This window comes from Streptomyces sp. NPDC054834 (assembly GCF_053611185.1).
Window position 1 is genome coordinate 1 of record NZ_JBSGZV010000030.1, and the last position, 57,671, is coordinate 57,671.

Annotated in this window: 50 protein-coding genes and 1 pseudogene (1 of these 51 running past the window's edge); 39 read left to right on the plus strand and 12 right to left on the minus strand. The window is 70.3% G+C overall.

The features are described 5' to 3' along the window. Nucleotides 1-930: 930 nt before the first annotated feature. From ACWGJM_RS31975 to ACWGJM_RS32085, 23 genes and pseudogenes are all read left to right on the plus strand, one after another. Nucleotides 931-1,278 (plus strand): hypothetical protein, encoded by a 348-nt coding sequence (locus tag ACWGJM_RS31975; protein WP_453415226.1) that lies wholly within the window; start codon nucleotides 931-933, stop codon nucleotides 1,276-1,278. Between the two features lie 82 nt (nucleotides 1,279-1,360). Continuing rightward, nucleotides 1,361-1,852 carry a hypothetical protein gene (locus tag ACWGJM_RS31980; protein ID WP_453415227.1) on the plus strand — a complete coding sequence of 164 codons (492 nt, stop codon included), beginning with the start codon at nucleotides 1,361-1,363 and terminating at the stop codon, nucleotides 1,850-1,852. A 44-nt stretch (nucleotides 1,853-1,896) separates the two neighbouring features. Further along, nucleotides 1,897-2,082, plus strand: a complete 186-nt coding sequence (locus tag ACWGJM_RS31985; protein ID WP_453415228.1) for a hypothetical protein — start codon at nucleotides 1,897-1,899, stop codon at nucleotides 2,080-2,082. Between the two features lie 150 nt (nucleotides 2,083-2,232). Further along, on the plus strand, nucleotides 2,233-3,237 hold the full coding sequence (locus ACWGJM_RS31990; protein ID WP_453415229.1) for a DUF932 domain-containing protein: 1,005 nt from the start codon (nucleotides 2,233-2,235) through the stop codon (nucleotides 3,235-3,237). Between the two features lie 283 nt (nucleotides 3,238-3,520). Continuing rightward, a complete protein-coding gene (locus ACWGJM_RS31995; protein WP_453415230.1) occupies nucleotides 3,521-4,210 on the plus strand; it encodes a hypothetical protein in 690 nt (229 codons plus the stop codon). Next, entirely contained in the window at nucleotides 4,203-4,667 is a 465-nt protein-coding gene (locus tag ACWGJM_RS32000) for a hypothetical protein (protein ID WP_453415231.1), read from the plus strand. The genes ACWGJM_RS31995 and ACWGJM_RS32000 overlap by 8 nt, the downstream gene beginning before the upstream one ends. Nucleotides 4,668-4,912: 245 nt before the next feature. Then, the gene (locus ACWGJM_RS32005; protein WP_453415232.1) at nucleotides 4,913-5,248 is read left to right on the plus strand and encodes a hypothetical protein; all 336 of its coding nucleotides are present in this window, start codon (nucleotides 4,913-4,915) and stop codon (nucleotides 5,246-5,248) included. A gap of 181 nt (nucleotides 5,249-5,429) precedes the next feature. Continuing rightward, nucleotides 5,430-5,669: a hypothetical protein gene (locus ACWGJM_RS32010; RefSeq protein WP_453415233.1), complete on the plus strand. Its 240-nt coding sequence runs from the start codon at nucleotides 5,430-5,432 to the stop codon at nucleotides 5,667-5,669. Continuing rightward, complete coding sequence (locus ACWGJM_RS32015; RefSeq protein ID WP_453415234.1) at nucleotides 5,603-5,980, plus strand: hypothetical protein; 378 nt, start codon at nucleotides 5,603-5,605, stop codon at nucleotides 5,978-5,980. The genes ACWGJM_RS32010 and ACWGJM_RS32015 overlap by 67 nt, the downstream gene beginning before the upstream one ends. Before the next feature lie 72 nt (nucleotides 5,981-6,052). After that, nucleotides 6,053-6,334 (plus strand): hypothetical protein, encoded by a 282-nt coding sequence (locus ACWGJM_RS32020; protein ID WP_453415235.1) that lies wholly within the window; start codon nucleotides 6,053-6,055, stop codon nucleotides 6,332-6,334. Nucleotides 6,335-6,412: 78 nt separating this feature from the next. Then, on the plus strand, nucleotides 6,413-6,706 hold the full coding sequence (locus tag ACWGJM_RS32025) for a hypothetical protein (protein ID WP_453415236.1): 294 nt from the start codon (nucleotides 6,413-6,415) through the stop codon (nucleotides 6,704-6,706). After that, complete coding sequence (locus ACWGJM_RS32030; protein WP_453415237.1) at nucleotides 6,703-6,879, plus strand: hypothetical protein; 177 nt, start codon at nucleotides 6,703-6,705, stop codon at nucleotides 6,877-6,879. The genes ACWGJM_RS32025 and ACWGJM_RS32030 overlap by 4 nt, the downstream gene beginning before the upstream one ends. 52 nt (nucleotides 6,880-6,931) lie before the next feature. Next, nucleotides 6,932-7,231, plus strand: coding sequence for a hypothetical protein (locus ACWGJM_RS32035; protein ID WP_453415238.1), 300 nt, complete (start codon nucleotides 6,932-6,934; stop codon nucleotides 7,229-7,231). 218 nt (nucleotides 7,232-7,449) lie between these two features. Continuing rightward, entirely contained in the window at nucleotides 7,450-7,971 is a 522-nt protein-coding gene (locus ACWGJM_RS32040) for a single-stranded DNA-binding protein (protein WP_453415239.1), read from the plus strand. A 75-nt stretch (nucleotides 7,972-8,046) separates the two neighbouring features. Beyond that, nucleotides 8,047-9,060, plus strand: coding sequence for a DNA-processing protein DprA (locus ACWGJM_RS32045; protein WP_453415240.1), 1,014 nt, complete (start codon nucleotides 8,047-8,049; stop codon nucleotides 9,058-9,060). A 106-nt stretch (nucleotides 9,061-9,166) separates the two neighbouring features. Next, the gene (locus ACWGJM_RS32050; RefSeq protein ID WP_453415241.1) at nucleotides 9,167-13,081 is read left to right on the plus strand and encodes an nSTAND1 domain-containing NTPase; all 3,915 of its coding nucleotides are present in this window, start codon (nucleotides 9,167-9,169) and stop codon (nucleotides 13,079-13,081) included. Nucleotides 13,082-13,428: 347 nt separating this feature from the next. Beyond that, complete coding sequence (locus ACWGJM_RS32055) at nucleotides 13,429-13,629, plus strand: hypothetical protein (protein WP_453415242.1); 201 nt, start codon at nucleotides 13,429-13,431, stop codon at nucleotides 13,627-13,629. Nucleotides 13,630-13,631: 2 nt separating this feature from the next. Further along, nucleotides 13,632-13,985, plus strand: coding sequence for a hypothetical protein (locus tag ACWGJM_RS32060; protein ID WP_453415243.1), 354 nt, complete (start codon nucleotides 13,632-13,634; stop codon nucleotides 13,983-13,985). Nucleotides 13,986-14,094: 109 nt separating this feature from the next. Beyond that, complete coding sequence (locus ACWGJM_RS32065) at nucleotides 14,095-15,000, plus strand: helix-turn-helix transcriptional regulator (protein WP_453415244.1); 906 nt, start codon at nucleotides 14,095-14,097, stop codon at nucleotides 14,998-15,000. Between the two features lie 984 nt (nucleotides 15,001-15,984). Continuing rightward, nucleotides 15,985-16,242 (plus strand): hypothetical protein, encoded by a 258-nt coding sequence (locus ACWGJM_RS32070; protein ID WP_453415245.1) that lies wholly within the window; start codon nucleotides 15,985-15,987, stop codon nucleotides 16,240-16,242. A gap of 91 nt (nucleotides 16,243-16,333) precedes the next feature. Beyond that, nucleotides 16,334-16,663, plus strand: coding sequence for a hypothetical protein (locus ACWGJM_RS32075; protein WP_453415246.1), 330 nt, complete (start codon nucleotides 16,334-16,336; stop codon nucleotides 16,661-16,663). Nucleotides 16,664-17,138: 475 nt separating this feature from the next. Beyond that, nucleotides 17,139-17,291 (plus strand): annotated as a pseudogene (locus tag ACWGJM_RS32080) (SAM-dependent methyltransferase); the annotation flags it as partial. 94 nt (nucleotides 17,292-17,385) lie between these two features. Beyond that, nucleotides 17,386-17,553, plus strand: coding sequence for a hypothetical protein (locus tag ACWGJM_RS32085; RefSeq protein ID WP_453415305.1), 168 nt, complete (start codon nucleotides 17,386-17,388; stop codon nucleotides 17,551-17,553). 148 nt (nucleotides 17,554-17,701) lie between these two features. Here the strand turns inward: ACWGJM_RS32085 and ACWGJM_RS32090 are convergent, their stop codons facing one another. The 4 genes from ACWGJM_RS32090 to ACWGJM_RS32105 form a co-directional block, all read right to left on the minus strand. Beyond that, nucleotides 17,702-17,902 carry a hypothetical protein gene (locus ACWGJM_RS32090; protein WP_453415247.1) on the minus strand — a complete coding sequence of 67 codons (201 nt, stop codon included), beginning with the start codon at nucleotides 17,900-17,902 and terminating at the stop codon, nucleotides 17,702-17,704. 232 nt (nucleotides 17,903-18,134) lie between these two features. Beyond that, nucleotides 18,135-18,554, minus strand: coding sequence for a hypothetical protein (locus ACWGJM_RS32095; protein ID WP_453415248.1), 420 nt, complete (start codon nucleotides 18,552-18,554; stop codon nucleotides 18,135-18,137). A gap of 255 nt (nucleotides 18,555-18,809) precedes the next feature. Beyond that, on the minus strand, nucleotides 18,810-20,246 hold the full coding sequence (locus ACWGJM_RS32100) for a hypothetical protein (RefSeq protein WP_453415249.1): 1,437 nt from the start codon (nucleotides 20,244-20,246) through the stop codon (nucleotides 18,810-18,812). Further along, the gene (locus ACWGJM_RS32105; protein WP_453415250.1) at nucleotides 20,243-21,646 is read right to left on the minus strand and encodes a hypothetical protein; all 1,404 of its coding nucleotides are present in this window, start codon (nucleotides 21,644-21,646) and stop codon (nucleotides 20,243-20,245) included. Before ACWGJM_RS32105 ends, ACWGJM_RS32100 begins: the two co-directional genes overlap by 4 nt. Nucleotides 21,647-22,388: 742 nt before the next feature. Between ACWGJM_RS32105 and ACWGJM_RS32110 the strand changes: the two genes are divergently transcribed. The 10 genes from ACWGJM_RS32110 (at nucleotide 22,389) to ACWGJM_RS32155 (ending at nucleotide 35,977) form a co-directional block, all read left to right on the plus strand. Continuing rightward, complete coding sequence (locus ACWGJM_RS32110; protein WP_453415251.1) at nucleotides 22,389-23,321, plus strand: conjugal transfer protein; 933 nt, start codon at nucleotides 22,389-22,391, stop codon at nucleotides 23,319-23,321. Then, nucleotides 23,318-23,659, plus strand: coding sequence for a hypothetical protein (locus ACWGJM_RS32115; protein WP_403323343.1), 342 nt, complete (start codon nucleotides 23,318-23,320; stop codon nucleotides 23,657-23,659). Before ACWGJM_RS32110 ends, ACWGJM_RS32115 begins: the two co-directional genes overlap by 4 nt. Then, nucleotides 23,656-24,234: a hypothetical protein gene (locus tag ACWGJM_RS32120; RefSeq protein ID WP_453415252.1), complete on the plus strand. Its 579-nt coding sequence runs from the start codon at nucleotides 23,656-23,658 to the stop codon at nucleotides 24,232-24,234. Before ACWGJM_RS32115 ends, ACWGJM_RS32120 begins: the two co-directional genes overlap by 4 nt. After that, a complete protein-coding gene (locus tag ACWGJM_RS32125; RefSeq protein WP_453415253.1) occupies nucleotides 24,231-26,915 on the plus strand; it encodes an ATP-binding protein in 2,685 nt (894 codons plus the stop codon). Before ACWGJM_RS32120 ends, ACWGJM_RS32125 begins: the two co-directional genes overlap by 4 nt. Next, on the plus strand, nucleotides 26,915-27,265 hold the full coding sequence (locus ACWGJM_RS32130) for a hypothetical protein (RefSeq protein WP_453415254.1): 351 nt from the start codon (nucleotides 26,915-26,917) through the stop codon (nucleotides 27,263-27,265). Before ACWGJM_RS32125 ends, ACWGJM_RS32130 begins: the two co-directional genes overlap by 1 nt. 1 nt (nucleotide 27,266) lies before the next feature. Further along, a complete protein-coding gene (locus ACWGJM_RS32135; protein WP_453415255.1) occupies nucleotides 27,267-30,029 on the plus strand; it encodes a hypothetical protein in 2,763 nt (920 codons plus the stop codon). 35 nt (nucleotides 30,030-30,064) lie between these two features. Further along, entirely contained in the window at nucleotides 30,065-31,177 is a 1,113-nt protein-coding gene (locus tag ACWGJM_RS32140; RefSeq protein WP_453415256.1) for a C40 family peptidase, read from the plus strand. Continuing rightward, entirely contained in the window at nucleotides 31,174-31,884 is a 711-nt protein-coding gene (locus ACWGJM_RS32145; RefSeq protein WP_453415257.1) for a hypothetical protein, read from the plus strand. The genes ACWGJM_RS32140 and ACWGJM_RS32145 overlap by 4 nt, the downstream gene beginning before the upstream one ends. A gap of 92 nt (nucleotides 31,885-31,976) precedes the next feature. Continuing rightward, complete coding sequence (locus ACWGJM_RS32150; RefSeq protein ID WP_453415301.1) at nucleotides 31,977-34,592, plus strand: ATP/GTP-binding protein; 2,616 nt, start codon at nucleotides 31,977-31,979, stop codon at nucleotides 34,590-34,592. 524 nt (nucleotides 34,593-35,116) lie between these two features. Beyond that, nucleotides 35,117-35,977 carry a replication-relaxation family protein gene (locus ACWGJM_RS32155; RefSeq protein WP_453415302.1) on the plus strand — a complete coding sequence of 287 codons (861 nt, stop codon included), beginning with the start codon at nucleotides 35,117-35,119 and terminating at the stop codon, nucleotides 35,975-35,977. A gap of 129 nt (nucleotides 35,978-36,106) precedes the next feature. Here the strand turns inward: ACWGJM_RS32155 and ACWGJM_RS32160 are convergent, their stop codons facing one another. After that, nucleotides 36,107-36,652: an IS1096 element passenger TnpR family protein gene (locus ACWGJM_RS32160; RefSeq protein ID WP_453415258.1), complete on the minus strand. Its 546-nt coding sequence runs from the start codon at nucleotides 36,650-36,652 to the stop codon at nucleotides 36,107-36,109. Between the two features lie 504 nt (nucleotides 36,653-37,156). Between ACWGJM_RS32160 and ACWGJM_RS32165 the strand changes: the two genes are divergently transcribed. The 3 genes from ACWGJM_RS32165 to ACWGJM_RS32175 all read left to right on the plus strand — a co-directional run bounded on the left by ACWGJM_RS32165 (nucleotide 37,157) and on the right by ACWGJM_RS32175 (nucleotide 41,091). Then, nucleotides 37,157-37,384, plus strand: coding sequence for a hypothetical protein (locus ACWGJM_RS32165; protein WP_453415259.1), 228 nt, complete (start codon nucleotides 37,157-37,159; stop codon nucleotides 37,382-37,384). A gap of 168 nt (nucleotides 37,385-37,552) precedes the next feature. Beyond that, nucleotides 37,553-38,161, plus strand: a complete 609-nt coding sequence (locus ACWGJM_RS32170) for a hypothetical protein (protein ID WP_453415260.1) — start codon at nucleotides 37,553-37,555, stop codon at nucleotides 38,159-38,161. A gap of 8 nt (nucleotides 38,162-38,169) precedes the next feature. Further along, the gene (locus ACWGJM_RS32175; protein ID WP_453415261.1) at nucleotides 38,170-41,091 is read left to right on the plus strand and encodes a bacterial transcriptional activator domain-containing protein; all 2,922 of its coding nucleotides are present in this window, start codon (nucleotides 38,170-38,172) and stop codon (nucleotides 41,089-41,091) included. A gap of 406 nt (nucleotides 41,092-41,497) precedes the next feature. Here ACWGJM_RS32175 and ACWGJM_RS32180 read toward each other — a convergent pair whose 3' ends face one another. Both ACWGJM_RS32180 and ACWGJM_RS32185 read right to left on the minus strand, forming a co-directional pair. Further along, the gene (locus ACWGJM_RS32180; RefSeq protein ID WP_453415262.1) at nucleotides 41,498-42,421 is read right to left on the minus strand and encodes a hypothetical protein; all 924 of its coding nucleotides are present in this window, start codon (nucleotides 42,419-42,421) and stop codon (nucleotides 41,498-41,500) included. Between the two features lie 242 nt (nucleotides 42,422-42,663). After that, nucleotides 42,664-43,713 carry a hypothetical protein gene (locus tag ACWGJM_RS32185; RefSeq protein WP_453415263.1) on the minus strand — a complete coding sequence of 350 codons (1,050 nt, stop codon included), beginning with the start codon at nucleotides 43,711-43,713 and terminating at the stop codon, nucleotides 42,664-42,666. Between the two features lie 446 nt (nucleotides 43,714-44,159). Here ACWGJM_RS32185 and ACWGJM_RS32190 point away from each other — a divergent pair, with 446 nt between their 5' ends. After that, nucleotides 44,160-44,573, plus strand: a complete 414-nt coding sequence (locus ACWGJM_RS32190) for a helix-turn-helix domain-containing protein (RefSeq protein WP_453415264.1) — start codon at nucleotides 44,160-44,162, stop codon at nucleotides 44,571-44,573. 243 nt (nucleotides 44,574-44,816) lie between these two features. Here ACWGJM_RS32190 and ACWGJM_RS32195 read toward each other — a convergent pair whose 3' ends face one another. The 3 genes from ACWGJM_RS32195 to ACWGJM_RS32205 form a co-directional block, all read right to left on the minus strand. Beyond that, the gene (locus tag ACWGJM_RS32195; protein WP_453415265.1) at nucleotides 44,817-48,203 is read right to left on the minus strand and encodes a HelD family protein; all 3,387 of its coding nucleotides are present in this window, start codon (nucleotides 48,201-48,203) and stop codon (nucleotides 44,817-44,819) included. A 97-nt stretch (nucleotides 48,204-48,300) separates the two neighbouring features. After that, complete coding sequence (locus tag ACWGJM_RS32200; RefSeq protein ID WP_453415266.1) at nucleotides 48,301-48,672, minus strand: hypothetical protein; 372 nt, start codon at nucleotides 48,670-48,672, stop codon at nucleotides 48,301-48,303. Beyond that, on the minus strand, nucleotides 48,672-51,068 hold the full coding sequence (locus tag ACWGJM_RS32205) for an AAA family ATPase (RefSeq protein WP_453415267.1): 2,397 nt from the start codon (nucleotides 51,066-51,068) through the stop codon (nucleotides 48,672-48,674). The genes ACWGJM_RS32200 and ACWGJM_RS32205 overlap by 1 nt, the downstream gene beginning before the upstream one ends. Before the next feature lie 543 nt (nucleotides 51,069-51,611). Between ACWGJM_RS32205 and ACWGJM_RS32210 the strand changes: the two genes are divergently transcribed. Next, nucleotides 51,612-54,389 (plus strand): ADP-ribosylglycohydrolase family protein, encoded by a 2,778-nt coding sequence (locus ACWGJM_RS32210; RefSeq protein ID WP_453415268.1) that lies wholly within the window; start codon nucleotides 51,612-51,614, stop codon nucleotides 54,387-54,389. A 110-nt stretch (nucleotides 54,390-54,499) separates the two neighbouring features. Here the strand turns inward: ACWGJM_RS32210 and ACWGJM_RS32215 are convergent, their stop codons facing one another. Beyond that, nucleotides 54,500-56,131 (minus strand): RNase H family protein, encoded by a 1,632-nt coding sequence (locus tag ACWGJM_RS32215; protein ID WP_453415269.1) that lies wholly within the window; start codon nucleotides 56,129-56,131, stop codon nucleotides 54,500-54,502. 174 nt (nucleotides 56,132-56,305) lie between these two features. Further along, nucleotides 56,306-57,058 (minus strand): hypothetical protein, encoded by a 753-nt coding sequence (locus ACWGJM_RS32220; RefSeq protein ID WP_453415270.1) that lies wholly within the window; start codon nucleotides 57,056-57,058, stop codon nucleotides 56,306-56,308. Between the two features lie 232 nt (nucleotides 57,059-57,290). Here ACWGJM_RS32220 and ACWGJM_RS32225 point away from each other — a divergent pair, with 232 nt between their 5' ends. Continuing rightward, on the plus strand, nucleotides 57,291-57,671 hold the 5' end (the start) of the coding sequence (locus ACWGJM_RS32225) for a hypothetical protein (RefSeq protein ID WP_453415271.1). 1,758 nt of this gene lie beyond the right edge of the window; 381 of the gene's 2,139 nt are visible here — the first part of the coding sequence; its start codon is at nucleotides 57,291-57,293; its stop codon lies beyond the right edge, outside the window.

Genomic DNA, 57,671 nt, shown 5'->3' on the forward strand with positions numbered 1-57,671 from the left:
CCATCGCGCTGCGCGCGATGCAAGCGAACACCCCCGCTGCGCGGGGGTGTTGCGCTCCCGCTCCGCGTGAGCGCGAGCGGGCCGCTTCGCGGCCCGCTCCCAACCTGCCCGCTTCGCAGGCAGGTTGGGGACTCCGTTCGCTGCGCTTCCGGAGCTGCGGGCATCCCCGCGCTAGCCCTCCGCTGCGCTCCGGGCCTCGGATGCAGATCCGCTTCACTCCTCCGCATCAAGCCCTTCGGGCTGCACTTGCAGGATGGGGTCTGCTCGGGCGGCGTGAAAGGGTGCATCAAATTAATGAGCAGATAGACTCTGGAGACGCACTCTGCCACCATTGAAATTCGAAAATCCCCGAAATTACGCACTTCGGTGTCACTGAAAACGTCATCCCAATGACATCAGTATTCAGCATCAAATCGACACAACTTCTGTCCATATTCATTGAGTGTAGCGTCTGCCGCTGAACCCAGGACGCCGAGTGCTGAACGGCCATCAGTTCACGGCGGTAGTGGACCAGTTCCCGGCAGTTCCCCCACTCAGACCATCGCCGCGCCTGCCTCGGCCCTTCAACATGCCGGGCGCACTAGCGCCCGTCCGAGCGCGGAGGCCCCGCCGACGCGCAATCCAAACCCCCGGCCCCGATCCCCGATGCCGCCGCGCCGCCCATGCCCCCCCCCCACCTCTTTTCTCATTCGGGCAGGGAGAGCGGCAGCATCGGGGATGTCAGCTCCCCGACCATGGTCGAAGAGCCGTCTGACCTGGGGAGATTGGAGGCCGGCCGCCGGGCAGGGTCAGGAGATGGCGCAAGAGATAGTGCAGGAGTTTGCGCGTGGGGTGGTACAACAGATCAAGGCTGCTGTATTATGGAACATGTCGGTACGGGTGGCCCCCTAACCGATACCGCCGAACGTTCGTCAACAGGAAGGCGTCAGTGTGGAAATCGTCATCAGCGGAGGCAAGGTAGCTCCCAGTACGGACGAGATCACGACCCCTCAGGCCGCAAAGGCCCGCCGAATCGCCAACTTCCTCCCGCGCCCGGAACTCCTCCGGGACGCCGTCATCGAGCACAACCAGGACGACAACACCACGTCGATTCGGTTCGAGACCACGGCCGGTCCCATCCGGATCCTTATGCCGGTCGCTCAGGGGTTTGAGTTCCACATCATTCACGACAGCGACACCGGGCCTCGCATTCTCGGAACCTTCCGGGGCGCATCCCTTTCGGTGCGAGCCGTCGCATTCCGCATCAGTGAATTCCTGCGGACGCGCGGACTGAAGTAAGAGGCAGCTTCGGGGGCCCGGTCCACCGGGCCCCCGGGCGAGCCCAGCACCCACACCCATCGGAGGGACAGTCACTGTGAGCATGACGAGCATTGAGCCCGTCCGCCGCGCCGTTCCGGCAAGCGAGGGCGAACGAGAGCAGATGGAGGCCGCTTTCCGGGCGGCATTGGAGCAGCTCCCCGAGAGCACCGGTTTCCCGCACGACGTGAGCGAGCTGGCCCGGCCCCTGTTCGAGGTCGGATGGATCACTGGGGTACGGACCGGGCACACCGGGCCCGCGCTGGCCGACGTGCCGTTGCCGCCGTACACGTTCGGTACGGCCCTGGCCAACCTGTCCGCCGCCCTGCACGCGGACAGTGGCCCCAGCATTGGCCAGTTGGTCAGCTATCACGGGTCTCAGGAGTGCTGTCACGGCCGCTACTGGGTGACCCGCATTGAGCGCGAACTGGACCGCCATGGACGAGAGTCCGTGCTCTACCACCTCAGCGAGTACAGGAACGGCGCATTCATCACCGCACTGACCGGAGTCCACACATGGAGCGTCACGGCCCTGCCGCAGCACTGGCAGCGGTAGGCCCTCCCCGTTCGGTAGGAACCACAGGAAGGAGAGCACAGCCCATGTCTGAGGGTTACTGCACGAACAAGGAGCCCGTTTCCGGCAGCGTGCGCAGGCTGAACGGCGCGCGCTTGGGAGGCAAGTTCCTCAAGCTGCACGGTCGCCGGGTCGGTGACTGCACGTGTGGCCGCACCATCACGGTGACCGACGCGGGCAACCTCATGCGGCACAAGCCGCCGCGGGCGTAGCCGCAGGTCACAGCGTGGCCCCGGGGGTGGGGCGCACCGGAGATTTAATCGGTTGCCCCACCCCCGGTTTTAGGTATTATGGAACCAGTTCGGAAGGGTTGGCCCCCTACCGGACACGCCGAAAGTTCGTCACCAGAAGGGAAGCCCCAAGTGGCTCACGAGATCGAGCAGTTCACCGACGGCACCGCCGCTTTCGCCTCCGCCAACACGAGCGCCTGGCACAAGCTCGGCACCGTCACCAACGGCGCGATGACCGCCGAAGACGCCATGCGCATCGCGTCTCTGTCCGGCTGGAACGTGCGACTCCTCCCCCTCACCGCGACCGAGATCACGGCCGACGGAACCACGCCGCTGGAGGTACCGCAGCACTTCGCGACCGCGCGCACGCACCCCAAGACCGGCCGCACGCAGACGCTCGGAGTGGTCGGCAGCGACTACCACCCCGTTCAGAACGAGGAACACGCCGAGTTCCTCAACCTTCTGGCCGACGAGTCCGGCGCGCACTTCGAGACCGCCGGATCGCTCAAGGACGGCCGTCAGGTGTTCCTGACCATGAAGATGCCGCAGGGTCTCACGATCGGCGGGAACGACGACGTTGATCTGTACATCGCAGCGTTCAACAGCCACGACGGAGGCTCAGCGTTCCGCATCGTGGTGACGCCGGTCCGGGTGGTGTGCGCGAACACCATGCGTGCGGCCATCCACGGGGCCCGATCCTCGTTCGTGGTGCGGCACACCGCCGGAGCCAAGGCCCGCATCGCGCAGGCCCGTTCCGCCCTCGGTCTGACGTTCCGGTACGCCGAGGAGTTCGAGCAGGCCGCACAGCGCATGATCGAAGCCGAGATGACGCTCAGCGAGCTGAAGTCGGTGGTGGACGAGCTGTGGCCGGTCAAGGACAGCGACCACGCCCGCGCCAAGACCAACCAGCGCCAGCGGTGGGGGGCAATCTCCAACCTGTTCGAGCACGCCGACACCCAGGCCCGTATCCGGGGCACGCGGTGGGCCGGATACAACGCGCTCACCGAGTACGCCAACCACGTCGCCCCGACCCGGGGCAAGACCGACGCCGAGAAGGCGAACGCCCGCGCCGAGCGGGTCATCAGCGGAGCGGCGAACGACCTGATGGAGAAGGCATTCGCCCTCACCACGGTCTGACCCCCTGACCGCCGGGTGGGCACCCCAACTCCCCCACGGGGGTGCCCACCCGGCCCCACCGGCCAGCAGTGGCCGCACCCGCCCGAGCCCGGAGCGCTCAACCCCGCATCAAGAGCGCGGAGCGCTGCCCGCCGGCCCCTGCCGCGTAGCGGCAGCGCGTCGCGTCTGCGGAGCAGAGCGCGCGCCAAGAACACGTCCGCCCCTCCCTGTGCCCAGGCCGCGCCGACGGACGCCCAGCAGCTCGACACCCACCGCCCACCCACCGCCCCACGGAAGGCCATCCATGCCCATCCCGAAGTGGACGATCAAAGGCATCGTCGACGACTACGACACGTGCGGTTGCTGCGGCCGCCGCGGACTCAAGCGCACCGTCGCGCTCATGCCGCTGGACGCCGGCGGGAACGAGGACGGCACCGCCGAAGACGTCGTGTACTACGGCACGTCGTGCGCCGCTTCCGCGCTGAGCTGGACGCAGGGCAAGGTGACCGACACCGCGCGCGCCGCCCAGGCCGAACGGGACCAGCGCGACGCCTACGCCCGCCGGATGATCAGCATCTACGCCCCGGTGGAGTTCGCCCCCGTCCGCGACAAGGCCCGCGTCTACTACGGCCGCAACCAGCACCAGCGGGACACGGGCGTGAAGGCGACCGAGGAAGTGGCGAAACTGCTGGACAAGGCCCGCGCCACGCTGGCCGACACCACCACCGGCCCGGCCCGCCCCTCGCGTATCGAGGACTTCCGCCGCTACCTCGTGATCTTCACCAGCGACGACCGGATCTTCCTCGTGCGGCGCGTGCCGGAGGACGAGGCCGAGCGCCAGGAGCAGGCCGCCGCCCAGCGCCGCGCGGACCAGATCCGGGGCAGCGTCCTGGTCGTGGCCGCGCTGGACGCCGAGGCCGCGCGCGACGTCGCGTACGCCGACGAACTGACCCGCGAGTGGAACAAGAAGGCCTGGCAGGCCGCCCATGCCTGAGACCGCCCCCGCGCCCAGGTTGTTCATCGGTAGCCGCGTCACCTACCACGGCAGCATCAAGGAGATGCACGACCGCCCCCTGTACCTCCTGCCGTGCACGTGGTTCGGACACTGCGACGCCTGCTGGGAGCAGGACGACGAGTTCGGCGAGCAGCACCCGGAAGAGCGGGACCACTTCATGGCGGTCGAGCTCACCACCGACCGCCGTTTGCACCACGCCCGCCGAGCGCACCTGACCCCGGTCCCGCACGAGTGGCCCGACGACGCCGTTCCGTTCAACATCAACGGCTACTGGTACGCCGCCGCGTACACCACGGCAGGAGGAAGCGGCCGGGCCCGGACGGTGCACTTCTACACCGCCGAGGACTTCATGGGGCGCACCTGGTGCCACTTCCGGGAACCCACGCCCGACGTGCGCTGCCTGGACGAGCAGGGCCGCCGCCGCCCCGTCATCTGACCGAGTCCCGCGCGCCACAGCACGCGGGACACCCCCGCCCGCCGCGCGCAGCCGGCCCCCAACCCGTCGCCCGCTGGAGTCACGTGACGAGCCCGCACCCCGACTAGCCCGCCCGCGCCGACCGCCGCACCCTGCCCTATCCCGGAGACGAAGCGATCACGGCAGCCCGCGACCGTGCGCACCTCGCATTCGCCCAGCTCTTCACCGCCCTGGGGGCTGGACATCACCGCCTGCACTACGCCGCGGTGGACGTTGACGGCCGGTATCGCCTGGCCAGCTCCACCGTCACGGTCACGACCGCCCCCGCATGGCACCTGGACGCCGACCCGGACGAGTTCGCCACCATCGCGGCCGCCGTCACGGCCGCCCTGGAAGGCAGCTGCACGGTCCTGGCCACCCTGGTCGTGCAGACCCCAGGGACCAGGCCCGATTGTCTGCGGGTGGCGCATCGAGCGCGGATGGCTGCACGGCATGAAGACCGCCGCCGTGCAGGCCGCCGTACGGCCGTGCGGGGGCAGGTCAGCGCCCGTCGCTCGCGCGTACCCCGCCCCGTTCCTCCCGGACCCGTCCTCACCGGCTGAGGCCCCCGCCCGGCCCCGGCGGGGGCCGGGCCGCCCGCCAACTCCCCATTCCCGTACGCCCTGTGAGGAGACACCCCGTGATCAAACCCCGTCCGGCACCGTCCGCGCCGTTCCCTCCGAGGCGGACGCCACCGGAGCCGTGCTCTACACCCTCACCGGCGCAGCCACGGGAACTGTCCACGTGACCGCGACCAGCAGCCCCACCCGATGGGACCGCTTCCACGCCGTCAGCGCCAGTCTCGGATCCGTCAGCGCGCGGGAGCTCCCCGCCGAGCCGCTGGTACGCATCCGCGGCCGCGCCTACCACGGCAACACGGTCCGGGTGCTCGCCTACTCCGCCGACGTGCCCTGGGGATGGCTGGAACGCGACCTGACCGACACCGACGACCGGCCCGCGCCCCCGCGGCCAGCCAGACGCTGACCGCCATCCTGCGCGCGTGCGCCGGCCACTACTCCGCGCGCAGCGACTTCCCCAGCCTCCAGCACGCGGCCCGCCTCCACGACACCCCGCAGCTGCTGAGGTGGCTGGACGCGATGATCTCGCACGCCGAACGGACGCAGGCCCGCTGGCTGGAGGAGGCCGAGGCCCACCGGGTCCAGGCCGCCCGCAGCCTGGCCGCCTGGTGGACGCTGGCCCGCTGGTTCACCGCCCGTCCGCACCCGGTGCTCGCACTCCTACTGGCACCGGACCGCGAGAGCCTGGCCCACCGCGCCGAATACCTCCCGAAGTAGGCCGAGATCAGCACGCGCGCAGCCGAGGACGAGGGCCGCCGTCTGACGCTCTTCCGGTCGGAGTACGAGGGGTTGGCCCGGCCCGCCGCCGCGCCGGAGAGCCAGGACCGCCCGTACTTCGTGGTCGGTCAGTGGAAGGGCGGCGGCGACGTCGACATCTGGCACGTCGAGGAGGCCCCCACCGATCCGGGCGAACTGTCCGACCTGTGCGAGCAGCACACCGTGAACGCCGAAGACGCGTTCGGCAGCGTCGAAATCGTCTACGCCGCCAGCCCGGAAGCCGCAGCCGAGCAGGCCCGCCGGGAGGTGAGCGAGACCAGCGAGCGCATCCACCGCGAGGTCACCCGCCCGTAGGCCGATACGGCCGCTCCCCGGGGTGGCCTACCGCCAGGCCGCCCCGGCCTCGCCCCTGATCACGAGGAGAGACGACCCGTGGCAACGTTCGCGCACGCCACCCCGGAACGCTGCGCCCAGCTCGGCCGCGCCCTCACCGCCGCCGGCCTTGGCTGGAGCGACAACGGCCGCCAGGACGAACCGCAGTTCCTCACCTACACCGTGACCGACCCGCACGGCCGCACGTGGCAGGTCAGCCCGGCCACCAACTTTCAGATCTCCCCGTCCCGTCCGGGGCAGATCTGGCAGGCCAGCTGCGCGGCCCTGATGACGAGGGCCCCGGTGCTGTCCGCCCGCCTGGTGGCGGAGCACATCAAGGACGTCCCGGCATGAGCAGCCCGCCGCCGTTTAGGCCCGAGGACTTCGAAGAGCGGTGCGAGACCTGCAACGCCCCGCCCGGACAGCTCTGCCACGCCTGGTGCGACACCGGATACACCGCCGAAGACGCCCGCGCCGACGCCGAGCGCCACGCCGCCCAGCGTGACGTCAAGCCCCCTGCGCCGTAGGCGCACCGCCCCGACTCCCCCGCCCTCCCCACTTCCTCGAAGGAGACCCGATATGGAACTGTCCACCCCCGCCGGCCTTGCGTCCCTCGCACACTCGGTTGCCGAGCACCTCGGCGCCGACCGCACCGAGAAGGACGGTGACACCGGCCGGGTGCGTGTCGTCTACGCCGACGGCCGCGCCCTGGAACTCACCCCCAACCGCCCCCGGACCCGGATCACCGTCACCGCGGTTCTGCCCGAGCAGGCCACCGCGCACGGCATCGAGGTCAAGGCGATCACGGTCACCGCCCTGCCCCGCCCGCGCCCCAGCGAGAGCCAAGGCCAAGGCCACCGCGCGGCACACGGCCGATAACATCCGTCAGCGGCTGCCTGCCGAACCCCCCAACCCGCCCCAGGAGTTGAGGCGGGGCCGGAGCTGCGCGAGCCGTAGGCCGAAGCCGACCTCGACGGGGCGGGTGCCTCCACGGTGGAAAAAGGGGATGACACCCGCCACCGTTATAGGTATTATGGAACTCGCTTGGATGGCTCCCGGGCACTACCAGACCGTTCGTCGCATCGAGGAGCACCTCCATGAGCGGAGAGACCACCGCTGTCATCCGCGGCCGCGTGCACGGGACCGTGCAACTGCGCCACACCGAACGCGGCACACCCGCCGCCCGGTTCACCGTGATGCAGGTCCCCCGCGAGTACGACCGCACCCGAGGACAGTGGCGCGACGGCGAGCCGGTCCCGGTCATCTGCACCGTCACCGGACCGCTCGCCCGGCACGCCGCCGAGTGCCTCACCGACGCCGTCCACGTGATCGCCGCCGGGAACCTGGCCCTGCGCGACAACCTGCTCCACCTCGACTCCGCCCAGGTCGGCGTGGACCTCGCCCACCACGTCGCCTACATCGACGACACCCTGCCCGCCGTCCTCGCCGGACGCGCCCCCGCCCCGGCACCGCGTGCGACCGCCGCTCCCGACACCGCGCACCGCGCCGCACCTGTCCGCCCGGCCTCAGCTCCCGCCGCCCCGGCCGCCGACTGGTGGCAATCGCCCCCGCGCCGCTCCTGGGACGCGGTCACCGCGCCCAGCCGCACCGGCCGCTGACCACGCCACACGATCCCGCACCGCCCATCGCGGCACCGGCATGCCCGCCGGCCGCCGCCCTCACGGAGGTACGCCGTGCCCAGCACCGCCCTGTCCAAGCGCGCCGCCCGCGCCGCGCTCGCCGACCACTTCCCGCCCCACCAGGTCGCCGCCCACCTCGCCCATCACTGTGCCAAGGAGGTCTGGCAGTACGGCGCCGACCACGACGCCAGCGGCCGCCTGGCCCAGTACAAGCCGCGCGAGGAACTCGCCAACGCCCAGCTGACGTGCCAGTTCGTCACCCCGCCGGACGACGCGTTGCCCGCCGCCCTGACCGACCTCGGCCCCAACTGCCCGCTCGGTCTGTGGGTGCGCGGACACCAGCAGCTGCCCCACCTGACCGCCCGCGCCGTGGCCGTGACCGGTAACCGGGCCGCCACCGCCCAGGCCCTCACCCGGACAAAGGCCTTCGCCATCGCCGTCTCCGAGGCCGGGCACACGGTCACCGCCACGCTCGCATACGGCGTCGACTCAGCAGCCCACCGGGCCGCCGCCCAGGCCGGTCAAGCGACGCTCGCCGGCCTGGACCGCGCCCACCCACACGACCACGCCCAGCTGCTGAGCTCCATCCCCACCAGCGGCGGCGCGGTGATCAGCCTGTTCCCGCCCGGCACCCCGGCCAGCGGAGCAACACTCCGGGCCAGCGCCGCCCTGCTCGCCGCGCTCGTGCGGGCGGTGGTTCCCGTCGAGACCCTCGACCACGCCGAGGCGGCGATGCACACCGCCGAGACCGCCGCCGACCTGAACCGGCCCGTGCTCTCCCGCCCCCCACAAGCGACGTGCGCGCCGACGGCAACGTCCGCCTGCTCGCCGACCAGTGTGTTGTCCTCGTCCCCGACCCCGCACACGCGCTCGCCGCCCTGCGCTGACCTACCCAACCGCCCTTCCATGACCGGCCGTTCGACCGACCATGGCCCCAGCGACATCCGCCAACTCCAGCGCTACGAAATGAACCTCGACGACCGGACCACCGGCATCGCCGCCACTACCTGCACCACCGGCTCTGCCCAATGGCCGCTCCGCAGGTCATGGGCATGGCTGCCGTGCTGACCAAAGAAGACGCTTGCGGGTTGCCCTTGGGCTGTCGGCGTGCGTACCTTGTCGGGCCTTGCGCCGCATCCACGGGGGAAGCGGATGGAAGAGGGGGGAGCTGCCGATGGCAGGACGTCCAGAGAGCCCGCTCGATCCGAGTGCAGGGCCGGTGGCACGGTTCGCTGCCGAGTTACGCAAACTCCGGGCCGAGGCCGGGAGCCCGACCTACCGGGTGATGGCGCAGCGCGCGGGGCAGGGGGCAAGCACCCTGTCGCAGGCAGCTGCTGGGGAGCGGCTGCCAACCCTGCCGGTGGTGCTGGCGTACGTTCGGGCCTGCAGTGGCGACCTGCAGGAGTGGGAGGCGAGGTGGCGTGAGACAGCGGCGGAGGAGGCTGGTGAGCCTCGCACCTCAGACGAAGAAGAGGAGCCTCCTTACCGGGGCCTGGCCCGCTTCGAGCCTGGCGACGCCGACCTGTTCTTCGGCCGCGATGAGCTCACCGACCGCCTGCTCGAGCTGACCCGCACCCGCCGGTTCACCGCTGTGTTCGGCCCGTCGGGCAGCGGCAAGTCCTCTCTGCTGCGCGCCGGCCTCATCCCGCGCCTGCGCAGCCCGAGGCCGACCGACCCGCAGCCAGCCGCCGTGCGCGTCCTCACCCCCGGGGAGCATCCCTTGCGCGTCCACGAGCAGCGGCTGATACCCAAGGAAGCCGACGGCGACACATGGCTGATCGTCGACCAATTCGAAGAGCTCTACACTCTCTGCACCGACCCGGCCGAACGCAACCAGTTCATCGACCGCCTCCTGGCCACCACCGATCCCGCGAGCCGACTGCGCGTCGTCATCGCCGTACGCGCGGACTTCCTCGGCCGCTGCGCCGAACACCCCGCCCTGACCGCCGCCTTACAGGACTCGACTGTGCTGGCTGGCCCCATGAGCCGCGACGAGCTACGCCAGGCCGTCACCAGGCCCGCCCAGGCCGCGGGGATGATCGTGGAACGTGCTCTGACCGCGCGCATCCTCGACGAGGTCGAAGGCGAACCCGGCGCCCTGCCGCTGATGTCCCACGCCCTGCTGGAGACCTGGCGCCGCCGCAAAGGCCGCGCGCTGACCGGGGCCGCGTACGAGGCGGCTGGCGGACTGCACGGCGCGATCGCCCGCACCGCCGACGACCTCTACGCACGCTTGACCCCCACCCAGGCCGAGCTGGCCCGACGCCTCGTACTGCGCCTGATCACCCCCGGTGACGGCACCCCCGACACCCGCCGTCCCACGTCCCGCACCGAACTCGACTTCGCCGACCCCGCCAACACCAGCACCGTACTGGAACGCCTGGCCGGCGCCCGGCTGATCACCGTCGACGACACCACCGTCGACCTCGCCCATGAAGCCCTGATCACCGCCTGGCCGCGGCTGCAGACCTGGATCGACGCCGAACGCGACCGGTTGCGTCTCCACCGACAGCTCACCGACGCCGCCGACGCCTGGCATAGTCTCGGCCGGGACCCGGGAGCCCTGTATCGCGGCGTGCGACTCGCGGCGGCTGAGGAGGCATTCGAGGTGACCGGGTACCGTGCCGCCCTCACCACGCGGGAAGCGGAATTCCTCACCGCCAGCCTCGAGATGCGCCGTCGAGAACAGCGGACGGCCGCCCGCGCGACCAGAAGGCTGCGCAGCCTGATCGCGGTGTTGTCCGTCTTGAGTCTGGTCACATCCGTGACCGCAGTCATCGCTCTGCAACAACGGGCCAGCGCGCGCGCCGAGCGCAACACCGCCATTTCCAACAGGATCATCACCGAAGCCGACCAGCTGCGCGGCACCGGCATGACCGGCACGTCACCGCAGGCCCAAGACGTCTCGCTCGCGACCCGGCTCGATATCGTCGCCTACCGAATGCAGCACTCTCCGCAGGCGTATACGAACCTGGTCACAGCCACGACCGCCGTGCTGTCCACAACCTTCACCAGTGAGCCGGACTCGGTCAGCAACGTAGTGTTCAGTCCGCGCGCCCACGTCCTGGCTGCCGTGGAGGCAGATGGTTCCCATCCCGCCCAGGTGCAGTTGTGGAACACCGACGCATCCGCGCACCCCGAGCGGTTCGGACACCTTCCCGACGACCGCCACACTGAAGTCACCGCGGTGGCGTTCAGCCCCGACGGGCGCACCCTGGCCACCGCCACCGCTCCCAGCCGGGGCAGCGATACAGACACCGGCACTCCGGCAAGGCTTCAGTTGTGGGATGTAACCCGCCCAGCACATCCACGCCTGGCCGGCACCAGTGCTTCCATCCCCGACAGGATTGACACCGTGGACTTCAGCCCTGACGGTCGGACCCTGGCCACCACAGGCGACAACAGCAGGATCCGGCTGTGGGACGCCACCGATCCGGTATCTCCCCGACTCCTCGCACCCCTTCTGCGCGGCTCACGCAACGAGACCGGCATCCTGGCCTTCGCCCCGTGGGGTCACCTGCTGGCCACAGCGGAAGAAGACCTGGATGACGCGGTGCGCTTGTGGGACGTCGCCGACCCCGCACACCCCCGCCGTGTGGGCAGCCTGCCGTCCCACCACGTCACCGCGCTGGCGTTCGCCCAGCACGGTCACCTCGTGGCCACCACGAGCGGCGGAAGCCAGCCCGCGGTGCAGATGTGGGACGCCACCAACTCCGCACACCCACGACGCCTCGGTGAGCCGATCACCACTGATTCCGCCGTACTCGACGCCGCCCGGCTCAGCCCGGACGGTCGCACCCTGGCCGCCGCCGAGGACGGCTCGGTGCGTCTGTGGAACGTCAGCGATCCCTCCAACCCGCTGCCCTGGGACAAACCGCTCGCGGTGTCCGCCCCCTCTGTGGCGTTCAGCCCAGACGGGCGCAGCCTTGCCACCGGCGGCGACGGCGTTCATCTGTGGAGCCTGCCAGGAACGGTCCTGCGCGGCTACCCCGGTCCCGTTCACCAGACAGCGTTCGACTCCACCGGCCACCTGCTGGCAACCGCCGGCGACGCCCTCGGAGACCAAGACAACCCGGACATGGAGAGTGCGATCTGGCTCTGGGACACCACCAACCCCGCCAACCCCCGGCGTGTGAGCGTCAGTCCCTCCCATTCGGTCCATGCCATGGCCCTCAGCCCTGACGGACACCTCCTGGCCACTTCGACCGCCGAGGTGGACGGCAGCGCGGTCCGGCTGTGGGACACCACCGATCCGGCTAGGCCCAGAGTCGTCGGTCACCTCCTGGACCGCCGTGGCAGCGAGGCCATCGCGGTGACGTTCGGCGCCGACGGACACACCCTGGCCACCGCGAGCACCGATCAAAACGGTGGCCGCGTCTGGCTGTGGGACACCAAAGACCCGGCCCACCCCAGACGGCTGAGCACGGTCCCGGCCCCCGGAATCCGGGCTATGGCCCTCAGCCCCGACACAGACCTCCTCGCGGTCGCAACCAGCGACAACGACGGCCGCAGCCAGGTGCAGCTATGGCACATCACCGACCCGGCACACCCGACGCGCTTGGATCGCCTGTCCACCGGGCACAGCGCCTCCGGGGATTCCACTCCCGTGCTGGAGTTCAGTCCCGACGGTCAACTGCTGGCCACGGCAGGCAACGGCACGAACCTCGCCAATGTGCAGCTTTGGGACACCAGCGATCCGGCTCACGCCGAACGTCTAGGACACCTGCAGGCCGGTGGCAAAGATGATCTCGGCCTCGTGCTGGCGTTCAGCCCTGACCAGCGCATCTTGGCCACTGCAGGCGCCGGCGAGGACGGCGCCCGGGTGCAATTGTGGGACACCGCCGACCCAGCACACCCCACGCGCCTGGGACACCCCCTCACGGGCCACACAGACACCGTCAACGCGATGGCCTTCAGCAGCCACGGACACACCCTCGCCACAGCCGGCAACGACGGCACGGTTCGACTGTGGGCAACAGACGCCGACCAAGCCATCACACAGATCTGCGCCGAAACCGGGAACACCCTGACCACCCAGCAGTGGAATCAGTACGTCGGAGCGCTCCCCTACCGTTCACCCTGCCCGTAGCCCCCTCCTTCGGGCGACTCCGACGCCATGCTTATTCGCCCTCCCACGGCAAGCGAGGTGAGAGCCATACTGGAACTCGCACCACCGAGCAGCGCGGCCAGACCCTCGACCAGGTCGCCGTCGGCATGGGCATCACCGAGCCGGCAAGGAAGACAGCCATCCTCTCCGCCGTCGCGGCCAAGCCCACGGCGCCACCTCGCCGACGTGCTTGGGCGACGGTGCGATCTGGCCCGGCTCCGGCCCCGCCTTGTGCGCAGGCACGCACGCCGGAATCCGGTCGGCCGCGTACCGGTAGCCGTCGGCCGGATCGAACGGGCGAGAAGTGCGGTGCGCCCGACCCGGGCGTCGTGTACCCGGACGACAGCGCGGAGTTCATCGCGCTCAAGAAGCAGGTACGGACGGCGCTGAAAAAGGAACGCCGCAAGAACCCGAACTGGCGCGCCGCAGCGGCCGCGCGCTGTGCGATGGCGCACCGTTCACAACTGATGCCCACCACCCGTCGTGCCCCCCGGCGCAGCGGGCTCCCCCTACAGTGGATGAGGAGATGACCATGGAGATGAACCCCACCGCCCTGCTGCTCGCTCTCGCCGCCCAGGCCCAGGGCGAGAGCGACCCGGACGTACTGCACGAATTGCTGTCTGCGGGCCACCGGGCCTGGTGCGAGGGCGTCGCCGAGATCCAGGCCGACGTTGACCGGAAGAGTGCGAGCCTGTCCGACGCCCAGCTCGCCGAGCGGTGCGCCACTGCGGGCGCGACGTGGGAGGAGGGAATGACGCGCGACGAGGCCGTCTCCGCTCTCGCGTTCGTGACCTGGGACGCCGCACCAGCCGCCATGGCCTACACGGAGCTGGCGGAGCGCGCGGCACGCTTCGGGGTGTGCCTGCTGGGCGGGGAAGTGCTGTAGGCCAATTTGGCGTCAGGCTGGACAACAATCCGCCCCCTTTGGCATTATCGAACATGTCGTATTCGTCCGAGTGCCGGCACCGCCGTGCTGACTCTTCCAAGGGGATCTGATGTCTTCCGCCGACCGGCTCGTGGACACCGCGCAGATTGTGTCCGAGTTCGGCACGAGCAAGCCCCGGGTCAGCGAGTGGAGCAACACCCCGGACAGCGGTTTCCCCGCGGTCGCGCGTACCGAGGGCCGCAAGCGGTTCTGGCGCCACGACGAGGTCGCCGCGTTCTTTGCGCAGCGTGCCCCGAAGAAGCGCTCGCTGCCGGCCTCGGTACTCAAGGCCGACCAGGACGAGCTGCTGACCAAGCGGGAAGTGGCCCAGCTTCTGGGGTACACCCGCACGTCGACCATCGACGCCTACTTCCGCGACCGGCCCGGCTACTTCCCGGAGCCCGATGAGGACGTCGACGGCTCGATGTGGCGCCGCGGCACGATCGTGGCCTGGGTCGCCAGCCGCCCCGGCAAGGGTCGACGCAGCTCCGCTCCGGCGGCAGCGCGATCTGAGGTGTCGGCGGACGGCGACCCCGACGAGCTCCTCGGTACGGCAGAGGTCGCTGCGCTGCTCGGCTACGGAAGCCCGGCTTCCTTCTCCAGCGCCCTCTACCAGGGGCGCATCCCCGAACTGCCCGAGCCGGACGCACTACAGAAGGAAGAAGGCAGCCGCGGCCCGGGCCGCAAGAAGTGGCGGCGGGCAACCGTCGTCGCTGTCGCCCGCAAGCGTGGAGTGCTGCCGCCGGCCGACCAGGACGAGAACGAGGACCTGGTCGGCGCCGCTGAGGCAGCCCGCATCCTCGGATACAGCAACGCCGACAGCTTCATCAGCGCACTCGGGCACGGGCTCCTGCCCTACCTCGAGCAGCCCGACGGATACGAGTACCGGCGAGGCAGCGGCGGCCGCCCCCGTCAGCAGCGCTGGAAACGCTCCCGCCTCGAGGGCCTGGCAGCCCGCCGCTCCTCACCCTCCTGACTGCAGCGCACCGAACCGCGTCGCAGGCGGGATACCGTAAGACCGCGGCCTCTGGTTTAAGGGATCGACGAACTCCCGGCGGACCAGACGCCGCACGATGGCCGGTATGGAGAGGCCAGCCACCCCTCCACCGCGAAGCCACACGGCTTCGCGGAACCGGCCATCGCTACGGATCCCGAAGGCTGGGTGACGTCATTGCGGTTGCCACCAGTCCGCGACACCGCGAGCAAAATGCCTTGTCCGTCGGCGGGTTCCCTCAGCAGACAGCGGAGTTTGCCCATGACCCGCGATACGCCGCCCGGGAAGCCAGTGCCTCGACGCGCTGCGCCGCACCGCCTCACGGCTCGGGTGGACGTCCCTCCCTCGCCGCCAGGTCGAGCGGCCGCCCCCGTCGGACCGCCGGCTCCGCCATGGGGGGAGAGCCCCTGAGTCGGTACCGCGCGCACGCCTTGTCGTACGCGCAGATGAAGACGACCGATACGGTCACCGCAGCATCCCGATCGCCGCGGACCCGCTGCTCGGTGATGTCCTGGTACGCGAGCTCACCATGCCCTTCTCACTCTCGACCGGAGCGTTCCCGTGGGACGTCGAGCCACCCGGGCGGGGCAAGAAGGTGGGGAACTGGTTCCACCGCCACTATGTCCTGGGCAAGCGGGATGTCTACGCACGGCTGCACCACCGCTACGTCCTCTTCGACGATCTCGACGAGGAGGCCTGGCGGCTGGTCGGCCGGACCAGGGCCCTGCGCTCGGCCCTGCAAAGGGCCGAAGTCGTGAAGGCCGGACACCTCGACGAACCCGCCCTGCTGGCCACAGCCAACGCCACACTGTGGGACGTGGCCCAGCGCTGCGCCCGGCTGACCAGCCTGCGCCGCGCCCGCGAACGCGCGGATGCGTACGACGTCGGAGGCCTCTTTCCGGCACAGGCGGTGCAGCAGACAGGCGAGGTGCTTGCCGCGAAGCCCGGGCCGCTCTCGATGGCCCCATGGGTGACCCGGAGGACCTCGCCCGGCACGTGGTTGAGGCGGACGACTACTACCGGGCCTGGAAGGCACTGCAGGAACTCGTCGGCCGCAGTGACGACTTCGTCGACCTGGCCGTCACGGACACAGCCGACCCTCATCACGCGGCCGCATGGGGCGGTCACTTCGCGCAGGCCCGCGCCACCGCGGTGACGCTGGCAGCCGCTATCGGTGCCACCAGTTCGTTCCTTGAAGATCATGGGCTCGCGACCGCCGACTGAACGGGCCTCTGAACTGCGCACTTCTGGGAAGGCGGGTGGCGATCATCCCAAAGACTTTTCGCCCGCCGCGCCCGGCATCATCGAGGCCACGGTGGGCTTCCAGCACGGCCGCTGCCTGATCTGCGGGGACGTCCTGGCCCTGGGAGATGCCGTGGCCGTCGACCACGTCTTCCCGTTCTCCCTGATGCACCGCTTCAGCGGCGTCCGCTCCTGGCACGGCCCCGACCTGGACGCCTTGTGGAACCTCGCCCCCGCACACGCCAGGTGCAACGCGGCCAAGAGCGACCGGCTGCCCACCCCCGGCGAACTCGCCCGACTGACCGCCCGCAACGAAGCGATCAGGCCCTCCCCCACCCACTGCGCCGCACCCTGCAGCGTGCCCTCCCCGGGCAGGCAGCGCCCTCATGGCCGGCATTTCTGAGCGCGGTTCAGACAGCCATCCACATCTGACACCAGCGGTACAACACACCCGGATGCCGCAGCCAGCAGATGCACCTGCATGCGGACCGAGCCTGTGCTCGCCGCCGGTCGTGCACCCGCGTCTGCGGCCGATTCGCACGTCATCCGGGGCGGCCGCTCTTCTTCGCCAACCGTGCTGGCGACGGGTGCCATCTGAGCGGGCCGGCCGAACTGGCTTTGTGACGGGGGTTGGATGTCGCTTCGACGTGTCCGTAGGAGTCAGTCGTGATGCCGAGTTGCGGTGTCGGCCTGTTGCGACGTCACCCAAGGGGTTTCGCAATGGGACGGTGGAGTGTTCTGCTGCCGGTGGAGGGTCACGGGCACGCCGACGCCCGCGGACGCCCGGCGAGCTGTCCCAGGCCGCTGCTGTCTACACCGTGGTCGCATTGCTGCGCCGCCGCGCCGTCACCGTCACCGGGCTCGAACCGGACTTCCGAATGGCCCGCGCCGCGGCAGAACGCTTCGCCGATGACCCCGCGGTCACCATCGTCGAAGCGGGCTTCGCAGGGCGCGCCCCGCACCGGCGTTTCGACGCCGTCACCCTGGTCGCTGTCCTGCACCATCTGCCGCTGGTGCCCACCCTGCGGGAACTGCGCGGCTGTCTCGCCCCGGGCGGGCGCCTGGTGATTGTGGGCTGCTGTCGGGAGGCCGGGCCCGCAGACCTGCCTGGCCGCCGTGCCGGCCATGCTCGCGAACCCGGTCATGGGGCTGGCCAAGCACCCGGCCCGTGCCGCTGCGCTGCCCTTGCACATGACGGCACCCACTGCCGAACCGCATGAAACCCTCAGCGACATCCAGGCTGCGGCCGCCCAGGAGCTGCCCGGCGCACGGATCCGGCGTCGCCTGTTCTGACGGTACTGCCTGATCTACGACACCCCCGCCTGACACAGTCCGGCTTGACTCCTGCGAGCCCCTTGAAGGTCTCTTGCCCGCCGGCGGTGACGCAGATCCTCGATTCGGCTCTGGTCGCAGTTCCGTGACGGACGCGGCCTCGTCCCCTTCACGTGGCGTGCTGGTACTTGTGCAAGGCTGCGCTGGCGCGGAAGCGGAGTCGTCCACAGCGGTCCTTGTCTTCGTCCGTTGCATCGCCGGTGCAACAGCAGTGCTGCGCCAGCCAGCGCAAGTCTTCCGGGTCGAGCCAGAGAGGGATACGGCCTTGTGCGGCCTCGGCTTGCGGATCCGTGGGCTGGGGCGACTTCATAGTCCCGACTGTATGCGCAGCTTTGACATGTCATGGCTGGGTGAGGGTGCGGGTCCGGAAGGGTTCGATCGAGGCTCGGCCGTACATCGCTCTCTTGAGCTCTTTACGCATCCTTCGACGATGCCGGAAAGGATTCCAGCGCCCCGGCGACGGCCTGGGGCACCGTGTGCGTATGACTGCCAAGTGCCCTACGGCCGAGGCGAGCCAAGGCTCAGCCACGGCCGCGTGAACGCTACTTGATCGTGTACCTGCAGCCCTTGGGGTCCTTGCCGCCGTCGTTGTCGGCAACCTGCTTGCCGTCGACTTTGATCACGCACCCGGCCGGCTTCAGCATTCCGGAGCTGTCTGAGACCGGGCCGGGGGCGATGGTCACGAGGTAGCCCACCTTCTGTTCAGCCTCGGTGAGTTCAACCGTCTCGGTCTTCGTCCAGGGCAGCGTCTGCTTCGAGTAGTCGTTGCTGGAGATGTTGTAGCCGATCGTCGTACTGCCCGAGCCGGTGACCTGCAGCGTCACTATGTGCTTTGCGCGCCCCCCGGCCGCCACCGAGGCGCTTGGGGACGCCTTCGTCTTGTCGTCCTTGGAGTTAGCGTTGTCTGTGGTGTCTTTGCTGCTGCCACACCCGGACAGAAGCGCCGCGGCAACCAGTACCACGGTAGGCGTGAAAGTCCTTCGCATGTTCCCCGTGTCCTGTTCTGTGTTGGTCGTGGTGAACCGACTTCTAGATCCAATCACGGTCTTGTGGCCGCCTGGCCCTCCTGCCGCCCACGGTCGGGCGCCTTGAGAGGACGCGCCGGCACAAGAGCCGTCGCAGGTCCGCCCACACAGCACGCAATTCATATCCGAACATGATCTGCTCCCTATCCACGGCGGCTGCACGGGCCGCACCATCGGCCGGCCGCGTCGTCCTCAGTCGCTCTGGGTGAGCGGTGGCAAGAGACCGTCTCCAGGCCACAAGGGCCGTTCGGCCGCGATGCCCGTGAGGAACAAGTCCACCTCGGCCAGGACTTCGGCGCGGTCCTGCGGCCCGTAGACAAGGAGGCCCCCTGCCGCGGGGTCGAAGGCGCGTACGTGGCTCTGGGGACCAGTGCAAACGAGGGCGCGCGCGATCTCGGGTAGGCCGAGGCTGAGGGCATCGCAGTTCCCCAAGCGAACGAGCTGCACCAAGTCGGAGGTGACGCGCTCCCAGTCGCCGACCGTCGGCCAGTCGGCGCCGCCGTTCAGTTCGTGGGTGAGGGTGGCCAGCGGGATGATCTCGCCCGGCTGCCGTCCTTGGGTGAGAAGGTCGTGGATCCGGGTGCCGTCGGGCTGGAGTACCCGCGGGTGGAGCAGGGTGTCGGCGGCCACGAGGGTGGTGTTGATCTCCTGGGTTCCAGGGCCTGGGTAGTAGGGCTCGTGTGCGAAGAGCAGGTAGACCTCTGAGATGCGGGCAGCCGCGCTGGGCTCGGACATGACGTGTGTTCCCTCCAACGGTGACGTGCCGGGCGTGTGTTGAGGTGCTGGCCGTGTCGTCGAGCGGAGTCCAGCCGGCCGCCCCGGCTTGTCGGCCTGGTACGCGTGGTCCGGCCCTACCTGGACGGGTGCGTGCTTGAGGATTTGGGCGACCTGGTCGGCGAGCTGGAACATCAGCCGTTGGCGGGCGATCAGTTCGCATGAGGTTGAGCAGGTGTCGTGGGTCTGGAGCAGGCAGGCGGCGTCCCACAGCAGTTGCTGGCCGATCTCAGCCGACCGGCGCAGCTCGTAGCGGTCGCTGCCGGCGGCGGCCTGGATGAGGCAGGTGTGCAGGGCAGCAAGGCGCTGGAGGTAGCGGCAGGCGTCGGCGCCTTCGACGCTGCGGACGTGTTCGCGGGCCCGGGCGTCCCACGTGGCCGGCAGGTGTGCGGCGAGCAGCGGCGCGAGCACGATCGCTGGCAGCGCGACGTCGGCGGGGATGCCGTGGGCTATGGCGAACAGGCCGGCGACCAGGCTTAAGAACGCGACCGCGACGGCTGTGAAGCGCAGCGAGCCGGGGATGCCGGGGGCCAGGCCGATGCGCCGGGCGGGGCGCCTGGTCAGCCAGCGCAGGGCCAGGCGCTGCGTGGGCGTGGCCGACGGAGTGAGGATTCCGATCTGGTGGGGGATTTCGGGCCGGGAGCCGTCGCCTGGGATGGTCCAGGCGAGCCAGCCCCACCGGGCCCGCTCGTAGACGAGCACGGGTTCGCACTCGGCTGTACAGGTGTGATCGCGGACGTGGCCGGTTCGCAGGGCGCGTGCGCGTTCCGCCTTCCACCGGCCCGGGTCAGCCGTGAAGGGGTGCCGGTGCTGCGCGAAGCCGGGTGGCGGTGGTGTGCAGCGGGTGTCGGTCACGGGCTGATTCCTTCCGGTTGGGCGGTCAGGGCAGAGGCGCACGTGGTGCAGCGGCCCTCGCCGTCGGGGTGAGCGCGCCGGGGTGTGGGGCCGGGGCACGTACGGCACAGCGGCCAGCCGAGGCAGGCCCGGCAGAGGTCCTCACCGGGGGCGGTGGCGGGCACGCCGCAGCCGGCGCATTCGGTCAGGGCCCGGTAGGTCAGGGCCTCGCTCACCGTGCGCGCGGCGGTGGAGCCGGTCATCGGCTGAGGCGGCGGGTCGTCCCACGCGGGTGCGTCGTGGTGGTCGGCCGCGAGGGTGGGCGGCGGGTAGGTCTGGGCGGCACGCAGGCGGGCAGCGATGATCGCGCCGACCGTGGTCCGTACCGGATGGGGCAGGGGCCGGGCGGCGATGACGTGCCTCAGCTGATCGCGGCTCCAGCCGGATTCCAGCATTACGGTCACGACGCGGCCTTGGTCGGTCAGCGCCTGCCCGGTCAGCAGCAGCTCGGGGCGAGCCGCCCCGAGTTCGAGCAGCAGCAGGATCCCCGGGTGCATCTCATCGGCCGCGGGCGCGGCCGGCGGGAACGTCGGCCTGTCCGGCCGGTCCGTCCGTCCAGGTGCGCGCGACGCGTCGCCGCGGCACGGACGGAGGGGTCTGGTGTTCTGCTGAGTGGTCTTCTTTCTGTTGGTGTTCTTAGTGGACCGATCAGCCAACGTAGGGTCATCCACTGGTGGAAAACCCGACTCTGGTTGTGACCTGCCGCTTTGCAGGGCGGGCAGGTCGGTGATGAAATACGCCGCCGCGCCGAGGGTGCCGTCTGGGCCGCGCTCGCGTTCCCGGACCAGGAAGCCGTGCTTCTCCAGCTCCTTCAGCCCGCTCTTGACGGCTGAGTCACCGTCGCGTCCGCGGCGGGCGATGTCGGAGACGGTCATCCGCCAGCCATCCCGGTGTGTGGAGAGCAGTCCGAACAGGCCCTTGGCCTTGAAGGACAACTTGGTGTCGCGGAAGAGCCCGTTGGCGATCTGGGTGAACTGATCGGCCGCCATCACACCCCGGCGGATCCCCGCCGGGAGACCGTCGACGTGCTCGGCCTCGTGGGCCGTGGCCACCAAGCCGGCTTCGATCAGCGCAATGTCCAACGTGGCCGGTCGGTCGGTGATGCAGTAGACGATCTCACCGAGGGTGCCGTCCGGGCAGCGCAAGCGTTCACGGATCAGGTAGCCGTGCGCCTCGAGCTCCTGCAGGCCGGTGCGTACCGCTTCCCGTCCGTCCGGGCCCAGGCGGACGAGGTCGGTGACCGTCACCTGCCAGCCGTTCCTGTGCGTACTGACGTACCCGAAGATCCCCTTGGCTTTGAACGACAGCCCAGAGTCACGGAACAGCGCGTTGGCGATCTGGGTGAACTGATCGGCCGCCATGACACCCCGGCGAATCCCCGCCCCGAAGCGGCTCACCGCCCTGCCCCCGACGCCTGCCGAGCGCAGTGGCCACGGCGGCACACCGAGCCCGCCGCGGTGGGGCGGTCGGTAGTCCCGGGCGTGGAGGCGTGCGTGCGTTCCATGCCGTCAGCTCACCCGCCGACCCCGACCAGGCTGACGGCCACGAGCCCCGACCATCGGACACGATCCGGCAACGGAGCCGTCTAGCTGCCGTGGTCGGGCTCATGGTCGGGCCGACCACGGCGCCTTCAGCCCGGGCACTCAGTGATTGCGCAGCCGACTGCGCAGCACCGGACGGGCGTTGCGCAATCGGGCTGCGCAACCGGCCCGGGGATCCTGCGCAGTCGAGTTGTGCTGGGACCGCTGCGCAGTCCGGCCGAGCTTCCTGATCTTCTCTTGCGCAGGTCCGTCTGGCGCACTGCGCAGGTGTCTGTCGCGGCCCGGCCGACTTCCGTCTGCGCATCGGTGTCCGGGCCCTATAGCCGGGCGGCAGGTGATCGCACAGCGGTCGCCGGTCCGGAGAACAGCGCCGGACGCGATGGCCTGTCGCCGGCTCCCGGCTGACCCGTGGTCGGGGTCATGGTCGGGCCGACCATGACCCCGACCATGGACTTCGTGTCCCCATCGTGACCATGGTCGGGGGTTCGTGGTCGGTGGTCGGGTCGGGGTCGCCGGGTTTTCTCGAGGTCAGCAACATCCGTTCTGACCTGGGGGTTTGACCATGTCCCATGGCAAGCTGGGCTCACAGAGCGAGGTCGCTGCTCCGATGGCGGCCAGCGCCCGGCTGGAGGCGATGCGCCGCCGCGTACGCCTCTCACGCGTGGCGGTCTGGACCGTCATCGCGGCCGGCCCCATCGCCCTGTGCGTCGCCGTCGCCTCCACCCCGACCACGGTCGCGGCGGCCCCCGCGGCCAAGCCCACCGCCGTGCGCACCGCGACATCCGCCGCCGACCCGGGCGGCTATGCGCAGGTGTTCGTCGGCGCGTGGCTGCGCAGCGACGCGAACGACGAGACGAGTGCGCAGGCGCGGCTTGCGCACTCGATGGCGCCGGACGTCGAGCTGCCCGACCCGGCCGCCGATGCGCAATCGGCGCCGGGCTCCGTGACGGCGGTGCGCAGTGCGCAGCGCGGCGCCAGCGCGTGGTCGGTGACGGTGGCTGCGCAGTACGCCGACGGATCGGTGCGGTACTACGCCGTGCCGGTGGCCGCCGACAGCACGGGCTCCTCGCTCACGGTGACCGGTGCGCCCGGCGTGGTGGCCGGCCCGGCCCGGGCCGAGGTGAAGAAGTCGTCGTACGGCGTGAGCGTCCCGGAGGGGAATCTGTCGTCCGCCGTCGGGCAGTTCCTCGGCGCCTACCTGACGGGGGCTGGTGAGGTCGACCGCTACCTCGCGCCCGGCGTGCAGCTCACCGCCGTCTCCCCCGCCCCGTACTCGGCGGTCGCCGTCCAGGAGGTGTCTGCCGTCGAGGAGGCCGCGGCCGCCGAGCAGGTGCCGGCGGACGGCACGACAGTGCGGGTGCTCGCCTCGGTGGAAGCCCGGGACGCGACCGGCCGGTGGCCGCTGGCGTATGGGCTCACGCTCAAGGCCCGCTCGGGCCGGTGGGAAGTTGCCGCGCTGGAATCCGGGACTGCCCAGGACGGGGGTGCCCGATGAACACCGTGCACAGCCTGATGCTCGCCGGTCAGCTGGACGATCTTGGCAACTCGTGGATCAACATGTTCAAGGAGTGGGCGACGAAGGGGCTGCAGGCCGGTCTGATCTGCCTGGTCGTCGTCATCATGATCCAGAAATTCAGCCTCAAAGCGGGGATCGGTGCCCTGCTGCTGATGGTGATCGCGCTGGGTCTGTACAACTCGCGCAACGACCTGGCGAACATGTTCACCGACGAGGTGAAGAACCCGTCCAAGGGCGCGCCCGCCGCTCCTGGGGTTGTCCGTTCCGAACTCCCGGCCTCGCGTGACCACTCGCCGGGCGTCGGAGGCTGGCTGTGAGCGCGGCCGCCGCCCGGGTGGGCCGCTTCTACACCTCCGCCCGCCGCCACCCGTGGGTGCTGGGCAAGGTCGCGGACTGGAAGATCCCGCTCGGTCCGTACACGCCCGCGCAGATCGCGGTCGCCGTCGGCGGCGGTTTCCTTCTGGTCAAGACGATCGGCTGGTGGTCGTGGATGGGGCCGGTCCCCATCGCCGGGTGGGGCCTGGTCATCTGGATGGTGCGCCGGCCGAGGGTCCGGGGCCGTGCCCCGATGCAGGCCGCGTTGGGCTGGGTTCTGCTCGGCTGGCAGCCCCGCGGTGGGCGGATCGGTGGGCGGGCCGCCCGCGACCGCGCTGCGCACCCGCTGCTCGGCGGCTTCACCATCGAGGGCGCGCCCGCGCCCGTCCCCGCTGCGCAGGCCGCACCCTCCCGTGCGGTGCAGCGGCGTCCAGTCCGGGTGCGGCACCCGAGCCCGGCCACAGGCCGCGCGTCCGCACCCCGCCGCACACAGCCGGTTGCTCCCACAGTGGCAGCGGGGCCGGTGTCGGGTGTGCAGCAGCTGCTCGCGCTCGCCCAGCAAGGGGGTGCGCGGTGAGGGTTCCCATCCGTCACATCGCCGGGCACCTGGTGTGGTCGACGCAGGGCAGCGTGTGGGCCGTCTACCGCCTGCACCCTGGCCCGGACGCGCAAGGCCAGCGTGAGGAGACCGTCCAGGGCACCTACGTGCCCGCCGCCGTCCGCGACGAACAGCTGGCAAAGATCACCCACTTGGTGCGCTCGCTGTCCGGGGCCCCGCGCCTGTACGGCATGTGCGCCCAGGTCGACCCGGGCGAGATCGCCCTCAAGATGATCGAGGGCATCGAACCGGCCGAGCAGGCACCAGGTGCAGGCCGGCACCCGTGGGTGGAGAACGTCGAGGCCACCCTGGAACTGCTGGACGACCAGGAGATGCACCACCGCACGCTGTGGCTGGCCGTGCCCCTGCAGACCGAGACCGCGGGCCTTCAGGTGTCGGCGTCGCTCGGTGCGGCGTGGGCCGAGGTCGCGCCGATGCTGGGCATGCGGCCGGCGCCAGTGGCCCGGCGCGAGGTGAGCGCGTATCGCGAGCAGGCCTCCCGGGTTCAGGCCGCGCTCGCCGGCGGCATCGCTTTCCGCCCGGCCCGCCCGGCGGAGATCGTGTGGATGATCCAGCACGCCCTCCACCGCGGCCTCGCGGAACCCCTGCTCGCCGAAGCCGAGACCAGCGAGCTGTACGGCGGGCAGCTCCGTGACGGTGTGCTGCGCTCCCCCAGCTACGCCGACCTCGGCCAGGTCCGCCTGCAGGAAGGCGGCATCGACCCCGACGTCGACGACGTCGACGAGCTCAAAAGCGCGGGCCGGATCACGCGGTCAGGCCGCAAGGCCTGGTGGCGAGTGAACACCGGCTCGCCGCTCGGACGGCGCTGGCTGCAGGTCGAGTCCGACAACGGGGTGGGCTACCAAGCGCAGTTGGCGCTGGCCGAGTGCCCGCCCGCGGTCAGCCAGGACGCCGCCGATCTGTTCGCGCAGCTGGAAACCCTCGACTTTCCCGTCGACTACACCGTCGACCTCACGCTCGTGCCCGCAGAGAAGGCCCGCGACCAGGTACGGCGCAAGAAGAACGAACTCATCGACCAGGCCGACCAGTACGACGCCCGCCCCACCGGCATGCCCGCCTCGCTCACCGAGGCCGCCCGCGACCTGGGCGAGCTGGACGCCCGCCTGTCCCGTACGTCGGTCGAGGTCGAGGTGCAGTCCGTCACGGTGCTGACGGTGTGGGGGCCGACGGCGGCCGTCTGCGACGCCCGGGCCCGCGCGCTGGCCGCGCTGCTGGGCGGCGCCGACTACCGGGCGGTGCGCCCGGCCGGCCTGCAGGAGGCCCTGTTCACCCTGGGGCTGCCCGGCACGGTACGGCCGGGTGTCGTGCGGGAGTTCACCCAGCACCAGGTCTCCGAAGACTGGGCGCTGAGCGGGGCCTTCACCGCTGCGGAGGTCGGCGACCCCAACGGGATGTTCCTCGGCATCGACCTGGACTGCGGTACCACCCGCCCCGTGATGATCAACGTGGCGGATGCCCCCAAGGTCGACGCCTCGGCCTCGATGGGGATCGTCGGGGATCTCGGAGCGGGCAAGAGCGTGCTGCAGAAGCTGATCGCGGAGGCGGTGTGGGCGCGCGGCGGGTGCGCGATCTGCATCGACCGCACCCCCGTACGCGAGTGGGCCACCTTCGCCCGCACCGCGGCCAAGGGCCGCGTCCAGATCATCGACGCCGCCCAGGCCGAAGTGTCCATCGACCCGCTGCGCATGTTCGACGGGCCCGAGGGACGGCACTACGCCCTGTCGTACCTCACCCTGCAGCTCGGCATCGGTCCGATGAGCACCAGCGGCGAGGTCCTCCACCACGCCGTCGAGCAGGCCGCCCTCAGCGACGCCCCCTCCATGCACCGTGTCCTTGGGGTCCTCGAGGCTATGGCCACGAGCGAGGCGGGCAAGCGGCAGGACACGGCCGCCACCCTCGCCGGTCTCATCCGGGTCGTGGCCACCAACTCGCTGGCGGCGATGGTGTTCGACCCGACGCTGCCGCCGGTGCGGCTGGACGCCTCCAGCACCTCCGACATGATCGTGATCACCACGACCGGTCTGAAGCTGCCCCCCAAGCAGGCTTTCGACAAGCCGGAGGTGCTGCACCAGCAGCCGCTCGAGGCTTTGATCGGCCGCGCGGTGCTCTACCTGATCGCCGCAATCGCAAGGCAGACCGCCTTCGAGGACCCCGAGCGGTTCACCGCAGTCGTGCTTGACGAGCTGTACTGGCTGACCTCCTCCGCCGAGGGCACGGCCCTGGTCCACGAGATCCTCCACGACGGCCGCAAGCACGGCGCCGGGCTCCTGGCAGGCTCGCACGACGCCGAGGAACTCGGCCCCGACCGCGGCCTGATGGCCTACCGCGCGCTCGCCCGCACCGCCGACCGTGAGCGCGCGCGTCGAGGCCTTGAGTTCGTCGGGTTCGACCCGAACGACGGCGAGTTGCTGCGGCTGGTGACCACCGGCCTGTCCCCCGTCGGCCAGAAGGGCCGGGAGGGCGAGTTCCTGCTGACCTGCCCGCGGCAGAACACCGGCCGCATCAAGGTCTCCATCCCCCGCATCCCGCGCATCACCACCTCCATCACCACCACACCCGGACGCCGCACGAGCGCTGCCCCACCCCCCGTTCCTGCTGCCAGTGAGGCCGTGGATGCCCGTCGGGAGGAGCACGCCTGATGACCACTTCTTCCTGGGACCGCGCCCGGCGCGTCGCCGCGGCCGCGAGCGTCCTCACGGTTCTCGCCGTCGTCGTCGGCGCAGTCATCCTCGTTCTCGGGGTGGGTGTGCCGGACGCGTGGTGGCCGCACACCGGACAGGCCTTCGCCGCCAACACCCGCACTGCACACCAGGATCCCTGCACCGTGATCGTCGGCCCGGCGAAGGCGTACTGCGAGCGAGGCACCGCCACCGGCGCCGCTGAACGACGGGACGTGGCCGGTGCAGCGTGGAGGCTGGGGACCGCCGGTGCGGGTGCGGCTGCCCTGGTGGTGTGGCGGCTGCGGTCCGCTGGGCAAAGGCGGCGCTGACGTGTTCCGTCCAGACCGCGCGACCCTGCGTTCGGCCGGCTTCGTCGTGCTGCTCACCGGCGTGTTCCTCCTGGTGAACACCCAGGTCGTGTACGCGGCCGGAAGCAACAGCGAGACCGGAGACCTGCTCGCCCCGCTGAACATCACCTCGTCCGAGGGCGTGCCGATCGACGGGTACGACCTGAACGCCGAGGGCGGCTCCATCGTCGCCTTCAAGAGCCAGGCCCTGTCCTTCGCCCTTTCGGGGCTGTTCACGCTGATCCGGCTGCTGGTCGGGCTGGCGGGGTGGGCGATCGAGGTGGCCTTCCGGTTCCCGCTGCTGAAGCTCCTCACCCGCCCGGCGCAGAAGGTCGCCGACACCTACGACACCGTGGTCGTCGACACGCTCGGGCTGAAGGGGCTGCTGCTGGCTTGGGCGTTCGTGTTCGCCGGGTTCATGATCGTGCGGGGCCGGGTCGGCCGCGGTCTGGGCGAAATCTTCCTCACTCTGCTCATCGGGGCGATTGCTGCCTCGGCTCTCATCCGTCCCGACACCTTGCTGGCCCCGGACGGGCCGCTGGGTCAGTCCCAGCAGGTGGCTGCCGAGGTCGCCCAGGACAGCGTCAACTCCTACGACTGGGGCGGCAAGCTCGCCAGCTACGACCCATGTGCGGGCATGGCCGGCAACGCCGAGATCAAGTGCGAGGAGCGTGAAGGCGAGGGGCCGGTTTCCGCAACCGAGGTGGCCCGCCCCATCCAGGATTCGATCACCAACGCCCTGATCGTCAAGCCGTACATGCTGCTGCAGTACGGGCGCATCCTCGACCCCGCCAAGCATTCCGACCGCAAGGCCTACGCCGTCCACCTGAAGTGGATCACCGGCGGGTACATGCCCAGCTCGACCCCATCGGACAAGGCGAAGGACGCCTGCAGCAAGATCCACGGGCCGGCCAAGAAGTACTGCGAGCGCGACGTCGACGGGGCGCCGAGCGGCACGAGCGACGATCTCCCGGCGCTCACCCCCGGAGGCGAGCTCCTCGACACCCCCAACGCGATCGTCACCGACGAGGACCAGGCGTTCGCCGCGTTCCTCACCGACATGAAGAAAGCCGGACCCGTCGGCAAATCGTGTGCGGCCTACGCCGAGAAGCCCACGTGGTGGCGGGTCGGCGGTGCCTTCCTGCTGCTGATCGCCGCGCTGTTCATCTGCGGCATGCTGCTGTCCAGCGCCATCGTTCTCCTCGGCACCCAGGGCATCTGTGCCGCGGCCGCGGCCGCAGGCGGCATCACCTTCGTCGCGGGCATGCTGCCCGGGCCCGCACGCCAGTCGGTGTGGAAGTGGCTGTCCCTGTGGGGGATCGCGGTCCTGGCCGTGGTCGGGATCTGCGCGTTCATCCCGTTCTTCGGGATCGCCGTCGACGCGACCATCACCAATGGCCCCGACCTGATGGTCGAGCGGATCCTGCTCATCGACGTCCTCGCCATCGCCGGCGCGGCCGGACACCGCAGACTGCTGACCGGGATCGCTTCCTTCGGACGGCGCATGGCGATGCGGATGCGCTACGCCAAGGTCGGCGGCACCCACATGCCCGGCGACACCTCCGAACTCGGCGCTGCGCTCGCCATGAACTCCCCCGCAGCGATGGGCGGATACGGCGGCGGGCTGCGCGCCTTCGCCGGCGGGGGTGGCGGCAGGTTCGGGATGCTCGGCACCCGGCAGCGGTTGATGGGCGCGCTCACTTCCTTGTTCGACGGCGCGGGTATGCCGGTGGACACCGGCCGTGTCCTCTCCGACGCCACGGCCGAAGCCGGACGGGGTCTGGCCCCGCTCACCGCGGCGGCCGCCGTGGGCGGGCTGGGCGTACGGCTCGGCGCCAAGGGCGCCCACTGGCTGCTCATCGGGCGTCGCCCAGACAAGGAGCAGCTGGCCAAGTGGCGCAAGCCCACCGCCGACGGCGACCCGGGCGCGAGCGCGGGCGGACCGTGGGACGGCGGGCCGCAAGGCTCAGGCAGCGGGGGCCCGCGCAGGCCTGGCGGCCCGCCCGACCGCTACCGCAACGACGACGGCCAGATCGTCGACCGCGACACCGGGCAAGTGCTGCACGACCAGCACACCGACCGCACCCTGCTGTCGACCCGGGCCCACAACCGGCTGGTCCGTTTTCGCGGCTACCGCATCCTCAACCGGGGCGGCCGCGCCGCGTACGGGGCGACCGTCGGCCTGCCGGCAGGCATCCGCCGGGCCCGAGCTGGGGGCTCGCGCTACTCCCAGGACGCCCGCCAGCAGGTACGCGTGTGGGGCAACACAGTGCGCGAAGATGGGCGGGCCTGGGGCGACACAGGCCGTCACATCGCCCGTGTCCTGCAAGAGCACACCGACGACAGCGGCGGACCCGGTCCGTTCACCGGCCGTCGCCTGCCGACCCCGACATCACCGGGCGCGACCACCCGCCCGCCTACACCACCCCAACCCGGCAGGCCCGGCCACTCTTCGGGCGGTACGGCCCCGGCCCCAGCACGGACCGCGGCACCAGCCTCTGCAGGCACAGGCACAGGCACCGCAGCAGCGTCGCCTGCTCCGGCACCGTCCCCACGGCCGCACGGCGGTGCATCACGGCTTCCGGCCAGCAGCCGACCAGGACGGACCCCTCCCTCCGATGACGGTGGCGCGGAGGGTTCCGCCGGCACCGGCGACCAGGCCTGGATGCAGGAGCTGATGCGGCAGGCCGAAGTGCTGCGCGAGATGCGGGCACGGTGGCGGATCGAGGACGGTGAAGACGAATGAGGCCGCCTGGCCGCCGTGTGAGGCGGTGGGGATACGTGGTCGCGTTGTTGATGTTCACCGCCGTGTGCTGTGCCGCACCAGTAGGAAACGCGATCAGCGCGTACGTCGCACTGAAAACGGGTGCCCAGGATGACGGCGGGATCGCCGAGGGCGGCAGTGCCGCGGACATCCCGCCGCGCATGCTGACCGCCTACAAGAAGGCCGTCCAGCGGGTCGGGAAGTACGTGCCGAAGTGCCAGGGCATGCGCTGGCCGATCCTGGCCGGGATCGCCAAGGTCGAGTCCAACCACGCGGTGGGCCGCAACATCGCCGACAACGGCGACATCCGCCCAAAGATCTACGGGGTGCTCCTCAACGGCTCCGGCCAGGGCGGCAACACCACCGTCGTCCCCGACACCGACGGCGGCAAGTGGGACGGAACCTCTCAGGGGGAGCGTGCCGTCGGCCCCTTCCAGTTCCTGCCCTCCACGTGGGAGTCGATCGGCGAGGACGGCAACGGCGACAAGGTCGCCGACCCGCACAACGCCGACGACGCCGCGCTCGGCGCCGCGATCTACCTGTGCGGAAGCGGCCGTGACCTGACCAAGCGTGCCCAGCTGAAGGCCGCGATCCTGCAGTACAACCACTCGAACGAGTACCAATCGAACGTGCTGGGCTGGATCGACCAGTACACGGCGGCCGCCAAGGACCCGGATCTGAAGAACGTCTCGGGGAACGTCCGCACCGTCATCGAGGCCGCACTCTCCCAGCGCGGTGTCCCCTACTCGTGGGGCGGGGGCAACGCAAACGGCAAGTCGTACGGGATCTGCTGCTCACCCAGCGGCAAAAGCGGCGCGGACATCAAAGGCTTCGACTGCTCAGGGCTGACCACCTACGCCTACGCCCGGGCCGGCATCCGCCTGCCGCGCACCGCAGCCGCGCAATCTGGTGTCGGCCAGCACATCCCCGCCAGCCTCGGCACCGGCGCCCTCAAACCGGGCGACCTCGTCTTCTACGCCTACGCCCCCGGACACGATTCCACGATCTACCACGTCGGGATCTACGTGGGTGGCGGCCAAATGATCAACGCCGCCCGGCCCGGCACCGTCGTACGCCTCGACGCCGTCGATGCCATGTCCGGCTACGCGGGAGGAGCCCGACCGCTATGAGCACACCACCCCGAATCCCCGGACCACCCCGGCTGCTGCTGACGGTCACCGTCGTGCTCGCCGTGACCGGGACGATCCTGCTGGCCCAGCCGGGCGGCCGCGGCACTGCGGCGCCGCCAGGCGGCGCCAGCTCGCCCGCCGCCTCCGCACCGCCCGCGACCTCGACGGTGGCATCGCCCAGCGCGGCACGTACGGTATCCAGCAGCACCGCTGGCGCCGCGGCCCGCACGGCTGCTGCCGCGACCGGGGCTGCGGCCGTGCCGGCCTCCCCCACCACGTCGGCTGCCGCTTCCACGTCGGCGCCGGTGCTGCCGCCCCACGGCGAGGGCACAGCAGGCGACCATGCCATCCAGGCAGCGCTGGAGACGGCTTGGCCGGCCGACCTACCCGCTCGCGACGCGCAGCAGCTGCTCGATCAAGGCCGGGCGCTGCTGCGCGCGGACGCCACCGGGATGGGCCGTGAGCGGTGGCCGGCCGTCTTCCCCGATGTGGGGCGGGGCCTGGCCCCGGCGTTCGCCCGGGCGGGCTTCCGTTTGCAGGCCGCGATCGCCCGCCGGGACGGCGCCGGTGACCGGGCGGTGGTGCACCTGGTGTGGGCAGGCTGCGACCGCGCAGGCACCTGTACCGACGGCCGCATCACCGACTGGCATTTCACCCGCACGTCGCAGAAGGGAGCCTCGGCGTGGATACCGCAGCCACCCGCCTGACCGGTCCTACCGGGCCAGCGGCCTTAGGTCGCGTCGTGGCCGGGCAGTTCACCTCCGGGCACGTCCCGCCTGGGCCCCTGGGGCCCGGGCAGATGGGGTTCGGGCCGGTGGGGTCGGGGCAGCTGGCGTTGGGGCAGGTGCTGGGTGTGGTGGCCGGCATCGTCCGTGTCCTGGCCTGGATGGTCGCCAACTGGTACTTGCTCGCTGCGGCGGTGGTGGCCGTGTGTGCGGTCGGCGAGTGGCTGGTGCGGCGCCTGGCCGTCAAGGCCTCCGCCCAGCGGATGGCCCTCGAGCTCATCCCGGCTCGGCACTTCAATCCCAGCGCCGAGGAGATCTTCCGCCGCGGTGTGCAGCTAGCCCGGGCCTCCACCAGCATGCCCTGGTGGGCGCCGCGCCGGTCCAAAACCGTGCAAATCCGGCTGCGCGCGGACGGGTCCAGCCCGCTGCAGTACCGCATCGAAGGACCTGCCGGTGCTGAACGTCTGCTGTCCATCACCCCGTTCGGACACCAGGTCGCCGTTCAGCGGGCCCGGCCGATCACCGACACACCGCGGGCGCACATGGTGCGGGCGGAGTTCCTCCTGCGCGGCAAACCCACCGCACCGCTGCGCGAACTGCCCCTGGACCCCGATCCCCTCCAGCCGCTCATCGACGCCGTCTGCGACCTGCAAGCCGACCTCGGGGACCTCGCCGAACTCCGCCTGGACATCCAGCGCGCCCCGAAATGGGTACTGCGCGCCACACGCCTGCACTTGCTGGCCCAGGCGCGCCGCACGGAGCGGCGCGAAGCCCAACGGGCCGCCCGCTTCCTACGCCAGGACGCCCAGGGCGTCGAAGACTCCGTGATCTGGCAGCTTGGGCAGCTCCTGAGCGGCCGGCGCCCAGCGTCCGAGCCGCGCCGCCTGCTCGCGCCACCCGCCCCGCGCCGCGTCGAGGCGCGGGAGGCGCTGGGCAAACTCGCCGAGGACGACCACCTCGTGCGCGTGCAGCTGCTGGTGCTGTGCGCCTCGAACACTGAAGGCCGCCCGCAGGCCCGCCTGGCGCAGATCCAGGCCGCACTCGATGTGTTCGGTGGCCGCGCGCGGTGGGCGATGCGCGGCTTAAGGATCGGCCCCTGGCGGATCGGCGCGGACCGCTGGCCCAGCCGCCGCGGCTTCGAACGGCGCTGGCGGCACGGCCACTGCCGGCCACCCCGGGCGAACTGGGTCCGCCTGGAAGAACTCACCGGCCTGCTCAAACCGCCCACCATCAACTGCCGGCTGCCCCTGCTTCCTGCCGAGGTGCCCACTTTCCGTTTCGGGGATGCCGAGCTGCTGCTGCAAGGCAGTTACCGCCACCCGGACGGCCGCCGGCGCCTGCTCGCCACCTACGCGAAGGAAACCCTCTTCGAGGTCGGCGTGGGCAAAGCAGGCGGCGGCAAAACCGAACGCGCCCTCGCCCAGGCCATCGCCTACGCCCACGCCGGCGGCGGGCTGCTCTTCCTCGACCCGCACCGCGACTCCTGGCCGCGCGCCCTGCCCTTCCTCGCCCACGACCAGCTCATGCAGCGCATCGCGCTGATCGACCTCAATGCCTACGGCCCCCACCCCAGGGTGAGCTCCTGGAATCCGCTGGGCATGCACCACGGCCAGGCGGCGCACGAGGTCGTCGAAGCCACCGCGGACGCCTTCGCCAGCGCGCTCGGCTGGGACGACGCCACAGCACCCCGCGCCCTGACCATCCTCACCCACGCCGCCACCGTCCTCGCCGCCGTCAACGAGACCGTCTGCCAGGCCGGACACCCGGAAAGCCAGGCCACCATCTTCCACATCCGCGCCCTGCTCGCCGACCCCGAATTCCGCACGGCCGCGCTCCATGGCGTTCAAGACCGGCTGGATGACGAGACACGCTCCTGGTGGCAGACCGTCTTCCCCTCCCTGCCCGTGGACGCCTTCCACGTCGTCCTCAACCCCCTCGCCCGCCTCGCCGCCAACCCCACTACCCGCGCCTTCCTCGGCCAAGGCGACGGCATCTACTCCATCCGCGCCGCCATGGACTCGAAGATGATCGTGTGGGTGTGCCCGGGCGGGAACGGGCCCACCGACCGCCTCCTCACCGCCCTGTTGGCCCGCGACCTGCTCCGCGCCGTCCGCTCACGCCGCGACACCCCCGAGCACCAACGCGTGCCCTTCCGCGCCTACTTCGACGAACTGATCACCCTCACCGGAGCGGCCCCGGAAACCATCGCCGCCATGTTCGAAGACTTCCGCAAATACAAAGTGCACGTCCACGGCATGACCCAACTGCTGGGCCGCCTGCCCGGCCCGGTGCGGCTGTCGCTGGTGCAGAACGCCTCCACCCTCGCCACCACCGCCGGCTCCCCCGCCGCGATCGCCCCCATCACCGCCGAATGGGGCGACATCGTAGGCCCCGACCAGGTCGCCGCCCTCGACCGCTACCAGCACTACCTGTCCCTCACCGTCGACGGCCGCCGCACCGCACCGGTCAAAATCACCGGCGTCCACCTCGACGACACCTTCGCCCACCACGCCCGCCCCCAGCAGGCACACGCCCTCGAACAAGCCGCCCTCGCCAACGCCCACGCCCAGCCCCTGGCCCACCTCACCCGCCGCGCCGCCGAACAGCAAAGCCACGTACAGGAATTCCTCACCCAGCACACCACCACCGCCACACCCGCCACCCGACTCGACAAAAGGGACTACCAATGACCACCCACACCCCCACCAGCCCCGGCAGCCAGACCGCCCACTTACCCACCACAAGCCCTCCCGCCGCCAGCAGCCCACCCGGACACCCGGCCACGAGCAATCCCCGGACCCGCGGCCTTCCTGTCCACGGCAACCTGACCGGCACCCCCACCGCCGGCACCTCCACCAACAGCTCCCCTGACAGCCCCTCCCCCGCCCGCAGTCCCGCTGCCGTCGGCAGCATCCCGAGCACCAGCCCGGCCACCGGCGGCCCTTCACACCGCATCCCGACCCCCGGCATGGCCAGCGACACAACTGCCGCCAGCCACAAGAGCTGCTCTGCTGGCAACAGCCCACGCGCCGATGCCACACACACCACCAGCAGTCACAGCGGTGACGCCCCCATCAGCAGCTTGCCCACCGGCAAGGTGCCCGCCGACAGCAGGCACCGTGGGGACGCGCGTGCGAACCGTTCTCCTGACCGCAACCCCACCACGGCCTGCGACGGCCGGGCGGCGGGGCGTTCCCGGTATGCGGTCAGTCCGGTGGAGCCGCTGCCGCATCAGCTCATGTGCGCCCTCGCCCAGCACCGGATCGCCACCCTCAGCCAACTGCAGATCATGCTACGGCCCCACGCCACCCGGCACACCGTCTCCGCCCCGCTCAACGACCTGCGCGACAAATGCCTGGTCGACTTCACCGTCCTGCCCCAGTCCGGACGCACCCGCGCCTGGTACCTCACCGGTGAAGGCGCCCGCCTCATCCGCGACCACCCCGCCCTGCGCGGCCGTCCCCCCTACCCCATCACCTCCACCACCGCCGCCTCCCTGAAAACCCCCCACACCCTCACCGTCGTCCGCACCCACCTGGCCTTCACCCTCGACGCACGCCGCCGCGGCGACGAACACGGCTACCTGGACTGGACCCCCGAAGTCACCCACCCCATCGGCGAGAGTGGCCGCCTCACCGCCGACGCGCTCCTGCACTACACCCTCACCAGCTCGGAGCAGCGCACCAAACTCCGCGCGTTCGTCGAAGTCGACCGCGCGACCATGGCCAGCGAACGCCTGGCATCGAAACTGATCGAATACGCGCGGCTGTGGGCTCACGAACCCCCACCCCGCCACCGCCCGCGCCAGAGCGCGGGCGCGCACCCGACGTGGCTGCGCTGGTACCCCGTCTTCCCCCGCATCCTGTTCATCCTGACCGGGGCCTCCCGCACCGTCCTCACCCACCGGATCAGCGACCTGCAGGCCATGACCGGCCAACACCCCCACGTGAGCGCCCTCGCCCGCTACGTCCCCCTCGCCGCCACCACCCTCGAAGACCTCGAACAACACGCACCTTCTGCTGCCGTATGGGTGCCCCTGGCAGGCGGCCAGCCGAAACCCTGGACCGAACTGTGAGCTGCCGGGCTCGGAGGGGTCCGCGCCTGTCAGCCCGCTGCCGAAGCCGGCCGCAGGTGGCTACCTGGCCTGCCTTGGGCAGGCCCGTTCCAGGCTCGGTCAACCAGCAACGCCGCTGTGCAGTCCCTGTCAGCCTCGCCGTCCGTCGCCCCACCAGGGAAGGAGTGGAGGCAGGTCGCCAAGCCCCCGGGGCGGGCGCTTGGGCACGGGCGACTCCTCGTCATCCCCGTCCCAGCGGCGGCCGTACTGGTCGGGAAGACTCCCCCACCCCCAGTACGGCAGAGGAACAGACGGCATCTCGCCCAACTCCTCCAGCGGATCAACGCGTCGCTCGCCCACCGAGCACAGATGCGCCCAGCCGTCTCCCATGTCGAAAACGTAAGCGAATTGCTCGCCGGCCCGAAGCCCGGCAAGCGTGGTGGAGAAGCCATCCAAAGTGCCCTCCGGAGCCTCACCGTCCCACCACTGAAGCGGGCTTACACCCCTGTGGTCAGCCAGCGTGAACATGTGCAGGTGAGCTAAGTCCCAGCGGCCGAAAGCACGATCGATGGCTTCCGCGAGCTGAGCGAAGGAATGCGTCCGCGCCGCAGCGAAGATCCGGCCCGGACGAGGCCAGAAGTCCACCCCACGCCCCGAGACCAGCTCCACACGAATGGACAACCACGACCGTGCCACTGCTCACCCGCCCCTACAGCACGCGCCCAACCCCAACCACGACAAAGATTACTGAAAGTCACCAGCAGGGAAGAATCCACCAGCATGTACGCGAGGGAGCCTCCCGGAGCCCTCCGGCACGGACCCGTTCCAGCGCCCTGCTGGAGGTCGTACCCGACGATGCCCGCCATGGCCGCCCGCTCGGGAAAGCCCCCTCAAGCAGCCGCAGCGGCCCCGCCTCAGCGACAGACGCCGCGCGAGCACGGAGAGCGCAAGCCGGTCCGCATCATCCAGCCCGCTCGCCTGCAGAGGCTGGTAGGCGTCGTGCAGACGGATCCGCAAGACTCACGTGCGCAGCAGGAAGCCGCACGCAGCGGTGCCGCACCGGCCCGGCTGACACTCCACACACTCCGTCAAGTCCCCCAAACCCCTTGAGATTTGCTGACGCGAATGTTTACTGTTGACTCGTGGGTATGCGTGAACCTGCCAACTCGGCACCTGTAACAGCCCAGTAGAGGACTTGCAATGAACCACTTCAGCACGGCCGTTCACACAGTCGAAGAATTATCTGGCCACGACTGGCCCGCCGGCACCCAGGCCGTCACCCGCCTCGACGACGCCTGGGTCCTCAACGCCGCCGGCGACTTCGACGCAGACGACCTGGATCTCGTACGCCGCCAATTCCCCCACCACCGCGTCACCCTCGACGGCGACGTCATCACCATCTGGCCCCGCCCCGCCGCTCAGCGATGAGCGGCCGCCGTATCCGCCCACGCGGACAGCGGCCCCGCCCCAACCTCACCCACACAGCAGCCGACCACGCCCTCGCCCGTAAGCCGCATCCCCGATGCGCTCCCTGCGGCCCCGCCGCACGGCCGCCACACCACCGCAGCGCGATCACGCAGGAAGGAAGCCACCGTCATGGCCACCTGGCCCCCCGCCACGCCAGGCACACGACGCGCCGTCCTCGCCACCGCAACCGCCCTGCTGCTCGCCATCGCCGCCTGCACCAGCAGCCGTCAGCCCGGCACCCACACCCTCGCCGACACGCCAAACACCCATGCGCCGCAGTCCGCCCGTGCATCCGTGGCCGCCGGCAGTTCCGCACCCCGCGCGCAAGGCCGGCGGACGGGCAAGCCCCTCGCCGTCCTCAACGGCCAGCACCACATGCAACTGACCCTCACCTCAGCCCGCCGGGAATCCACCGTCTGCACCGTCCGCGGAATGCTGAAAAACAACGGCCCCAGTCTCCTCGTCATCCCCGCCGAACTACGCGGCAACGAAACCGCCGTCCTCAAAAACGGCCCCTCCCTCGCCGGGGCCACCCTCACCGACTTCCACGCCGGCAAGCGCTACTACGTCCTGCGCGACACCGACGCCCGCCCCCTGACCACCACCGGCCTCGCCCAGCTCAACCCCAAAGAGAGCGTCGCCGTCTTCATGCAATTCCCCGCCCCACCCGCCACCACCACAAACGTGGACTTCGAACTGCCCCTGTTCCCCGCCGCCACCCTCCCGCTCACGAAATGAGCGGCCGCATGCCAATGTCCCCCGCCCGGATCCGCCGCGCGGCCTGGCTGCTCGTCCTGCCCGCCCTCGCCGCGCTGCTCGCCGCAGCAGCACTCCACCTCACCCACCCCACCGCCAGCACAGCCTGCGCCTGCCGTCACGGCATGAGCAACGCGCTAAACAGCCAGGGCGTGGACGGCGTGCAGACCCGCAGTACGGTCGGCCCCTCGCCCTCGCTCGCCCTGCGCCCCGGCGCAACCCTCGCCAACCCGAAAATCCTCACCCTCCACACCACAGCCCCCGGCCTGCGCCAAGCCGTCCAAAACCTCAGCGACCCCCCGACCGACGGCAAGCAGACCAGCGGCAAAGAATCACAGGGTGCGGGCAGCCACCCGCACACACCGCACTCCAGCCGCGGACAGGAAACCGGACCGGCCACCGCCACACCCAGCAGCCACAACAGCGCTGCCCCGCACCAGCACGGCGAGGCAAGCCCCACGACACCCCCCAGCGCCAGCGCCTTCCCACCCGCACCACAGGCCTCCTCGCACGGCACCCCCGACGCCTCCCCTTCCCGGACGCCCACGCAGGCACCGCGCTCCGCGCACCGAACGCTTTGGCCGCTGGGCGTGCACGAGATCCTGGGACTGGCGGCACTGCTGGGCGCCGCCTGCACCACGGTCCTGGCCGTATATCGCCTACACCGACGCCGCCAGCAGCACCACACCCCCAGCGCCGGCGATGCATCGCACCAGCAGCAGACGAACGCAGGCGGGGAGCAGGCGAACACAGGCGAAACGCAGGCGAGCGCGGCTGCCGCAAGCGGCAGCACCGACCGCCTCGACCGGGCTCTGCGCACCCTCGCCCACCACACCACACACCACAACGACGAGCTGCCCGCCCTGCGCGGCGCCCGCATCAGCAGCCTCGTGGAAGTCCTGCCGGACCAGGCCGCAACCCCGCCACCGGCACCCTTCACCATCGGCAAGGACGGGTGGTTGACACTGCCCGCGGACGCCGACCTCCTCGAAGAGGAGCAGGCCCGTCACGTCCCGGCGCCCTACCCGGCCCTGACCACCATCGGCACCGCAGCCGACGGCGCCCTGGTGCTGCTCAACCTGGACCGGATACCAGCTCTGTTACTCACGGGCGACGCAGAGCACATCAGGCAGGTGTGCACCGCGCTCGCCCTTGAGACCGTTATCAGCCCCTGGTCAGCCGGCCTCCGCCTCACCATCACCGGCTTCGGTGACACCCTTCCCACCCTGCTCCCAGCCGACCGCATCAGCCACCACCCCACACCCGACCAGGCCCTGCACCACCTCACCGAACAACTCCTCGAAGCACACCAACAACCCGACACCCCACCCCAGCCACACCTGCTCATATCCGCTGCCGCCCTGGACACCGACACCGCCCGACAACTCGCCGGCCTCCAGCAAGCAGCCCACCCCCACACCCTCACCCTCATCGCCGCCGCACCCAAACTGCACGAGCACTCCCCCCGAGCCGAAGTCCTCGACGCCGGCCGCACCACCCAACAACCCCTCACCCTGCTCGACACCGACATCACCCTCCAACGCCTCACCACCGCCGCCTACCAGCAGATCACCCACACCCTCACCCCAGATCCCCAGCCCGTGCAGGCGCAGCAGGAGCCCGACGATGAGATGGAGGAAGCAGCAAAGGCGTACGTCAGAGCGGGAACGGAGGCGGCAGCCAGCAGGAACGTGCAAAGGCTCGCAGACCAGCCCACGCCCGCCACACCGCCCGGCACCGGCAGCCAGCACGAACGAGAACAGGAAAGGGAACGGGCAGGAGAAGAGGACGCCAGCCAGGGCTCCAGCACGGCAGCCGGCGCTACACCGCCCGCCGCCGTACACGCAGACGACGAACCAGGCGCGTTCCCCGCCCTCCTGGCCGCCTACGCCGCCACCCCATCCCGCGCGACACCCACCACGCCTGCACGCCGGGGCCGCAGCCACGCGAGCGGAGACCACACGGCCGCGCCGACGCCGGTGGAAGCGAAGACAGGCCATGCGCAACAAGGGGCCGGTTCGCAGCCGCCGCAAGATCCGGCCAGGCCATCACCAGCCGCGCAGTGGCCCATTGCCGCGGGCACCAGCCGCACTTCAGGCAGCCAGGGCCCATACCCGCAGCACACCCCCACCACGCACGGCACTGCCCCGGCGCCGGATCCGCGGGCGCCGCAGATCCGCGTCCTCGGACCGGTCGAGGTCGACGGCGTCCCCCACACCGGCCACGGCCCCCGCACCGCCCAACTCGCCGCGCTCATCTACTTCCGCCCCCACCGCACCGCCGACGCCCTATGCACCGACATGGACCCCGAAAACCCCTGGACCACCACCACCCTCAACGCCCGCCTCCACCAACTCCGCCGCGCCCTCGGCACCACCCCCGACGGCCAGCCTTACGTCCCCCGCCGCCGCAACGCCGACGACCCCTACGACCTGCACCCCCAAATCCGCTGCGACTACACCCACTTTCACCACCTCACGACCCGCGCACTCCCCCAAGGACCAGCAGGTCTCACCGACCTCGAGCAAGCGCTCCAACTCGTCCGCGGCCGCCCCTTCGGCACCCGACCCCCAGCCTGGGCCGAACCACACCAGCAAACGATCCTCACCGAGATCACCGAAGTCGCCGACACCATCGCCGCCCTGCGCACCCCACCCGGTCCCCACCACGACCTGACCAAAGCCCGATGGGCCATCGCCACCGCACTCGACACCGACAACACGGTCGAAGCCCTCTACCGGGCATGGATGAGAATCGAACACACAGCCGGAAACCGATCCGGGCTGCACACCGCCATCACCCGCATCCAACACATCAACGCCACCCTCAACACACCCCTCGAGGAGGAAACCGAACACCTCATCAACGAGCTGCTGAACACACCCAGCCCGACCCGGGGCACCCACTCATGACCCGCATCACCACACCAGCCCACCCCGCGCACGTGCGCGCACCCCACCCGGGCCGGAACGCCCCACCCACTCGCGCCGTGCTGGAAGTTGGCGCAGGCCATCTCGGCGGTGTCGAAGATCGAGATAGAGGCGAGAAGGATCAGGTAGACGAACGGGGAGTACGCGGGGCGACGGCCTGGCGTTCCCGGAGCGCGTCCGGGGTAGACCTTGTCTGCCACGTCGTACAGGTCAGGGTTGGCGACGAGAAGTTCCAGACGCTCCAGCGCGGGGAGGGGCCGGGCAGAAGGGCCGGGAGGTTCGGGACGGCTGAAGCTGAAGACGTCCTGGGGTGTCGGGCCCATGACGTAGTCCGGCTTCTTCTTGGTCCTGGGCTTGGAGACGGCGGGGCGTCGTTTCGGCGTCCCCATCAGGCCCCCTTCCCTGATGGTCGCCATTCGTAGCCGGCGAGTTTGGCGGCGCGGTCCAGCGAGGAGAGCCCGAGGCGCAGCGCGACATCCGCGATCTGACCGGTCTCCGAGTGGATCTTCGCAGCGAGCCAACTGGAGACGTCCCGCGGTGTGGCGGACCGGCCTTCCGGGGCGATTCCGCTGGCGCGTACGACCTCGCCGAAGGCCGTGCACACACTGGACTGCAGTTGGTTTGCGGGGGCGAGACCGTTCGTGGTGAGCGTTTCGGGGCGGTCGCAGCTCGCCTGGTGCTGGACATACTCGACGCGCAGGCGGAGGACCTCCCGGCTCCACGGATCCTCGAGCGGGCAATAACGGGCGGTGATCCGGGCAGCGCCCACCGCCCAGACCCGGGAGTTGTCGAGATCCAGATCGGTGGTGGCGGTCAGGCCGATTTCGCCGGTGTGGAGACCGGACAGGAGCAGCCCGAGTACGGCGGCGTGCCTGGTTTGCGGCATCCCTCGCTCGGCGTAGAAGCGGAGTCGGTCGACGTCGGTGTCGGTCAGGGTGCCGGTGGGCCGCGGTTGCGATCGCGGAATCGGCGGGAGGTCCAAGAGCGGTGCTCGGGTGGTCAGTCCCAGTCTCCGGGCCTCCGCGAACAAGGCGTCGACCGACGAGCGGCGAACCCGGCGGGTACTGTCCGCCGGCCAGGGGACCAACCGGCCCTGACGGTCGTGCCCGGGCGCGTCAATGAAGGCTTGGGCAAGGGTGTCGGTGACGTCATCGAGGCGTTCGAAGCCGAGCGCCAGAGTGAACCGCAGAAGCCTTTCCGAGTTGGTGATGTAGGAGTCCGCCGTCTGTGCGCTGAGTGTCCCGCGCGCGACCTTCTCCTGCCACTGCCGGGCGGCCTGGCGTAGGGCCGCCCGCAGAGTGACGCTACGCACGGCCGCCTCCTCGCGGGCCGAGCCGACTTCCAGGGTGCGTGGGTGTGAGCTGGGGAATCATCGAAACGCATGGGGTACGGCGCGTTGGCGCGCTACCGTGACTGGTGGCTCTCGCTCTGCGTGAGGGCACGCCAAAGCCCCCCTTTCTCGCGGTTGGCGCCGCGATGAGGCTTACGGGGTGACGGTGGCGGGTCCGGAGAGGCGTGATCCTTTGGCCGGGAAGCGCATCTCCGGACCCGAACTCATGATTGGGGCGTCGACTGGCGGCTCCTCATCGACGGGATGAATGCGGACATCTCCCTGCTGGACGCGTAGACGGCGAGCCAGGTCTTCAAGCTCACTCGCCCGAGGTCCGACAGATGCAGGGGCTGATCGAGTTCGACTGTCGGAGCACCCGTGTCGGCCCGGGCGCAAGCGCGTGCGTCGGCGAGGATGCTCAGGACACCGTGGAGTTGTTCGTGCAATTTCGCGGCTTCGTCCGGTGTCATGTAGCGCACGTACTTGAGCCAGAGCGGGTCGGTCAGGAGCTGGGCCGGGTCGTCGTCGTAAACGGGGACAGTGGCGTCGTCGTCCACATCCCCGGCGCCGGGGGAAGTCTGGGCCTGCTCCGCATCGTCGTCCCGCTCGCCAGGACGTTCCTCCGCTTGAGCGTGCTTCTCGCCCTGAGCGTGCGACGAGCTGTCGCTTCGCGAGGTGACTGCGCGGCCTCCACGTCCTGGTTCCTCATCGCCCGGCCGGCGGTCGGACGATCCCCCAGGGGAACGGGGTGCCGCGTCTTCATACCAGCGCACGAACCCGTCGGGCTCCTCGATCAGGAGGCCGGACAAGATCATCAACTCCATGAGCTTGTCGACCGACTGGCGGTGCGTTGCGCCGCCCCCGGCGAGGCTCATGAAGCGGGCGTGCACTCCGTCGCGCAGTCCAGGGCCCTGGGTGAGCCTGTTCCGCGCGCTCTTGGTGAACCATGTCTGATTCCATGCCTTGCGCAGTGCGGCCTTGCCGAGCTCGGCGTCCTTCGCCCATGCCTCTGCCACCCGAGTCGCCGAGAGCGTGGCGAGGTACATGCCCCTGCCGGGAGCGTCCGTGACGAGCCCGCAGTACTTGAAGAAGGCCATCGTGAGTCCGATGCGCCCAGCATTCAGACCGAGCTTCGCCTTGACGTCGTGAACCGAGAACGGCTGAGGCAGGACGCCGATCGTGCAGGCGATGGCGATCTGTTCCGACGCGACCACCCGGTACGTGGGCAATTCCCGCAACGGTGCGGTCGTCGCTGTTGATCGCTGACTCGGCATCGCCCCTCCTGTGGCCTCTGCGCACAGACGGGCGCCTGGGCAGCGTAGGGCAGGGCGGTGCAGTGATGCAGAGGAATTGACCACATTGCAGTGCAGAGCAACGCGCGGCCCCCGCACGGGGATTGGCTCAGGGGTGACCCCTTGGTGGCTGACGCGACAGCGAACGTGCACCGAGAGGCGTGAATCCCGCAGGTAGGTGGCCTGACGAGGGCTGGGCGTGGTGGTTGCCTGGTCGCGTCGGCAAGTCATGCGAGCCGCTCCGTGGCGGTCCTGCAGAGGCTTTTGCACAGCAGGGGCCCCAGGGGCCATCCCGAGTGGATCGTTGCACCGTTCGCTGTTCGGCTCCATGCGCGTCTTCCCGAGAAATCACACTCCGTTACTTGCTATACAAGTAGCATGCGGGGCCTTGGGGCGCATCCGGGGTGCGCCTCGGTCACACTTGTGCGGTGCCTGGAGGAATCAGACGTGCCAAGAAGCCGAGCAGTTTCGTCATCGACGGCGACTGGCCGCACGCCATGATGGAGCCGCATCGAGGGGCTCTCGTCGCGCAGGCAATGGCCCGCAAGCTTGCTGATGCGATGGCGGAGCGGGGAATCAGCGCCAATGCCCTCGCGAAGATGAGCGGTGTCAACCGACAGGTCATCGCCAACGTGCTCAACGGCACCGTCTGGCCTGACGTGCTGACGGTCGTGGATCTAGAGGGTGCGCTGGGCGTCTTGCTCTGGCCCGACCACACGCAGTGGAAGATCCCTGAGCCGGGTCATCCCGGCGATCGTGTCGCACCAGACGGAGAAGCTGCCGGGCCGAGCCGCAAAATCACCGGCCCGGAGGGGCGCTCCCGCGGCGGAGCCTCGCTCTAAGTTCGCGGACGCTGGTGTGCACCGGAGCATGCAGGTGCTGGGGACGCGCGTGCCAGAAACAGCCTTGGACGAATACCACGGTCCGCCATCTGGCGAAGGTCCAACTCCTGCACTGCTGAATTCGTCACCGGCCTGCACCGCGCGCGAGATGGACTTGGCTCCCTCTTCTGCGGAGCGCACCGTCCTGCGGGCGCCCGAGGACCGCACGGGCGAGCGCGGGAAGATCCACCTTCCGCCGTAAGGTCACGGCCGGCCGGGGCCCAGGGCGGATTCCGCATCTTGGCCGCCCCAGCCGTCGGGGGTGCGCCAGAGGACGTGGACGCCGAAGACTGCGTGCAAGGTGTCGGCCGACCAATTCTCGGCAGGCGGTTCGGACAGGACGAGGTAGAGGCGGTCGGCGGCAGCGGGCAGCGTGTGGTTGACCTCCAGAAGGCGGGTGGCGCCCGCGCGGAGGTCGGCGTAGCTGGAGTGGCCGGCTCCGAGAACCTCGTAGAGGAAGTGGCCGTCGTCAGCGACGCGGCTGACGTCGATGACCGGAGACTCGGTCGGCTGCAGGTCTGCCCAGAGCAGGTCCGCCATCAGGGTGTGGCGCACCGCCTCGTGCTTCTTGCACGTGCGGTCGGCGGCCGCCTCGGTCTCCAGCGCGTCCAGAAGACCCTTCGCGGGCGTTGCAGGCGTAGTGGACATGTCTTCGACGGGTGTCATGGGCTCGGCCTTCTCCTGCACGTGCTGCTGGATGGTTGAGGCGGGTGCAGTCTCGGTTTCCGCTTCGAGCGAGGCACTCAGGCGGCCTCGCAGTGTCTCGCGGGCTTCGAGCAGGGGCTCGGCCCAACCGGCGCGTGCCAACTCCTCCTGGAGTCGGTTCACGTCCAGCTTGTCGTCCTTGACCGCGCGGTTGGTGTTCGCCGCGAGGTCGCGCAGGAGGCTCAGGCGGTGCTTGTCCGGGGATCCGAGCACCCGTCGCACGTCCACCCAGTCAGCCTGGTCGCGGCGGAGGACGCGGTTGGCCATGCCCTTGAGCTCGGAGAGACGTTCGCGGGCGTTCTCCGGAACAGTGCCGTCACCACTGGTCAGCTCATCCAGAACGTCGAGCGCCGCCACGTAGCGTTCGGCCATCCTGGGCGAGATGGGCTGGCGTCCGCGCTGATCTGCGATGAGCAGACAGTGGTTCCTCTCGTGGGCGAACACCCAGCAGTCCAGTTCCTGGTCGGGACGTGGGGGAACCGAGCCGTGGCGGACAGTCAGTACCAATGGTGCTTCGACTGCGGGAGACAGGGCTTTGACCCGGTAGCGGCCGCCCGGCCCCGGGCCGAGCACTCGGACGCGGATGTCGGTACCGATCTCGGGGACGTCGCCGTCTGCTGTCTCTGGCCCGGCTTGGACGTGTGCAGGCTCGGTGGTGTCGTCGGTGTTCGTGAGAGCCTCCGGGAGCGGAGAAGTGTGCAGGACGGTCAGGCTCTGCGTGCTGCGGGTGAGGGCGACGTAGAGCTGGCGCAGGCCGGCCGGGCCGCGGTTCGCGATCGTGGCGGGTTCGACGACGAGGACGTGGTCGTATTCCATGCCCTTGGCCTGGGCGGCGGCCAGGACGGACACGGCCTCACGCCGTTGGTCGGTCATGCCGGTGGCCCGATCGAGGTGGCGGCTGATCTCTTCGAGCCAGCCGGAGTCGTCGGGGACGATGACGGCCACGGAGCGCAAAGTGTTGCCATCGCTGGTGCCGAGGAGGCGGGTGGCTTGGGCGACGGTGTCGTCGAGTAGCTTCCACGGCTCCGTCGCCAGCGTCCGGACGGCGTCCTCGCCGACTTCGCGTACGGCCTGCGGGTAGGGCAGCGCGGGGGCGATCGTGCGGGCCAGGGGCGCGACGTATTCCATGATTTCCGCGGGTACGCGGTAGCTGGTGTTCAGCTCTGCCACCCGCCAGTCGCCGTGGTCGGAGAGGAGGGTGCCGAGCCGGTCCCAGTCGGTGTAGGCGTGGGGGCCCGTGGCTTGGGCGAGGTCGCCGAGGACGGTCATGGAGCCGTTCACCGCGGAGCGTCTGCGTAGGGAGCGGGCCTGCATGGGCGTCAGGTCCTGGGCCTCGTCGACGACGATGTGCCCGTAGCGTTGCGGGGTCTCCCCGGTGATGAGGTACCGCAGTTCTTCGAGGCAGACTTGGTCGTCGAGGGTCCAAGGGTCGTCGTCGGCCTTGTCAGCCCTGGGGCGGTGCAGGGCTGCCTGTTCCTCGGCATCGAGGATGCCGTCGGCGCAGGTGCGCAGCAGTTCTTGGGAATCGTAGAGGCTCCGGAGGGCCTCCCTGGCGCCCGGCGACTGCCAGACGCGTTCGATCAGGCGCTCGACTTGGCGGTTGCGTTCCAGGTCGCGGCGGATCGTGTCGCCGCGGCTGCGCCGCGGGGCGACTGCGACGAGTTCCTGCAGCAGGCGGTCGACGAGCAGGCTACGGAAGCGGTCCCGGCGCTCACGGTAGGAGCCGTCGCCGTCGCGCACTTCTTCCAGCAGGACGAGTACCTCGGAGCGCGGGATACGAAGGGTGGAGCTGCCAGCGGTGACGGTGAGTTCTGGTTCGGCGTCCTTGTAAGAGGGCGTGGTGGTGAACTCGTCGATCGCCTCGGGGTGGCATTCCTGCTCAACGCGCCGACGCAGGACGGCCGCCATGCGTTCGTCGGACTTGACGAGTCGCGCCTGCGGTGTGTCGATCCCCAGTACCTCGCCGTCCCAGAGGCGGGTCACCTGCACTGCGTTGATGTTTCGGGTACCGAGAGTGGGCAGTACTTGACTCACGTACTCGAGGAACCGCTGGTGGGGACCGACGACGAGGATGTCCTGTGCTTTGAAGTGCTTGTTGTTGACGAGCCATGTCACTCGGTGCAAGCCGACCGCGGACTTGCCGGTACCCGGCCCTCCCTGCACGACGAGGATGTCGGCGGGGGAGCCGGTGACCAGGGCCATCTGGTCGCGACGGATGGTTTCGACGATGTCCCGCATGCCGCCCCTGCGGGAGCGCTGGAGCTCCCGCAGCAGGAAGTCATCGGGTGACTGGGGCTTTTGACGATGGAGACGGGCGACATCCGCGGGAGTGAGGACCGGCGGCCGCGCCGTCCCCGACTGCTGTACGACGTCGGCGGTGTCTGCCGCCGCAGCCTGCGGATCTGCGTCGTCCGCCGCCGGTCGCGGGGCCGGGACGGCGACGGAGATCTCGTCGACGTAGTCTTCGACCACGCGCTGCGAGCAGCGAAGCTGTCGCCGCAGGAGGACCTCGTCGGGCGCGTCGGGCAGGGCCTCAGACCACTTCCGGGCCTGTTCGGTGGTCCACAGCACGACGACGGTGTCGCGGGTGCTGACGTCGGAAACGGCACGCCGGCCGATGTACCAGGTTTCGGGCTTCCCGTCGGGCCCGTCCTGAACATCTACGCGGCTGACGACCAGCGAAGCGTTGCCGAGACCGCCGTACGCCGCGGCTTTTTCTTCGGCATCGATCCGGTTGGCGACGCTGTCCTTGCCACTGGCGGAGGCCGAGGCGACCGACCCGCCAGTCAGTTCGGCCAGCCGCTCGGCGTAGCAGTCGTAGGCGCGGTCCACCGCCTTCTGCTCCACGGCGATGATCTCGCCGCGTGTGGTGGTGCTCACGTGCATCCCCTCCCCTGCGGCACCCAGAGAGGTGCCGCGCCGGGCATATGCCCGGCCCCAGCGAAAGAACTATCAGACACAGGGGTCAGCTGTTAACGAGTGGTCAGGGAGCCAAAGCCTGGACCAGTTCGCAGACCTCAGTGCGCCACCTGCGGACCTGGTCGCGGGTGGGACCGATCTCGTACTGGTGGTAGTGGCACCCCAGGCAGAGGTGCGACCAGACGGCGCCGGTCCGGCGGGCGGTCTCCGCCGCCGTGTAGCAGCGCAGGCAGAGCATCTTGGCCCGCATGGTGGTGCCGGCGAGCCCCGGCACCGCAGCATCGAGGGTGCGGTCGACGGCGATCTCCAGGGCCGTCCGCAGCGCGAGGGCGGCTCCGCGGTGACGGCCGGTCGACGTGGCTCCGACACGGAGACCGGAAAGCAACCGGTCGGCCGTCAACAGGAGCTCTTCGACGGAGGCGCCCGAGGTGCTCATCACGCGGTCACCTCCGGCTTGCGCACCTTCTGCGCGAGGTCCTTGACCTCGTCCACGAAGCGGTGAGGATCGGTGATCCGTGCCCCGGGGGCGTGGGCGCCGCTCTGGCACTGCTTGAGCAGGTCCACCGCACCCGGTCCGCAGCGGGCGCGCAGTTCCCGGTAGACGTCGTCGGTCCGCTCGATGTCGCCGAAGAGGGCCAGCGCGGCGACCTTCATCAGCTTGTCGGCGTCGGTCACGGCGGCCTGGAGCGCGTGCTCGGGGCCGCCGGAGCGGTGGTGCCGGATCCAGGCGGCCTCGATGAAGGCGTTCTCCAGGGCGATCCGGCACAGACTGGGCAGCACATGGGTCCGTGCCGCCTCCGGCAGGTCCGTGGTGCCGGCGAGGGCTCTGGCGTCGTCGAGTGCCTGCCGGACCGGGTCGGTCACCGATCTGACCTTCACCTTGGACGACTCGCCCCGTTCCACCTCGAACACCGTCACCGGCAGTTCCTGGCTGGTGAACGCACGCTGGAGCCGGGTGTCGTGGGTGAATACGACGACCTGCCGGTGCTCGCCGAGTTCGTGCAGGACCTGGGCGAGTCCGTTGACCTTGGCGGGGTCCATGGACTGCACGGGGTCGTCGATCACGACGAAGCCGAACGGACTGTCGGCGGCGGCGGCCCGGGGCAGGAACAGGGACAGCGCGAGGGAGTGCTGCTCCCCCTGGCTCATGACGCTGAGCGCCGAGGCCTTCTCGCCGTCGACGGAGACGTCCATGACGAGCTTGCGGACGACGGCCTTCTCGCTTCCTTGCAGGCTCACCGTCTTCAGGTCGACGTTGCTCTCCTGGCGAAGCCTCTCCCAGACCCGCTGAGAGTGGCTGGTGAAGCCCTCCATGCGCTGTTCCCGCAGCTCGGTGGAGAGCGCCTTCAGCCAGGCACGGGCCTTCTTGATGTGGCTCAGCCGGGGCTTGCCCTCTTCCGCCGTACGGGCCCTCCGCACCCAGCCCGCAAGCCGGGTGACCAGCTGGCGCCAGCGCTCGTCACGCTTCTCCAGCTCCCTGGCGGCGTTCTCCTTCACTGCGGCGCAGGCACCGGCCAGGGTCACCGCGGCCTTGTAGGCGCGTCCGACGAGCTCGCCCGGGTCACTGATCGTCTGGCAGGCGAGCCAGGCCTCCCACGGATCGGTCAGGGCGGCAGGGACCCGCTGGGGCTTCTGGACGAGGCGCTGCACCGCCAGCGCAGCCGACCGCAGTTCGCTGTGGGCGTCCTCGGCGGCCTTCGCCTCCTGCCGGAGTACGGCGATCTGGGCGCTGGCACGAGCGGCCCACGCCTCGTCGAGGAGCAGGTCCGCCCCACACACGGGGCAGCCCTCCTCATCGGGGTGGCGGTTGCTGTGGTCCAGGGCCTTCTCAAGGAGGTCGGCGCGCTGGAGGGCGTCCTCGGCACCGGTCATGCGTACGTCTTCGACGCCGGCGAGCGCCTCGCGCAGCCTCTCCACTGCTGCGCCCACCTGCTCCATGTCGGGTCCCCGCAGGTCGACCGCGGCGCGCAGTTCGGCGAGAAGGCCGTCGTCGGCTGCAGGCAGGCCGGCCACCAGCGCCTCGAGTGCCTCGAAGTCGGGGCTCCCGGTGGTGTCCATGGCCACGAGCGCCTGTATCGCACGGTCGTCGTCCTCCAGCGCGTAGAGCCCCTCCTTGAGCTCCGGTACCTCGTCCTTGGCCGCCTTTACCGCGTCGTTGAGTTCCTTCTCCTGCTGCCGGAGGCGGTCGTCGGCAGCGCTGATGTGCCCCAGGCCGAGGATCGTGGCGATTGCGTCGTACATCTGGGAGGGCTTGCCACTGATCATGCGGCCGAGATCGACGTACGACAGGAAGGGGCGGTAGTCCGTCAGGGCCTGCTTCCAGTCCACCTGGTTCAGGGGGACGCGGCCGTGTCCGGGCCGCCTGAATCCGCCCTCGGTGTCGCCGAAGTCCTCGCCCCTCCAGGTGCGGGTGAGCGTGCTCCGGCCGGTGTCGCCTCCGACGGCGAGCTTGACCTCGATCTCCGGCTTGGCGCCGTCGTGAAGATTGCGCCAGTTGCTCGTTCGCGTCGCGTCCTGCCCCTGCCAGCGCATGTTCGTGCCGGTGAAGGCCGTCTCGATGGCCTCGGCGATGCTGGACTTGCCGGAGCCGTTGCGGCCCACCACGAGGGTGACGCCGGGCCGGGGGCTGAGGTTCAGCCAGGCGCGGGGGCCGATACCGCGGAACCCGGAGACGGAGACGGAGTCGAGGTAGATCCGGCCGACGGTGGACCGCTGGTGGGTCGCACCGTCGCCCAAGGCTTCCTGCAGGAGTTCCTTCACCGGCTCGCTGAGCGTCGCCCGGGCCAGGCGGGCCTTCACCTGCTCGGCGACGGGCGCCGGCCGAAGGGTCAAGTCCGGTGACGTAGGAGCGGCGGAATGGTGGGTGTGCTGCCTTTGCGGTTCCGTCGGGGTCATGAGGTGTCTCCAGATTCCGGTGCTGGTGCGGAGGAGAGGTTGGGACACCGGCGCTCGGTCGAGTGGATCGTGGCTCCTGCGGCCGATATGCCGACGAGACGCAACCGTAGGAGCGATGGGGTCATACCGACTTCGCGTGACGTGATAACCCTGGTTATCAAGTGAGGCCGATCGATGGAGAGTTCGTGGAGCCACCCGGAGAATCGTGCCGTGCTGTTCAAGAGTGGGTGTCTTCGTCACGCAAGTACCGCAAGGGGTCCTGTTGCCGGTTCTCGCCCGGGCAGGTACTTCGTATCGTCTCATTGACGATAAGAGGGGTGTGATGCCAAGCTGGCGGAGTGTCAATCTGCCGAGGAGCAGTCCCTTTTCGGCATTTCACCGTGCCGGTGCGGTCCCGGTTGCTTCCGCCAGGGGTCGTTGCCTGTACGCCGTCGCCCGCCCGGCCCGTCCTCCGCGCGCCGCCGCACCTTTCGGAGTCCCATGGCCCACGCCCGCTCCCCACAACCCCGCCTGAACACGCAGGCCACCGACCGGGCTGCCGGCGTACTGCTCGGCGCGGCCGTCGGCGACGCGTTGGGCGTGCCTTACGAGTTCAAGGCGACGTTGCGCGATGACCAGCAGCCGTTGATGATCGGCGGCGGCCTGGGACCGTACAAGCCCGGCGAGTACTCCGACGACACCCAGATGCAGGTCTGCATCGCCGAGGTCGCGGCCGGCGGAGCGGATCTGCGCACCCCGGAGGCCCTCGACGCGATCGCCGTCAACTTCCAGGGATGGCTGAGCGGCGGTGCCAGTGACGTCGGCGCCCAGACCCGCGCCGTCCTGAGCGCCGCCCGCCGCGCCCCCGGAGCCCCGGGGGCGGCGCTGCTCGACGCCGCCCGCCTCTTCACCGCCGCCAACGAACGCAGCGCCGGGAACGGCTCGTTGATGCGCACCGGCATAGTCGCCCTCGGTCATCTCGGCGACGCCTTCGAGATGGCCGAGGCCGCCACCGCGGTCAGCGCGCTCACCCACCCGGACCCCGACTGCGCCGACGCCTGCGTGCTGTGGTGCTCCGGCATCCGCACCGCGGTCCTGCACGGGACCTTCGACGGCGTGCGCGGCGGCCTGGAGCTCCTCCCCGCGGAGCGCCGTGAGGCGTGGGCGCGGCGGCTGGACGAGGCGGAGGCCAATCCGCCGCACCACTTCGCCAACAACGGCTGGGTCGTCCACGCGCTCCAGGCCGCCTGGTCGGCGATCACCCGCACTGCCGTGCCCGAGTTGAACCCCGCCGAGCGCAGTTTCCCCGCGCAGCACTTCGGCCTCGCCTTGGAGGCTGCGGTGCGGGCCGGGACGGACACCGACACCGTCGCGGCGATCGCGGGCGCCCTGCTCGGCGCGCGCTGGGGCTGCTCCGGCATCCCACTCGAGTGGCAGCAGGCCGTCAACGGCTGGCCCGGCCTCACCGGCGCCGATCTGGTCCGACTGGCGGCGCTCACCGCGCGCGGCGGGAGGGACGATGCCGCGGGCTGGCCCTCGGCCGCGCGCATGCCAGTCTCGTCCTCCACCCCCCACGGCTTCGCCGTCCCCCACCCCCACGATCCCGGGGTGATCCTCGGCAACCTGGCCCTGGCTCAGGGCAGCGAGCCGGTCCCTGTCGACGCCGTGGTCTCGCTGTGCCGCATCGGCACGGACCCGATCCTGGCCGGTGCCGACGTCGAGCACCTCCGCGTCTGGTTGGTGGACAGCCAGGGGGAGAATGCCAACCTCCACTACGTACTGGACCAGGCCGCCCGCACGGTGCAGCAGCTGCGCCTCGCCGGCAAGCGGGTCCTACTCCACTGTGTGGCCGGGCAAAGCCGCACCCCGGCCGTCGCCGCCCTCTACAGCCACCTGGCCACCGGCACTGACTCCAAGACCGCGCTGTCCGACCTGCGCGAGGCACTGGTGCACGGCTGGCAGCTGTCGGCGCACGCCGAGATGCACGACGCGGTGCACGAGCTGACCAACGTACCCGGTGACGGGCAGCCGACCGGGCCAGGCGTACAAACGGCTGATCCGATCACGGCCGCGTCGGTACGGGCCCACGACACCCCACCCCGGGAACGCGCGGAGGCGCCTGGCGAGCAGAGGAAGGAGGAGCTGGACCTCGGCCGTGACACGGAGCCGGAGCAGCGAGGCAAGGTCTTGAAGGGGAAAGGGGCGCAGTCCCGGGTGCGCGGGATGATGCTCGGCCTGGCGCTGGGGGACACCCTGGGCGCCGCCCGGGGCAAGCTGCAGGGAGAGGGCACGCTGCGGGCGGGTGTCAGCACCCAATTGGCCTGCTTCACCGCCGAGGGCACGATCCGCGCATGGGTGCGCGGCAGGCACAAGGGCATCTGTCATCCGCCTTCGGTGGTGTGGCACGCCTACTGCCGGTGGGCGGCTCTTCAGGGGATCGAGGTGGAGCGGATGCGGCAGCGCTGGGGTCACGGGCGGTGGCCGGACGGCTGGCTCGCCCAAATACCCGTGCTGGCCGAACGGCGCGGTTCAGCACCGGCGACCGTGGCGGCCCTGTCCAAGACCGAGCAGGGAAACATGGGGGTACCGACGACCAGCCGCGGCTGCCACGCGCTCACCCGCGTCCTTCCTGTCGCTGTGGTCGGCGCTGCACACGGCTCGGAGCAGTCAGTCCAGTTGGCCAGGGAGATCGCCGCTTTCACCCACGGCGATCCGGCCGCGCAGTCCGCCGCAGCCCATGCGGCGGTGCTGGTCGGCCACTGCCTGACCAGCACCCCCGAAACGCAGGATTCTCTGTTCGCCTACCAGTCGCAGGTGCAGCAAGCCCTGATTGACGGCGTTCATGCTCTTCACGCTGTCGACTCCGACCTGACCGCAGCCGAGCACAAGCAGCTCATCGAGGCGCTACGGCAGGCCGACGACCACCCCGCAGACGCGGGACGCCTCGCAGAACTCGCACCGGACGCCACCGCGCCCTCGGCACTGCTCGGCGGCCTGTATGTCGCCGCATCCTTCCCCAACCGGGACCAAGTGCACGCCGCGCTGCGCTTCGCCGCCGGGGCGCCGGACGGCGACTCGGTCGCCTGCGTGACCGGCGCGCTGCTTGGAGCGGCACACGGCGCCGAGGCACTGCCCATCGATCTGATCAGCCGCCACGAACTGGCCTGGGTCCTCGACATCCTGGCCCGCGACCTCGTCACCGAACTCATCGACTCCGCCAGCAGCGACGGGTTCGACGGCTGGGACGACCATTGGTGGGACCGCTACCCCGGCTGGTGACCCGCCGGCTCCTTGGGGGACTGGGGCCAGAGACCAGCTCGCGGGTCGACGTAGCGTGACGAGGGCCACAACGGAGTGGCCCGGACCACTCCCAGCTCCGGCCCCGGGGATCAGGCAGCGGCCGAGAGCGGGCGATGCCTGGAACTCAGTGAGCGCAGAATCCGCGCTTCCTCCTTGCGGGCCGCGGATGGAGAGGTACGGCCGGCGGCGCGGCGGAGGGCGAGGCCGGCGAGGGCGTCGGCGGTTTCGTTGAGGTCATGTCCGATGTGCCCCTTGAGCCAGCGGACCTGGAGGCGGTGGCGGTGGCGCAGCAGGCGGTCCATGAGGTGCCTGCCCTCCGGGAAGAGGAGGGTGCGATGGGCCGCCGCCGGGTCTGCGCTGTCCAGAGCTGCATTCGCTGCCTCGACTGCCTCGGTACTGTCGCACAGGAGGACTATGGGCGCTTCCTCGTGGCGGTCGAGGAGGCTGAGAGCGGCCGCGCAGATGCCGATCACTTCGGCTTCTCCGCTGCTTGAGGCCATGGAGTCGCCGCAGCCGGTCGTCCCGTCTTCGGCAGCCCAGCCGTAGCCGCACAGCGCGGACTCGTCGCCGACCGCGGCGTCGGCGACGGCCACGACGGCGGTGCCGGGAAGGTCTGCGAGCACGGCGTAACGGTCTGTGTCAGCCAGGGCCGTTGCCGTCGAACGTTCACTGCCGTTGTCCTCGTCCGTGTCGGCGGGAGAGTCGTCAGTGAGGACGGTGGCGAGAGCGCGGTGGCACTGCGGGCAGCCGTCGGTCCGTTCGGCGCAGTCTGCCCGGTGCCTGGCGGTCAGCTCACGCACTCTGTGCCACGACTGGGGCTCGTCGGCGGCGAAGCGTTCGAGAGCTGCGGCGCGACACTGTGCGATGAGCTCTGCGAAAGGCCCCGTGGCCATGCAAGCCTGCATCCGGTCACGGAGATCCGCGACCCGGAGTTTGGCCTCGCGGGCACGGGCAGCGAGGACAGCGGCGTCCTGGTAGGCGTCCTCCAAGGCGTCGAGCCGCGGGCGCCGTGCGAAGAGAGGGCAGGCGAGTACGTCCCGTTCGGCCTGGCCGATGGCGTAGCGGCCCCAGGCCAGCGCGGAACGGGCATGTCGGCTCCACCGTTCGACCACCGCGTCGTGCAGGAGGTACGGGTTCTCTTCCTCCCGCGCGTCGCGAAGGAGGGCCTGGACGAAGGCGTCGTCGTGGCAGTCCTCCAGTTCGCGCACCGGTGCCGGCAGTTCGCTGTCTGCCGATCTCTGGCTCCACGCCCACCGGGCGAGATCGCTCTCCGGCGCCTGCGGCGTGCCCTCCGGCAGCCCCCTATCGCGGAGTTCCTCGCGCAGGGCCGAGGCGTAGGCATCGGGGTACGCGGAACGCGCCACCCGCAGCTCCAGCATGTCCACCGGCCGGGAGGAACCGGCGAGGCGGCGAGCACGCTGCTCCTTGCACACGGCGTCCGCGCGTGAGCGGGCCTGGCGCACCTTGCGCGCGTGCCCTCGCAGCCGTCGCAGCCGCTCGGGCGGCTGGGCTGAGAGCTCCGCGCGCCGGACGTCCCCACGAGCGAGGACGTCAGCGTGCGCTAGAGCGATGGCGATGGGGCCGGCGAGTGAGGCGTGTTCCAGGGCTGCGGCCGTCTCCGCAGCGCAGATACCGTTCATGCGCGCCAGGACGGCTTCCTGCAGGGCGGTGAAGTCCTCGGCGAAGCGACGGACCAACTCCGTGTGCCCGGTGATCGTCACAATGGCCTTCCAGGTCGCGAGTGGTGTCGAGTGGGAACGTGCGCGTTGTGTGACCGGCGTGTGCGGGTAACCCGTGGGCGCAGGCTCGGGTGCACCCGATGCGGCGAAGGCGTGAAGCCCCAAATCGCGTGCGGATGCTGAGGACGCCCAGAAGGGCCCCACCGGCGGCTTGGGCTACTGCACCTGACCGGTGAAGACGGCCGTGCGGTACCAGCCCGAGCCAGAGGTGTCGGCCGGCGTGATCTCGATCTGGGCGCTCTTGGCGGTCTTGGCGAACACGCACGCCTCTTTCCAGGTCTGCGACTTGCCCGGCAGCAGGTGGGTGTCCGGCGTGCCGTTGAGACCCGCATCCGTGTCGGAGATCTCGTCGGCGCCGTTGGGGCAGGACAAGCTGACCATGCTCAGGTCGAGCGGGGACTTGGAGCCGTTCTGCACGGTGACGGAGAAAGCCAGATAGGCCTTGCCGGACGGGAAGGCGTACTCGCCGGAGGTGCCCCGGCTGAAGTCGCTCAGGTGCGCCTGGACGCCGTTGGTCCACGTGACGGTCTTGTCCAGCGCGACGGTGATGGTGTCACCGTTGGAGTCGTCCTGGGCGCTCTGGGTGTCCTGCGAGGCGCTGACGGTGGCCGTGGGCGGCGCGGTGTCGGTCTGGGTGCCACCGATGGTGGAGCAGGCGCTCAGCGAGCAGCCCACGGCCATCGCGGCCACGGCGAGGGCGGTCTTGCGCGTGCGGGTCGTGCGGGTCGTGGGACCTGCGATCAGCGCGACGAGTGCTGAAGCTCCGCGGGTGAGCCGCGCTCTGCGCCGCGACGGCTTCTTCCCGGCCTGCAGCTGCGCGTAGGCCGGGGACGTCTGCGGCGGCACGGCACCCCAGCCGGATCCGTCGGGCTGCTGGGCAGTGGACGGCGTCGACGGCGTACTGGTCATGGCAGGGAACCTCCAGGTCTTCGTGCACCGGGCACGCCGGTGTGTGGCAACGCCGGCAAAGGTGCCCTGCATCGGACGTGGAGGTCACGACGAACTGTGATAACCGGGGTTATCAGGTCCCCGTCACACTGGTCCACTCAATGGTTGTAAGGTGCTGGAACCTGCCGTCGAGCCGGGCAACCGCCTTGGACTCAGCAGGACAACAGGTTGAGATAAAGGGGGGCGGGGCTCGATGACCACTGCGCACGAAGCCGTATCGCCCATCGTCCCCGAGATGTCGGCCTGGCGGATCACTTACGCCGAAATCGCCTCCCTCGCTCAGGTGCAGAGGCCCGTGCCCACCACGTGGAGCCGCAGGCACCCGGACTTTCCGGCGCCCGTCGCCCACGAGGACGGGCGGCCCCTGTTCGACGCACGCGCGGTCGTGGACTGGCTGACGACGACGGGCCGCGGCAACGCGGACCCCCGCCATCTGCGGGCCGAACTGGCACTGCATACCCTGGCCGCCTTGCGGACGCCCGCCCTGCCCGCCGCGGTCCTCGTGGGGGCGCTGACGGCGTTGATCTGCCTGCGCCACCAGCTCGATGCCGCCGTCTCGGGCCAGAGCTGGGAC

What these genes read in the sequence shown, in the direction of transcription:
- ACWGJM_RS32105 (WP_453415250.1), bottom strand. Translation starts at nt 21,646, where the DNA reads ATGGCGGCCGATCAGTTCACCCAGATCGCCAACGCGCTGTTCCGTGAC.
- ACWGJM_RS32185 (WP_453415263.1), bottom strand. Translation starts at nt 43,713, where the DNA reads ATGCCGAGTCAGCGATCAACAGCGACGACCGCACCGTTGCGGGAATTG.
- ACWGJM_RS31980 (WP_453415227.1), top strand. Translation starts at nt 1,361, where the DNA reads ATGACGAGCATTGAGCCCGTCCGCCGCGCCGTTCCGGCAAGCGAGGGC.
- ACWGJM_RS31985 (WP_453415228.1), top strand. Translation starts at nt 1,897, where the DNA reads ATGTCTGAGGGTTACTGCACGAACAAGGAGCCCGTTTCCGGCAGCGTG.
- ACWGJM_RS32130 (WP_453415254.1), top strand. Translation starts at nt 26,915, where the DNA reads ATGACCACTTCTTCCTGGGACCGCGCCCGGCGCGTCGCCGCGGCCGCG.
- ACWGJM_RS32040 (WP_453415239.1), top strand. Translation starts at nt 7,450, where the DNA reads ATGAGCGGAGAGACCACCGCTGTCATCCGCGGCCGCGTGCACGGGACC.
- ACWGJM_RS32060 (WP_453415243.1), top strand. Translation starts at nt 13,632, where the DNA reads ATGGAGATGAACCCCACCGCCCTGCTGCTCGCTCTCGCCGCCCAGGCC.
- ACWGJM_RS32115 (WP_403323343.1), top strand. Translation starts at nt 23,318, where the DNA reads ATGAACACCGTGCACAGCCTGATGCTCGCCGGTCAGCTGGACGATCTT.
- ACWGJM_RS32220 (WP_453415270.1), bottom strand. Translation starts at nt 57,058, where the DNA reads ATGACCAGTACGCCGTCGACGCCGTCCACTGCCCAGCAGCCCGACGGA.
- ACWGJM_RS32015 (WP_453415234.1), top strand. Translation starts at nt 5,603, where the DNA reads ATGGCTGGAACGCGACCTGACCGACACCGACGACCGGCCCGCGCCCCC.
- ACWGJM_RS32145 (WP_453415257.1), top strand. Translation starts at nt 31,174, where the DNA reads ATGAGCACACCACCCCGAATCCCCGGACCACCCCGGCTGCTGCTGACG.
- ACWGJM_RS32210 (WP_453415268.1), top strand. Translation starts at nt 51,612, where the DNA reads ATGGCCCACGCCCGCTCCCCACAACCCCGCCTGAACACGCAGGCCACC.
- ACWGJM_RS32195 (WP_453415265.1), bottom strand. Translation starts at nt 48,203, where the DNA reads ATGCACGTGAGCACCACCACACGCGGCGAGATCATCGCCGTGGAGCAG.
- ACWGJM_RS32035 (WP_453415238.1), top strand. Translation starts at nt 6,932, where the DNA reads ATGGAACTGTCCACCCCCGCCGGCCTTGCGTCCCTCGCACACTCGGTT.
- ACWGJM_RS32150 (WP_453415301.1), top strand. Translation starts at nt 31,977, where the DNA reads ATGGGGTTCGGGCCGGTGGGGTCGGGGCAGCTGGCGTTGGGGCAGGTG.
- ACWGJM_RS31995 (WP_453415230.1), top strand. Translation starts at nt 3,521, where the DNA reads ATGCCCATCCCGAAGTGGACGATCAAAGGCATCGTCGACGACTACGAC.
- ACWGJM_RS32170 (WP_453415260.1), top strand. Translation starts at nt 37,553, where the DNA reads ATGGCCACCTGGCCCCCCGCCACGCCAGGCACACGACGCGCCGTCCTC.
- ACWGJM_RS32200 (WP_453415266.1), bottom strand. Translation starts at nt 48,672, where the DNA reads ATGAGCACCTCGGGCGCCTCCGTCGAAGAGCTCCTGTTGACGGCCGAC.
- ACWGJM_RS32065 (WP_453415244.1), top strand. Translation starts at nt 14,095, where the DNA reads ATGTCTTCCGCCGACCGGCTCGTGGACACCGCGCAGATTGTGTCCGAG.
- ACWGJM_RS32070 (WP_453415245.1), top strand. Translation starts at nt 15,985, where the DNA reads ATGGGTGACCCGGAGGACCTCGCCCGGCACGTGGTTGAGGCGGACGAC.
- ACWGJM_RS32030 (WP_453415237.1), top strand. Translation starts at nt 6,703, where the DNA reads ATGAGCAGCCCGCCGCCGTTTAGGCCCGAGGACTTCGAAGAGCGGTGC.
- ACWGJM_RS32090 (WP_453415247.1), bottom strand. Translation starts at nt 17,902, where the DNA reads ATGAAGTCGCCCCAGCCCACGGATCCGCAAGCCGAGGCCGCACAAGGC.
- ACWGJM_RS32000 (WP_453415231.1), top strand. Translation starts at nt 4,203, where the DNA reads ATGCCTGAGACCGCCCCCGCGCCCAGGTTGTTCATCGGTAGCCGCGTC.
- ACWGJM_RS32175 (WP_453415261.1), top strand. Translation starts at nt 38,170, where the DNA reads ATGCCAATGTCCCCCGCCCGGATCCGCCGCGCGGCCTGGCTGCTCGTC.
- ACWGJM_RS32050 (WP_453415241.1), top strand. Translation starts at nt 9,167, where the DNA reads ATGGCAGGACGTCCAGAGAGCCCGCTCGATCCGAGTGCAGGGCCGGTG.
- ACWGJM_RS32110 (WP_453415251.1), top strand. Translation starts at nt 22,389, where the DNA reads ATGTCCCATGGCAAGCTGGGCTCACAGAGCGAGGTCGCTGCTCCGATG.
- ACWGJM_RS32165 (WP_453415259.1), top strand. Translation starts at nt 37,157, where the DNA reads ATGAACCACTTCAGCACGGCCGTTCACACAGTCGAAGAATTATCTGGC.
- ACWGJM_RS32085 (WP_453415305.1), top strand. Translation starts at nt 17,386, where the DNA reads ATGCTCGCGAACCCGGTCATGGGGCTGGCCAAGCACCCGGCCCGTGCC.